The organism is Pseudomonas gingeri (assembly GCF_013385425.1).
GTDB classification, from domain to species: domain Bacteria; phylum Pseudomonadota; class Gammaproteobacteria; order Pseudomonadales; family Pseudomonadaceae; genus Aquipseudomonas; species Aquipseudomonas gingeri_D.
This window is the reverse complement of record NZ_JACAQA010000028.1, coordinates 1-56,647: the sequence shown is the minus strand read 5'-3', so window position 1 is coordinate 56,647 and position 56,647 is coordinate 1. Positions and strand designations below refer to the sequence as shown.

Here is a 56,647-nt window from a genome sequence, read left to right as displayed (position 1 = left end):
GGCGGGCTCCGGCTACGTCGGCAAGGTCGCGGCCGCCGACGAGGTCTGGGTCATGCAGGTGTACAATGCCTTGAAGCAGAACTGGCCCAACCCGCCCTTCGATTACATCGATATCTACTGAGCGGCAGCGCTCGTTCATATTCAGTCACGATTCCCCGCAGAAGTCGTCCGACAGCTCAGGCAGACTTGTCAGCGGCGGCTGTCGGAATCGGATGATCTGACACCTTGCGTGCAACCAATGGTGCAAATCGCGGTCGCACGCACTCTACTTATTTTATTTGAAGGAGGCTTCATGCCTTGGAAGCTTGCATCCCTGGGGACGCTGTTCGCCCTGTCGGTACTGGCGGGTTGCTCCACCTCCGAGTCATCCGCGGCTAAAGAGTCTGCCAAGGACTCGGGCGCCCAGATCACTTACGATCGTTGTGAAGCCAAAGGCGCCGATTTCACCATCGGCCAGACGGCCACGGCCGCGCTGCTGCAACAGGCTCGTACCCGTAGCGGCGCGCAGAGCGCACGGGTCCTCGGCCCTAACGACATGGTGACCCTGGAGTACCGTTCGGACCGTCTGAATCTCAACACCGACAGCAGCGGCAAAATCATTCGCGCCAACTGCGGTTAAGGCTGCCGGGCTTTTGTAGCGCCCATAAAAAACCCCGTCGCATGGACGGGGTTTTTTCAGTTCGCGGAAACTTACTCCGGACGAACCTGTGCAGCTTGCATACCCTTTTGGCCTTTCTCAGCCACGAAGGAAACGGTCTGGCCTTCTTTCAGGCTTTTGAAACCGTCGCTTTCGATAGCTTTGAAGTGTACGAACAGGTCGTCACCGCCACCTTGAGGAGTGATGAAGCCGAAGCCTTTTTCATCGTTGAACCATTTTACGGTGCCGGTTTGGCGATTAGACATGGTGTATCTCCAAGAAACATATATTTTCAGTAGTACTGTGCTGCTCAGGCCAACTGGGCACACTGGGCTATCATAGTCGAAATGTTCGACTTGGGAGCCCCCCCCAGCAACGGATTGCCCATCCGCTGCCCTTTGTTTAGCCGTTTTATTGGCTGGAGGCCCCGGTTTTAAAGGCTTTCACTGAAAACGACAGCCCCTAAAAAAACCCATAAAAGCTGCGTAAATATTGATAAAAATCACTTTTTCCGCTGTTTTTCACCCGGTTTGAGGCCCAAAAGCCCCGTGGCTGCGGGTTACTTCTGCACCTTGCAGACGGCGATTTCTTTCAAGGCGCGGTTGCGCAGCTCCTCCGGCGGCATGGTCTTGGCGTTCATCAACTGAGTGATTTCCTCGGAGGTGAATTTTTTCTCGATGACATCGGCGCCGCAGGTGCAGTGCTGCTTGGCCACGGTCGGGTTGACGCTCTGGCTGGCCGCGCCAACACAGTCTTTCATGTAGCTGGCTTTGGCGCCGGCCGGCCAGGCGGCCTGCGCGCTCAGTGGCAACAGCAGGGCGAGCGGGGCGGCAAAGGCGAAAAGGTGGATCAGACGCATGTTCGGGTACTCCTTGGAGACGGGTGGATACGGTGCTGCATTCTAGGTATTTGAGGGTGAGAGCGTGGAGCAAGTTCAGCCCTGACACAAAACCCCGCGACTTTAGCAGTTTGTGAACGAGGCGATGACCGTTCATCTGTGCTAGCATCCCAGACTTGGTTATTTTTGGTATTGCAGTCGTGTCTCGCGCTCGATACCGAGCCATCAACCCTTTTTTTGAACTCCAGTCACTCTGGTTCGCTTCCGGTTGGCCTTACGGCTCCTGCCACTGTGCGGCAGGCGTTTTTCATTAAACGGCTGGACGAATCGCGTACTGGCTGCTCATCCCAACCCACGTGACCTTTGGTAGGGGTCACCACTAGGAGAGGAGGCGCCATGCCCACTATTACTCTTCCCGACGGCAGTCAACGTTCGTTCGACCATCCGGTTTCCGTAGCCGAGGTCGCCGCTTCCATTGGCGCCGGCCTGGCCAAGGCCACCGTGGCCGGCAAGGTCAACGGCAAGCTGGTCGACGCCTGCGACCTGATCGACAGCGACGCGACCCTGCAAATCATCACGCCCAAGGACGAAGAGGGGCTGGAGATCATTCGCCACTCTTGCGCGCACCTGGTTGGCCACGCGGTCAAGCAGCTGTACCCGACGGCGAAAATGGTCATCGGTCCGGTCATCGATGAAGGCTTTTACTACGATATCGCCTACGAGCGTCCGTTCACCCCGGACGACCTGGCCGCGATCGAGCAGCGCATGCAGTTGCTGATCGAAAAAGACTACGACGTGATCAAGAAGGTCACGCCGCGCGCCGAAGTCATCGACGTGTTCACCCAGCGCGGCGAAGACTACAAGCTGCGCCTGGTCGAAGACATGCCGAATGAACAGGCCATGGGTCTGTACTATCACGAAGAATACGTCGACATGTGCCGTGGTCCGCACGTGCCGAACACCCGCTTCCTGAAATCCTTCAAGCTGACCAAGCTGTCCGGCGCCTACTGGCGCGGTGATGCCAAGAACGAGCAGCTGCAGCGCGTCTACGGCACGGCCTGGGCCGACAAGAAGCAACTGGCTGCTTACGTCCTGCGTATCGAGGAAGCGGAAAAACGCGACCATCGCAAGATCGGCAAGCGCCTGGGCCTGTTCCATACCCAGGAAGAAGCGCCGGGCATGGTGTTCTGGCACCCGAACGGCTGGACCCTGTACCAGGTGCTCGAGCAGTACATGCGCAAGGTGCAGCGTGACAATGGCTACCTGGAGATCAAGACCCCGCAAGTGGTCGATCGCTCCCTGTGGGAGAAATCCGGGCACTGGGCCAACTACGCCGAAAACATGTTCACCACCCAGTCGGAAAGCCGCGACTACGCCATCAAGCCGATGAACTGCCCGTGCCACGTGCAGGTGTTCAACCAGGGCCTGAAGAGCTACCGCGAGCTGCCGATGCGCCTGGCCGAGTTCGGTGCCTGCCACCGTAACGAGCCATCGGGTGCGCTGCACGGCATCATGCGCGTTCGGGCTTTCACCCAGGACGACGCCCACATCTTCTGCACCGAAGAGCAGATGCAGGCTGAATCCGCGGCGTTCATCAAGCTGACCATGGATGTCTACGCCGACTTCGGCTTTAAAGACATCGAAATGAAGCTGTCCACCCGCCCTGAAAAGCGCGTGGGTTCCGACGAATTGTGGGATCGCGCCGAAAGCGCATTGGCTGCCGCGCTCGACAGCGCCGGCCTGCCGTACGACCTGCAGCCGGGCGAAGGCGCCTTCTACGGTCCGAAAATCGAATTTTCGCTCAAGGACTGTCTCGGTCGCGTGTGGCAGTGTGGTACCCTGCAGCTCGATTTCAACCTGCCGATCCGTTTGGGCGCCGAATACGTGTCCGAAGACAACAGCCGTAAGCACCCGGTCATGCTGCACCGGGCGATCCTCGGCTCCTTCGAGCGTTTCGTCGGGATTCTGATCGAACACTACGAGGGTGCGTTCCCTGCCTGGCTGGCGCCAACCCAGGCCGTGATCATGAATATCACGGACAAGCAGGCTGATTTTGCCCTCGAAGTCGAAAAAACTCTGGCCGAAAGCGGATTTCGTGCCAAGTCCGACTTGAGAAATGAAAAGATCGGCTTTAAAATCCGCGAGCATACTTTGCTCAAGGTTCCCTATCTTTTGGTTATCGGAGATCGGGAAGTCGAGATGCAGACTGTCGCTGTGCGTACTCGTGAAGGTGCTGACCTGGGCTCGATGCCCGTCGCCCAGTTCGCCGAGTTCCTCGCGCAAGCGGTTTCCCGGCGTGGTCGCCCAGATTCGGAGTAATTACTATTAAGCGTGAAATGAGACAAGATAAACGAGCTGCACCGAAGGCCCCGATCAACGAGAATATCTCGGCACGCGAGGTTCGGTTAATTGGCGCTGATGGCGAGCAGATTGGCATCGTCTCGATTGATGAAGCGCTTCGGATTGCCGAAGAAGCCAAACTGGATCTGGTGGAGATTTCCGCCGATGCAGTGCCACCCGTCTGCCGGGTGATGGACTACGGCAAGTCGATTTTCGAAAAGAAAAAGCAAATTGCTGCTGCGAAGAAAAACCAGAAGCAAGTGCAGGTTAAAGAAATCAAGTTTCGTCCAGGGACGGAGGAAGGGGATTACCAGGTAAAACTGCGCAACCTGGTACGTTTCCTGAGTGATGGGGACAGGGCCAAGGTTTCCTTGAGATTCCGCGGTCGTGAGATGGCCCACCAGGAGCTGGGGATGGAACTCCTCAAGCGGGTTGAAGGTGACCTGCTCGAGTACGGTTCGGTCGAACAGCATCCTAAGATGGAAGGACGCCAGCTTATTATGGTCATCGCCCCGAAAAAGAAGAAGTAACCACCAGGGCACGGCAGGCCTTGCGGTTATGTTTATCAACTGAATGCGGAGTATCCGAACATGCCAAAGATGAAAACTAAAAGTGGTGCTGCCAAGCGGTTTCTGAAAACTGCTAACGGCATCAAGCACAAGCACGCTTTCAAGAGCCACATCCTGACCAAAATGTCGACCAAGCGTAAGCGTCAACTGCGCGGTAGCAGCTTGCTGCATCCGTCTGACGTGGCAAAAGTCGAGCGCATGCTGCGCCTTCGTTAATTTTTGGTTGAATAGAGGAAGTAACTCATGGCTCGTGTAAAGCGTGGCGTCATTGCCCGTAAGCGTCACAAAAAGATTCTGAAACTTGCAAAAGGCTACTACGGCGCTCGCTCGCGCGTATTCCGTGTTGCCAAGCAAGCGGTCATCAAGGCAGGCCAATACGCCTACCGCGACCGTCGTCAGAAAAAACGTCAGTTCCGCGCTCTGTGGATCGCTCGTATCAACGCTGGTGCGCGTATCAACGGTCTGTCCTACAGCCGTTTCATCGCTGGCCTGAAAAAAGCGTCGATCGAAATCGACCGTAAGGTTCTGGCTGATCTGGCTGTGAACGAAAAAGCGGTGTTTGCTGCGATTGTCGAGAAAGCTAAAGCCACCTTGGCTTAAGTACCCCCCGACAATCACCGGGTTTCGTTTTTGCGGGGCTCGGTGTCAAACGTCATAAATAGGGGAAGAGCCTTTAAGCTCTTCCCCTATTTCGTATCTGGAGTCTGTACATGGAAAACCTGGACGCGCTGGTCTCTCAAGCTCTCGAGGCTGTGCAAAGCGCTGAAGATATCAATGCCCTGGAGCAAATCCGGGTTCAGTACCTTGGCAAGAAAGGTGAATTGACTCAGGTGATGAAGACCCTGGGCAGCTTGCCAGCAGAAGAGCGTCCGCAAGTCGGTGCGCTGATCAACGTCGCCAAGGAGCGTGTCACAGAGGTTCTCAATGCGCGCAAGGCGTCGTTCGAGGAGGCCGACCTGGCCACCAAGCTCGCGGCCGAGTCCATTGACGTGACCCTGCCTGGCCGCGGCCAGACTTCCGGTGGTTTGCATCCGGTTACCCGGACTCTGGAACGTGTCGAACAATTTTTCACCCACATCGGCTACGGCATCGCCGAAGGTCCCGAGGTGGAAGACGATTACCACAACTTCGAAGCGCTCAACATCCCAGGCCATCACCCGGCTCGGTCGATGCATGACACCTTCTATTTCAATGCCAACATGTTGCTGCGCACCCATACCTCGCCGGTACAGGTCCGCACCATGGAATCGAAAAAGCCGCCGATCCGCATCGTCTGCCCAGGCCGTGTGTACCGTAGCGACTCGGATATCACCCACTCGCCGATGTTCCACCAGGTCGAAGGCCTGCTGGTGGATCGCGACATCAACTTCGCCGACCTGAAAGGCACCATCGAAGAGTTCCTGCGGGTGTTCTTCGAGAAGGAACTGGCGGTGCGTTTCCGTCCTTCCTACTTCCCGTTCACCGAGCCGTCCGCTGAAGTCGACATGGAATGCGTGATGTGCAGCGGTAAAGGCTGCCGCGTCTGCAAGCAGACCGGCTGGCTGGAAGTCATGGGCTGCGGCATGGTTCACCCGAACGTGCTGCGCATGTCCGGGATCGATCCGGAAGAGTTCCAGGGCTTTGCCTTCGGCATGGGCGTTGAACGCCTGGCCATGCTGCGTTACGGCGTGAACGACTTGCGCCTGTTCTTCGACAACGACTTGCGGTTCCTCGCGCAATTTCGCTAGGTCGCGGCCCGTAACGAATCTATTAGGAGAGCAGGATGAAATTCAGTGAACAATGGCTGCGTGGCTGGGTAAGCCCGCAAGTGAGCCGCGACGAGCTGGTCGCTCGTCTGTCCATGGCCGGTCTTGAGGTCGATAGCGTCACGCCGGCCGCCGGCGCGTTCAGTGGTGTGGTTGTCGGTGAAGTCCTCAGCACCGAACAGCACCCGGATGCCGACAAGCTGCGCGTGTGCCAGGTCAGCAATGGTTCGGAGACCTTCCAGGTGGTCTGCGGCGCGCCGAATGTGCGCCCGGGCCTGAAGATCCCGTTCGCGATGATCGGTGCCGAACTGCCGGGCGACTTCAAGATCAAGAAAGCCAAGCTGCGCGGCGTCGAGTCCAACGGCATGCTCTGCTCGCAAGCCGAGCTGCAGGTCGGTGAAGGCAATGACGGCCTGATGGAGCTGGCGGCTGATGCGCCGGTCGGCGAAGACATTCGTGTCTACCTGAGCCTGGACGACGCCAGCATCGAGGTCGACCTGACCCCGAACCGTGGCGACTGCCTGTCCCTGGCCGGTCTGGCCCGTGAAGTCGGCGCGCTGTATGCCGCTCCGGTCGTCCGTCCGGTAGTACCGGCTGTGCCTGCTGTACACGACGAAGTCCGTTCGATCGAAGTCCTGGCGCCGGCAGCCTGCCCGCGTTACCTGGGCCGTGTGATCCGTAACGTCGACCTGTCGAAGCCGACCCCGCTGTGGATGGTCGAGCGCCTGCGTCGTTCCGACGTACGCAGCATCGACGCCGCCGTCGATATCACCAACTACGTGATGATCGAGCTGGGCCAGCCGCTGCACGCTTTCGATCTTTCCGAGATCAATGGCGGCATCCGCGTGCGCATGGCTGAAGAGGGCGAGAAGCTGGTGCTGCTCGACGGTCAGGAAGTCACCCTGCGTAGCGATACCCTGGTGATTGCCGACCACACCCGCGCCCTGGCGATTGCCGGCGTGATGGGGGGCGAGCATAGCGGCGTCAACACCGCGACCACTCGTGACATCTTCCTTGAAAGCGCGTTCTTCGATCAGATCGCCGTCGCTGGCAAGGCTCGTTCCTATGGCCTGCACACCGATGCCTCGCACCGCTACGAGCGTGGTGTGGACTGGCAACTGGCCCGTGAAGCCATGGAGCGCGCCACTGGCCTGCTGCTGGAAATCACCGGTGGCGAAGCTGGCCCGATCATCGAAACCGTCAGCGAAGCGCACCTGCCTTCCATTGCTCCGGTGACCTTGCGTGCCGAGCGCATCACCCAGATGCTGGGCATGGAAATGGATGCACCGCAGGTCGAGCGCCTGTTGTCCGGCCTGGGCTTGGGCATTGTCGCCAGCGGAGCAGGGCAGTGGCAGGTAGAAGTACCAAGCCATCGCTTCGATATCAGCCTGGAAGTCGACCTGATCGAAGAACTGGCGCGCCTGTACGGCTACAACCGCCTGCCGGTTCGTTACCCGCAAGCTCGCCTGGCGCCACAAGCCAAGGCTGAAGCCCGTAGCGACCTGCCTGAGCTGCGTCGCCTGCTGGTGGCCCGTGGTTACCAGGAAGCGATCACCTACAGCTTCATCGATCCTAAGCAGTTCGAACTGTTCAACCCGGGCGTTGAGCCGTTGCTGTTGGCCAACCCGATCTCCAACGACATGGCGGCCATGCGCTCGTCCCTGTGGCCAGGTCTGGTCAAGGCGTTGCAGCACAACCTGAACCGTCAGCAGGATCGCGTGCGTCTGTTCGAAAGCGGCCTGCGTTTTGTCGGTCAGCTGGAAGGCCTGAAGCAAGAGCCGATGCTGGCTGGCGTGGTGTGCGGCAGCCGTCTGCCGGAAGGCTGGGCACAGGGTCGCGACACCGTCGACTTCTTCGACGTCAAGGCTGACGTGGAAGCGCTGCTGGGCTTTGCCGGTGCACTGGATTCGTTCACGTTCGTGCCGGGCAAACACCCAGCGTTGCACCCGGGTCAGACCGCGCGCATCGAGCGGGAAGGGCGTCTGGTCGGTTTCATCGGCGCAATCCACCCTGAATTGTCGAAAACCCTCGGTCTCGACCGTCCGGTCTTCGTTTTCGAGCTGGTATTGGCTGAAGTGGCGTTGGGAAAAATGCCTAAATTCAGCGAGCTGTCGCGCTTTCCTGAAGTGCGTCGTGACCTGGCGTTGCTGGCGGACAAAGGCGTGGCCTCCAGTGCCGTGCTGGACGTAATCCGTGAAAATGCAGGCGAATGGCTCACAGAGCTCAGGCTCTTTGACGTCTATGAGGGTAAAGGCATTGATCCGCATAGAAAAAGCCTTGCAGTTGGCTTGACCTGGCAGCATCCATCGCGCACTCTTAATGACGATGAGGTGAATTCCACGACGCAAAATATCCTCACCTCGCTCGAAACCAGGTTGAACGCCACGTTAAGGAAGTGACGTATGGGGGCTCTGACGAAAGCTGAAATGGCGGAACGTCTCTACGAGGAGCTGGGTCTGAACAAACGGGAGGCCAAGGAATTGGTCGAACTGTTTTTTGAAGAAATCAGACACGCTCTCGAAGACAACGAGCAGGTCAAACTGTCGGGTTTCGGCAATTTTGACTTGCGGGACAAACGCCAGCGGCCTGGCCGCAATCCAAAAACGGGAGAGGAAATCCCGATCACGGCTCGCCGTGTGGTCACCTTTCGTCCAGGGCAGAAGTTGAAAGCCCGAGTTGAGGCCTATGCTGGAACCAAGTCATAACGACGAGCTTCCGCCGATCCCAGGCAAACGCTACTTCACCATTGGTGAAGTCAGCGAGCTGTGTGCGGTAAAACCGCACGTGCTGCGTTACTGGGAACAGGAGTTTCCTCAACTCAACCCCGCCAAGCGTGGTGGCAATCGCCGGTATTATCAGCGCCATGACGTGCTGATGATCCGGCAGATTCGCGCATTGCTGTACGACCAGGGGTTCACCATCGGCGGGGCGCGTCTGCGTCTCTCCGGCGATGAGGCCAAGGATGACAGCACCCAGTACAAGCAACTGATCCGCCAGATGATCTCGGAGCTGGAGGATGTGCTGGTGGTGCTGAAGAAGTGATTCAAGGTTTTAAAATACTTTGACATTTCAAAAGCTTGCGGTATATTTCTCCTCGCTTCCACAAGAAGCAAAACCCAGTTTCACGCCTAGTCGGGGCGTAGCGCAGTCCGGTAGCGCACTAGCATGGGGTGCTAGGGGTCGAGTGTTCGAATCACTCCGTCCCGACCATAATTCCTGAGTAAAATCAGACACTTGAGCCGATCAGATGGATCGGCTTTTTTGTATCTGCGCAAAACCCGCGCAAAACTACCCGGTGATTTTGCTGATATTCAGGTCTGGAATTGCTTCAGACCAGACGATTTCTGCGTGGTCGCGCTGGTAGTTTATTGGTCATGCTCTCGCTCGCATGGCCGGCGATTTCTGCCCCTCCTTCCCAACCTTCTGGTACAGGTGCAGTGACAGCGCCCTGACCTCATGAAATCCAGGCATCTCTTCCTCCTTCCACCCCGCGTAGCATCCGGGCGCCTCTCTGGCCTCCTTGAATGCTCGCGTTAAATATCGTTCTTCAACCTTGGCCCAGTGATCCTTGGTCTGCTCTTGCCTCTGTTTCAGGCGGTCCCGCATCGGTGCACAAGGTAGGGCGAGGCGATGTTGTCACGTCCCATCAGTTGGCCGCCGATAGAGATATGTTCCGCGCCGATCATCCAAATAGAGATTTTGTGGCAATCTCTTATTTGACTTGTTGCGTGGCCTTGGGGCCATCACGCTGCTCCTTTCTCGGGGCAGATATTTGGCACCGCCACTACCACACCAGCTATCAATTTGTTAAGAATCGAGGAAAATCTCTCGGACGCGTGGCAGCGCCTGGCCGGAACCTACGCTGAGAACCTTCCGTGGCTGGACTGCGCCGAACGCTACGATCGCGCGCACACCTTCCACCATATGGACCCGCCTTACTGGCAGACCACGGGTATGGAGCCGATTTCCCGTTTGAAAACTACGAGCGGATGGCCGATTTCATGAGGCGTTGCAAGGGCAGGGTGATGGTCAGCATCAACGACCATCCGGATACTCGGTGTGTGTTTGGTGGGGTTCATTGTGAGCGGTTATGCGTTTGATACAGCACTGTTCGCCAGAAGCAGAGAGTTTTCGATGTCAGTTCTGAGCTGCTGATTACAAATTGGGAGCCAAGAGTTTCGGGGTGGTTTTGCTGAGCCTAGCTGCTGTCTGGAGTCGGCCCCGGCCCCCCGGGGTGAGGAATGCATCCTCATTCTTTAGGTGCATCAGGGTGCAATTTCCACCTTTTAAGCATATTAAATGCTATAGAATCCCGCAGAGTCGTGTCTATCGTGGGGCGGCGGCGGGGGGAAGAGGTAGGGGGCTGACTTGACTTCTCTCTGCCCACCAACTGTCTACCCACCATGAACACACAGGATGGGGAGCGTGAGTAGTAGCGCCGCTATGAATGCTATGGCTCTGCGAGTAGGTATAACTATATTGCTTTGTGAAGATAGCGTAATATTTGGAATTTTTGATAAATGTCGCTCCAGAATTCTATAGAAGTCTCCGTTGTTACGGAGTTAACATCGAAACTAAAAGAGGGTAGTGTCGATGGATATGGCTTGGTCGAGAATGCGGAATATTTGATTCGAGGTCAGGTAGATACGCCTATAGATGTGGTCGATATTGTATGGAAAATAGCTCATCGATATCGTGCTAGATTTGGTAAAGTTATCGATGCTGGTGCAGGTGATGGTCGGTTTTCTACAAAAGGTATGTTTGATAGTTACTGTGGTTTTGAAATTGATCAGCATCGCGTGGAGCAAAAAGGGTTGCCTAGTAACGCTTCGATAGAGCGGGCGTGCGCATTTTCTGGGGCGGTTCCAGAAAAATATGATCTTAGTATTGGAAATCCACCTTATGTCAGGCATCATGATATAAGTGATGAATGGCGCTCTAATATTGCTGATTGGATAGAGGAACAGGTAGGGGTTAAGCCCAGTGGGCTATCTAATGCTTATATATATTTTTTGTGGTTGAGTCTCATAGTTACTCGATCCGACGGAGTGGTGGTTTTGTTAATTCCATCGGAGTGGACTGCTAGGCCTGTCAATAAGCAGCTTCGTGAGTACATAAAGGAAAAAGGTTGGACTCTCGATATTTATAAATTTGAAAATGATCCATTTCCTCGTGTACTAACCACGGGGTCAGTCACTGTTATAGATAAACACGCCTCTAGCGGAGAAGTTCATCACTTTTTAATAGATGCTCAAGGGGCTATCAAGTCATTGTTTGATGAGGATTATGCTGATCAAGCTACATTGCCCTATGTGATCAGAGACTCTCAAGTGTTTGCTCAGCGGGGATTTAGCCCTGGAGGGCAGTCGGTGTTTGTATTGACTGAGTCAGAGCGAGCTTTGCATGATCTTCGAGAAGGTGAGGATGTTATACCCTGCATAACTACCTTGAGGCATATTTCAAACAATATGGAATGTTTAGATCGGGTGAGCTTCGAGTTGAATTATGTTGGCTCTGGGAAACGTTGCTGGCTTATTTCCCCTGCAGGAACAGAAAGTGAGTCTTTGCGGCGTTATCTAGATAGTGTACCTATGCAGATTAGAGATAATTATACTTGTAGAAAAAGGCCGGTTTGGTGGAAGTATTCTAGGCCGAAAATTCCAAGTTTGTTATATAGTTCTGGCTTTAGGGGGCGAACTACAAAGGTTCTTAAGAATGAACTTGGTGTGGTTAATGTTGGTGCGGTTTGTGGTATATATACAAGGAATAAGAGGGTGGCTGCAAAGCTAGCTCGAGCTATCAAGAGTGCTGATCTTGAAAAAAATATTGTTGCCGTTTCTCGTGGCTTTACAAAAATAGAAGTAAATCAGATGAATGCGTTCATACAGCAAGCCTTGGAAAATTAATTTACTCTTATCAAAGGAATGCGTCATATGGCGGAAAAGGTTCAGGGGTTGAGTCGCGGGCACTTAGCTTTTAAAGCTGAGGCTAGACTGCTACAAGAGCTGGGAGAGCGGTTAGTCGCGCAGCCAGAAGTCGCTCTTGTCGAGCTGATTAAGAACGCATATGACGCAGATGCTACTACCTGTGAGATTGGCTTTGCTCCAGGAAGGCAGATATTGAGCGTTTCTGATAATGGTCATGGAATGACTAAGGAAGAGTTCGAGAAGCGTTGGATGACAATTGCAACATCTGGTAAGTCAGAGCAGAGAGTTTCTAGGAAGTATGAGCGAGATCTAACAGGTCAAAAAGGGATCGGTAGATTCGCGGTTCGTTTTTTAGGTGCAAAGCTGAGAGTAGACACTGTCGCCTATGACCCTCTGAGGGGGTGTAAGACTCGGCTAGTTGCAGTATTTGACTGGCATGAAATAGATGAAAATTTAAGTTTGACTAATACGTCGATACCTTTCCGACTTTTCAAAGCTCCCGATGATTTGAAAAATGGTACAACTCTGTCTATTAAAGGGTTGCGGCGAGGGGGGGATTTTGCCCAAAATCCCAGATTTCGCTCGAGTGTTCTGAGTATCGTATCCCCGATGTCTGGTTTGAGTCGAGGGAGATTTACTAGTGTTAAAAGTGAGGTTAACCAAGATCCAGGCTTTAAAGTTGAATTGCCCGGGGATGACGATACCTCTGTAGTCGATGTTGCTAAATATGTTCTAGATAACGCTTGGGCTTCTTTGACGATAGATCTGACCTCTGATGACTTGAGGTACTCGGTGAGGTTTTTAGGGAGTGATAACGAGTACTCACTAATAACTAAGTATCCTAATTCGATCGAGGCAGGTATGTATGCCGATATTCGGTATTTTCCACGTCGTGCAGGTTTGTTTTCTAAAAAAGGGGTTGACGGTAGGACGGCTTATACCTGGGTGAAAAGTAATTCTGGTGTTTCAGTTGTCGATCGGGGTTTTAAGGTTAAGCCCTATGGGGATGAAGACGATGATTGGTTATCTCTAGGGCTTGATTCGTCCATAAACAGTCGGGACTGGCGTTCTTCAGTTTCAGATATTGAATTCCCGATGAGCGCTAGAGAAAAAGCAGACCCTGCACTTAGTCCTGCGCTGAACCTGCCAACTAACTATCAGTTGGTTGGAGCGGTATCCGTGCATTCAGCTACGGGGAAGGGAACTAGATTCGTTGAGGATATTATCCCCTCAACGGATCGAGAGGGGTTCCTAAAAACCGATGGTTTTGAGCAGTTGCGTGATGTGGTTCGAGGTGGTATTGAATATCTTGCGAAAATAGATAAATCAAGGCTGCTCGATGAACAGGAGCGCTTAGCCAAAGAGGTGACTCGACAGGTTAAAGCTGAGTACAAAGCCGCAATAGAATACGTTCAGAGTGTGCCAACTCTTTCAGTCGTTGAAAAAGCCAGGCTTGTTAAGGACTATAGCGCGCTTTCAAAGAAAATTGAAGAAGTTGAGGATTACGATCGGGAGGCGCGGAAGAAGCTCGAGGTCATGGGATCTCTTGGTGTCGTCGCTGGTTTTTTAACTCATGAGGCTTCGAGAATAGTTAATACTGTTCATGATGTATCTGTTGCTCTAGAGGAAATATCAAAAGAGCATCCGAGTATAGCGCCTCAGCTTGAGTTGATAAACGAAAGCTACGATGCTTTGAAGTCGCACCTCGAATATACCAAGCTTTTTGTTGACGCTACACACAGTTTTAAGGCGGTTAAATTTAAAAGTGCACCACAAATTTTAAGGGTTGTTCAGAAATTTGGTAAGTTTGCAGTCGATCACGGTGTTGAGGTGCTTGTCAATATGGGGGGGGAAGTTGATGTTCCTGCCATGCCTATAACCATATATAGTGGCATTTTGCTGAATTTGTATACAAATGCATTAAAGGCGGTTTTGGCACGAGACTCCTCTTCTATTAATATGAAAGTCGTATTTTCTGGTGGCTCAAACGAACATATGCACTTTCTAGATGTAATGGATACTGGTGTGGGTATTCCTGAACATTTAGCAGCTCGTATTTGGGATCCGTTATTCACCACTACTTCTAGGCTTAATAATCCACTAGGTTCTGGAATGGGGCTCGGTTTGTCCTTGGTGAAACAGTTGGTTGAGCAGGTCAATGGAAAAATCGCATTAGTGGGCCCTCAAGCACCCTACTCAACTTGCTTTAGGGTTTCGTTTCCGTTTAAGAGGGATAAGTAATGAAGAAGCCTGTCGTGTTGTTGTTCGAAGATACTCAATCAAATGCTGATGCTATATCTAAATATTTGCCTGAGTCGCAGGCATATAGTTTTCACTTGTTTGAGGCGGATAACGAGCCCACAGATCAACCTTTTAGTGATCGCATAGCACAAGAAATAGTCAAGTATGGTGATATTGTTCTGATTGTTTCTGATATGGATCTTTCTAAGACGTTAAAGTTCCAGGGGCTTACTGACGCAATAATATCCAGGGTTGCTCATGATAATGGTATTCCTACAGCATATTATAGCTCTGCTCTAGATGGTGCTGAGGGTGCAAGCCTTGATCAAGCGGGTGATGGGAGAATCTTGCTAGGGTCTATTAATTACGAAGCCATAGCTCACAAGATTGATATCTTGGCAACCGGTTTTCTGGGGCTTAGAGAGAGTCTTAAATCACTATCAAGTGTCCCTATTGAGGAGCGACCAACTAGTGCTGCGGAGTTGGTGGCTCACCTTATAGGGAAAAGAGAGGTCTCTGATAGGATTGGTCTGTTCTTGTCAGGTGATCAGCGGATAGGTGCCGAGGTGTTAGCTTCACCAAAAAACAATAGGCTAACTCATCAGACTGCAATATATGGCACTTGGGTGTATGATTCTTTAATGCGCTATCCTGGTGTTTTTGTTAATGCAGTCGCAGCGTCAAGCTATCTAAATATTGCTCTTGACGATTTTTTGTCCTCTGAGATTTCTTCAGTTTGGAATAGAGCAAAGTATACAGGTGTTTTTTCGGACTCTCGTGAGGTTTTATTTTGGCGTGAAGAGCTGGATGTCATGCTGGCCGAGCAAAATTGTGATGACGGTTTTGAGTTTGTTCAAAAGCAAGGTTTGAATGCAAAAACTTGCAAGTGCAGTGTGGATCAAGAGTCAGACGCCGGTTTTTATTGTATGGTTACTAAGCAGCCAGTGTGCTTTGAACACTCTGTAGGTGATATCAGTTGGTTCCCACCAGGTGCGGATTTAGCTCGAATTACACGTGCTTCGTATGAAGAGCTGGCTCCATGGCTTGGTTTATAAGGTAAGGGAAATGAATATTCATAAGCTGAGGGATCAGTATCGAATTCTTGTGCAGGAATTTGTTAATCAGGCGCGAGCTGCTGGGGCGACAGTGCATTCGTCCGAAGTTTCAGTAACGCCGATAAATGATGGAACTAGCCAAGTTTCGGTTGCTGGTACATATTATCTAAAAGAGTGGCCTTGCAATTCTGGTTCTACGAAACAGACTAAAAAGCTAGATATTTTGTTAAAATCTAAAGAAATTTATGAGGTCGACTCTCTGGTTTTGAGACAGTCGGTTGTTCAGGTTATGTATTTCAATTCTGCAGAGAAAGAGGCTAATCCAACCTTGGGTTTGCACTATGATTATGAGTATGGCGCGGGCCAAGCTCATCCTATCTTTCATGCGCAGTTCGGGTCAACTGACTTTACCTCCGCTGAATTGAAACAGGTTAAATTTAGAAAAGCACCAATTCAGCCTTGGAAGGATATGGTGAGAGTTCGGATTCCTACTGTTCATATGGGATTTCCAGCAGCCGTGTTATCATTGTTTGCGGATCACCTACCTCACTCTTCATTTCAGTGCTTTTTGAAGTGGGCGAATAAACATGTTCTGTTTAGCGATGCTAAAGCTCGAGTAGATTGCCGTTCGGCCCCATTAAGCTCAGGTGACTCCTCTATGTTTCAGGCTCATCGAATGTATGTTTAATGTTTTTTGTTTAAATGCGGCGAGGGGCAACATATCGAGGGCCTTATCCGTCGAGACTGGAGCTAGAGATATTTTAGCTTTTTTGTCACCTCTTTGAACTTGGCTAGTTTGTCAAACCGAAGGGGTGGGCGCAATCCTTAATGTTACAGTGTTGTGTGGGAAAACTCAGCATTGAAGGTGGGATCATTGTTTTGCTTACTTTATAAACGATAAAAATGTTTTTTGTGTTTTTCGAGCTTTAGGCTTGAGGCCTTCGTAACCGCTTCAGTACTGTGGCCTGGAGGGAGGCTTCTCCCCTCGGACTCGACCTGCGGTCGAACAGTATGTCGCTGACGGCATGGGGTATGAAGGCGTGCGCTTGACTTGTCTCACACCGCCCGGAGGCTTGTTTGTTTGCCTTCCGCCGGTACTGCATGATCAAGTCGCTTGGCGAACAGCACGCGACGCCTGATATCAACGACTTCAGCTTCGATGAACGCCTGAACGAAAAGGGGACGTATTTGAATGGCGCTTACTTAACGGCTAACTGGCTGATATGGTCGCAAAAAAATGAAAAAAGGCTGGCCTTGGTCTACAGCGATAGTTGCGAACACACACCGATTAAGCAAGGACACAGCCCGAGTGAATCGTAGACGCCAAATCGTCCGGCATCAACAGCAACGTATGCGCCAGCACGTCACGAACAGCAATGCTCATGCTTTCTTCAAGCTGCTCACCGATCCAGAGCTACTGCGTGGTATCGAGTCGTCGATACCTAAGCATCACCAGCGGCGATTCTCTCCGATCGAAACACTGTCCATGTTTTTGACCCAGACAATGAGCGCTGATCCCTTGAAAGAGCCTGGGTGGCGCTGCTCAGATCGATGCCTAGGACCGAAAAGGTGACCGATTTATTTTCCATTTATTTTCCCTTGTCGCTCCAGGCGTAGCTCAGCAGCGCTCAATCGGTGCGCGAAATTGCCCGCAAAAAAATCTAATATTTCCCACACCTTTCAGGCATGGGAGAATATTGCGTGCGCCTGCTGTGATGACTACTGTTCGACTGTCGCTGCAAATTCAGCGATGCGGGTTTCGCAGCCCGGTCGTAAGTAGGCGCACAGCGCCGCGTAAAGCGGCTTTTTGGTGTTCGCGTTATGGCGAGCTGTGCGCAGGAGGCTTAGCCCTGCCGGTTCCTACTTACCGGTCTGCGAACCTGCGTGCAGTTCGCCACCCTTGTGTCGCAGCAGGAGTGGATGAATCCCTTGCCTAAGTAGGAGACTCTCCATGACCAAGAAGATAACCCCCGATCCACCTCCAGTTCGCAAATCCCTCAGCACTGCCGACAGGGCCGTGTATCTGCGTAAAGTATCTGATGTCCCTTCGATTGAACCCGAACTAGCCCCGGCAGACACTCCCCGTTTGCTCGATACCCTCGCGTTTACGTGCTCCAAGCCCGTCACGCCCGAAGCCCCATACAAACCCACACTATTCGCCATCCAACCCGGGGTAAGCGCCCAGGACGCCCTGACCTACGTTTCGAATCTGCTCGAAACGGCGGAGCTCAATGGCGACGAAATCAGCCTGCATACCAACCCCGTCGAGCGGGCGTTGTTCTGGGGCATGCTGCATTCGGTGGAAGTGGCGCGGGCAGTGGTGGATGCGCTGCTTGAGGGGGCATCCCCATCCCGTCAGCTATTGTCCGCGTTGGATAACCGCCCGATTGATTGAGGTCGTTGCGCTAAAAGAGATCAAGCACTTGGCAGCTTGATCTCTTTTTCGTAAGGGCCCGGGCAGAGCCGTGTGCCAACGTCTGGCACACGGTTGGCTTGATCATCTAGTTGTCAGGTCGATCAAACCTTGCTTGCCCGAACACATCTCACTTGGGTTCTGCGCAGTATGATCGACATTTAATTGCTCGAACAACGCAATTGAGGTCCATCGTATGGGCACTATCAGTCTTGAAGCCAAGAAGGCCTATGCGGCCAAGACTCGCCAATCGAACTACGCGGCCAGTCTGCGTCTGGAAGGCTTCAAAACTACCCTCGCGGATGGTGAGAGAAGCCTACCCTCGCGTGAGGAGGTCCTGAAGGCTTTCTCCAAGAACAGAGCCTGATGCCTGGTAGGGTGGGTCAGTTTTCAATCGGTGTTGGTGAAGGCTTCGACGGGGATGGCTGTATCGCGGCTCTGACCTATCTTCTGGTGTGTAGCAGGCGCAGAAGGGATTGAACCTCCAGGTACATGCGCAGGAACGTGCAGGGACACTTGCTCCGGCGGGGAAGCCTTTCCCGCGCAGGCCTGTAAGGTGAATAGGGGGATCTGAGCTGGTATTTCATGGCTATGCGCCGCTAACTACCCTTCAATTCCAGCGTAAGGTGCTGCCTGACTTCCATTGCGTCATGCAGTATCCGAACGATCTCAATGATCTGGTCATCCGCCAATCTATAGAAAACGATATGCCGCGGCCTCTGTACGGTGCCAGTGGCCGTTGCAGCTTGGTTGCGTACATAGGTCAGATGAAAGCTTCTCAGTCCCACTGAAAGTTCATCTCTAGGGTTGCTACCCACCCTGTTTGGCGTTTCCGCAAGGTCTTCGATTGCTGCGCGTATAAGCGCTTGGTACCTGACCCTGGCAGGTGAGCCAAACTGTATGTGGGAGTACCTTAGAACATCCTCGATATCACTGAGGGCCGTATGAGAGAGACGGTACTTCCCCATGCTCAACGGTTCTTGGTAGGGGTGAGGGCAGCTCGTTCGCCGATGTCAGCCAGAAGCTCTCCCAACTGGTCACCGCCAATCTCGATGAAACGACCCCGCTCCAGGTCCATCAGTCCTGCTGAAGTGGCATGACGCAAAGCATCGAGCTTGGCCAGTTCTTCAGCTTCACGCTGCTCCAGCAGACGAAGCCCTTCGCGCATGACTTCGCTGGCGTTCTGGTATCGGCCGGAGACAACCAGGTCGTTGATGACCTGGTCCATGTGATCAGTGAGAACGACATTTCGCGTAGCCATGTTGTGCTCCAGGAACAAATAACGCTGCTGCGGATGTTGGCATATTATGCCATCGCATTGGCTCATGCCTAGTTTGAGTCTGGAATTCATGCTGGAGGGCCTCTTGCAGGATTTGTCAGGGTGATGGATGGAAAACGGAAAATGGCCCTGCCTGATCATGGATGGAGGGCAGGGAGCGGACCTCAAAGGCCACTCCTGTCGGGGGATACACCGTTTGGGTCAGGGCACGTTTGTCAGCTTCTGCGCTGGCGGAGTAAGGAAGGCGTTGTGGAAACCCGTTGCAGCAGATGTTGGGCATAGCTGCTCCCCCAGATTTAAGAAACAGAACTCGGAGAAGCGTTGCGACCTGGGGGGAGGATCAATGCGCAATGGCGCATCGTAGCTTCCCGGATCCAAGCTACATGGGCATGTTGCTGACAACGTCAGCGGTATGCCCCAACACAATGAATAAGGCCGCCGGGAGCTGTCAAAACCCCAACTGCTACAAGCTTTTTCAGGTCGTTGGTGTAGCTATAGAACGGGGAAGAGGACTACAAATCTGCTTCCACAACCAGCGTGGGAGCCTTCCTGATCATCTGTTCGGTTTTTGCCGAGGAAGGTGTGCACATTTCGCGATGCCTTGACCGGTCTGTGGGAGAATTTCGACCCCGCTGTACTGGCTACTGCTCAGGCGTTCCGCAATGACCCTCCCTTGGTGTGGGGTTGGTATTAGTGGCGACGTGCCAAGGTCCTTGCTGCACAACCTTCCTGTACGTCACCGTCGAGGTAGGGCTCGAGCCCCATCCGGTCGCCGACACTCGATGGTGAGGCAGTGCTTCGCGATGAGCGCCAGGACCTGGAGCGCAATTCGCGCCGTGATACGCCAAGCCCCTCCCTTCACACGCTGCCCTGCGAATAGCGCATACCTGCCCGCTAAAATTGTCATCAAATGAAAAGCCATTGTCGTCTGATGAGAAGCGGTGCGCATGCCGGAGTCCTACAGTCCAATCAGCGTAAATCGACGCAGCACGCCAATATTGCAGACTGGAGAATAAGAAAACATGGCCAAAGCCATACGCTTCCACGAAACCGGAGGTCCCGAAGTCCTTCGTTATGAGGACGTCGAAGTGGGCGAACCTGGTCCAGGCCAGGTTCGTCTTCGTCATGTGGCGGTCGGTCTGAACTATGCCGACACCTACTTTCGCAACGGCACCTACCCGATCCCGATGCCCAACGGTATAGGGGTTGAAGCTTCGGGTGTCGTGCAGGCCGTCGGTGAGGGTGTCACCCATGTGCAGGTGGGGGATCGCGTTACCTACACCGGTTTTCTCAACACCCTGGGGGCCTACAGCACCGAACGACTGATCTCGGCTGCGCCGCTGATCAAGCTACCGGAAACCATCAGTTTCGAGACGGCTGCGGCCATGACCATGCGCGGCCTGACGGCGTCGTACCTGATGCGTCGTATCTACGACTTCAAGGCCGGCGACAGTATTTTGCTGCATGCCGCCGCCGGTGGTGTGGGCCTGATCGTTTCACAGTGGGCCAAGCTGCTTGGCCTGACCGTGATCGGCACCGTGTCCACCGAGGCCAAGGCGGAAGTCGCCCGGGCCCATGGTTGCGATCATGTCATCAACTACAGCCATGAAGACGTCGCCCCGCGCGTTCGTGAATTGACCGGCGGCGTCGGGGTCAACGTGGTGTTCGACAGTGTCGGCAAGAACACGTTCATGGGCTCCCTGGATTCGCTCAAGCGTCGCGGCCTGATGGTTTGCGTCGGCACGGCATCCGGTCCGATCCCGGCCTTCGATCCGGTACTGCTGGCGATGAAGGGCTCGCTGTTCCTGACCCGCCCGGCGCTGGCAGACTACATCGCCGACCCGGCGGAAAAAGCCGCTCTGGCTGGCGAGCTGTTCGACCACGTTGGCAGCGGTCGAATCAAGATAGAGATCAACCAGCACTATGCTTTGCAGGATGCCGTACAGGCCCATCGTGACCTGGAGTCACGCAAGACCACTGGTTCATCGATCTTCGTCATCTAGGGGGGCCGCCTTCCATGAAAGTCGAACAATTGACCTGCAACATCGGTGCGCAGCTGATCGGTGTCAACCTCGCCGATGCTTTGCATGACGAGGGGCTGTTTGCCGAGATTCGTGCCCAGTTGCTCAAGCATCGGGTGGTGTTCCTGCGTGACCAGAACATTACGCGTGCCGAGCATGTGGCCTTCGCCCGTCGCTTCGGCGAGCTGGAGGATCATCCGGTGGCCGGCAGCGACCCGGATCATCCGGGGCTGGTACGCATCTACAAGAGCCCGGATCAGCCAAGCGACCGCTACGAGAACGCCTGGCACACCGATGCCACCTGGCGCGAGGCCCCACCAATGGGCTGTGTGCTGCGGTGTGTGGAGTGTCCGCCGGTCGGCGGTGACACCATGTGGGCCAACATGGTGGAGGCCTATGCCCGCTTGCCGGATGACGTGAAGGCGAAGATTGCCGACCTGCGTGCCCGCCACAGCATCGAAGCCAGCTTCGGCGCGGCCATGCCGATCGAAAAACGCCTGGCGCTCAAGGCGATGTACCCGGATGCCGAGCACCCGGTGGTCCGCACCCATCCGGAAACCGGCGAAAAGGTGTTGTTCGTCAACGCCTTTACCACCCACTTCAGCAACTACCACACCCCTGAGCGGGTGCGCTTCGGCCAGGACGCCAATCCAGGGGCCGGCGAGTTGCTGCGCTACCTGATCAGCCAGGCCTATATCCCCGAGTATCAGGTGCGCTGGCGCTGGACACCCAACAGCATCGCCATCTGGGACAACCGCAGTACCCAGCACTACGCCGTCATGGATTACCCGCCGTGCCATCGCAAGATGGAGCGTGCCGGGATTATCGGCGACAAGACGTTCTGATCGACCGCCGCTGCATTCGCACTCGCAGACACGCCTGCCCGGTATGACCCCGGGCAGGCGGACAATCATAATAATAGGAGTAACTCATGCAATTCTTCGACGATTCCCTGCACCCGGAAAACATGGAAAAGGTGGTCATCACCGTGGCCCCCTATGGCCCGGAGTGGATGCCGGAAGACTTTCCCGAAGACATCCCGCTGACCATGGATGAGCAAGTGCAGAAGGCGGTCGATTGTTATGAAGCTGGCGCCACGGTCTTGCACCTGCATGTGCGCGAGCTGGACGGCAAGGGTTCCAAGCGCCTGTCCAAGTTCAACGAATTGATCGCCGGCGTGCGCGAAGCCGTACCGGACATGATCATCCAGGTCGGCGGTTCGATTTCCTTCGCGCCCGAAAGCGATGGTGAAGCCGCCAAGTGGCTGTCTGATGATACCCGTCATATGCTGGCCGAGCTGACGCCGAAACCGGACCAGGTCACGGTGGCCATCAACACCACCCAGATGAACATCATGGAGCTGCTGTATCCGGAATACCTGGAAGGCACCTCCCTGGCCAACCCGGCCTATCAGGCGGCCTACAGCGAGATGACCGTGCCTGCGGGGCCGGCCTGGGTCGCGGAGCACCTGCGTCGACTGATGGCGGCGGGTGTGCAGCCGCATTTTCAACTGACCGGCATGCATGCCATGGAGACGCTTGAGCGTCTGGTGCGCAAGGGCGCCTACATGGGGCCGTTGAACCTGACCTGGATCGGCATTGGCGGTGGTTTCGACGGGCCCAATCCGTTCAACTTCTTCAACTTTGTCCACCGCGCGCCGGACGGCTGCACCTTGACCTCCGAATCGCTGCTCAAGAACGTGCTGCCGTTCAACACCATGGCAATGGCCATGGGCATGCACCCGCGAGTGGGCATTGAAGACACCATCATCGATCACCACGGCCAGCGCTTCAGCTCGGTGCAGCAGATCCAGCAGACCGTGCGCATCGCCCATGAACTGGGGCGTGACATCGCCACGGGCAAACAAGCCCGTGAGATCTACCGTATCGGTGTGCAGTACCAGAGCATCGAAGAAACCCTGTTGGCCAACGGCATGGCGCCCAACCGCAAGGCTGGACAAAAGGGTGTACCGCAACGCGGCTGACCGGCAGCCTGGACGGGAGGCCGAGGGCCTTCCGTTGAGTGCCTTGCAACACGCTCGATAACAACAAATAAAACCGAGTTTCGAGGAGGCTGCATGGCCTTTCACCCAATCGCCGCCGATGACGACTGCAGTGGCGTCGGCGTTACGCGCACCTATGCCTGGATCGTTTTTGCACTGACGTTCGGCTTGTTGATTTCCGATTACATGTCGCGCCAGGTCCTGAACGCGGTATTCCCCCTGCTCAAGGGGGAGTGGGCCCTGAGCGACGGCCAGCTCGGCCTGCTCAGTGGCGTTGTCGCCCTGATGGTCGGCCTGCTGACATTCCCTCTCTCGTTGCTGGCGGATCGCTTCGGTCGGGTCAAGAGTCTGGCGCTGATGGCCTTGCTGTGGAGCCTGGCGACCCTGGGCTGTGGCTTGGCCCAGGATTACCCGCAGATGTTTATCGCCCGCTTCATGGTGGGTGTCGGCGAGGCGGCCTACGGCAGCGTTGGCATTGCCGTGGTGATTTCGGTGTTTCCCAAGCATCTGCGGGCAACCCTGGCCAGTGCCTTCATGGCGGGTGGCATGTTCGGTTCGGTATTGGGCATGGCCCTGGGCGGGGCCATCGCCGCCAAGCTGGGCTGGCGCTGGTCGTTCGCCGGCATGGCGTTGTTCGGCCTGCTGCTGGCGGTGCTTTACCCGATCATCGTCCGCGAAGCGCGCATTGCCCCGCAACGCGCGAGCCTGGCCGTGAACAAGGCCGCGGCGGCGGTCAAGCGTCCGCTGAGCACGCTGTGTTCCAGCCGCTCGGTGATCGCGGCCTATGTCGGCAGCGGCCTGCAACTGTTCGTCGGCGGCACTGTGATTGTGTGGATGCCCAGCTACCTCAATCGGTATTACGCCATGGCCACGGACAAGGCCGGTGGCGTCGCGGCGATCATCGTGCTGTGCAGCGGCGCAGGGATGATTCTGTGCGGCATGCTCAGCGACCGCCTGTGTCGCCACTGCCCGGAGCGCAAGGTGGCCCTGGCCATCGCTTACTGCCTGGGCAGTTGCCTGCTGCTGTCAGCGGCGTTCGCCTTGTCGGCGGGGCCTGCGCAACTGCTGTTGATCTGCCTGGGCATGCTGATGGCCGCCGGTACCACGGGCCCGGCCGGGGCGATGGTCGCCAACCTGACCCACTATTCGGTCCATGGAACGGCCTTTGCCACGCTGACCTTGGCCAACAACCTGCTGGGGTTGGCGCCCGGGCCGTTCATCACCGGCAAGCTGTCTGATGTGATCGGCTTACATGCCGCGTTCCAGTGGGTGCCCCTGGTGAGCATCGCGGCGGCGGCGGTGTTTTTTTATGCCAAGTGCCATTACCACAAGGATATCGCCCGGCTGGCCGGCGAGCGTGCCGACGATTTGGAAAGTGAAGCGACATCAGGGGTGAAGGTGTGAGTAGTCATTTACGTATTGATGTGTTTTTCGATTTCATCTGCCCCTGGTGCCTGATCGGCAAACGTCAACTGGATCGTGCGCAGGACCTGTTGCGCCTCCAGCAACCGGGGGTGGAAATCACCACGCAGTGGCATGGGGTGCAGTTATTGCCACACCTGCCGGTGCAGGGCGAACCCTTCGCCGAGTTTTATCGCCAGCGCCTGGGCAGTGACGAAGCGGTGAGTCTGCGTCAGCTCCAGGTGCAACGGGCCGCGATGGCGGTGGGGGCGGCCATTGACCTGAGTCGCATCGCCATCATGCCCAATACCGCCGATGCCCATCGCTTGCTGGCGCGTGCCAGCGCGCTGGGCGATAGCGTTCGACGCGACGCGTTGCTGGAGCGTCTGTTCGCCGCCTATTTCCGGTTTGGCGAGGACCTGGGTTGCCCGCAGACCTTGCTCGCCATCGGTCAAGCGTGTGGTTACGACATGGACGAATTGGCGGACTGTCTGAAAGGGGACGCCAGTCCCTTTTCAGGCAATGACGCGGCGGCGTCCAGCGGTGTGCCCAGTTTTCAGTTCAATGGTTGCCTGACGACGGTCGGTGCCCAGCCTGCCGAGGTGCTGGTGGGTGTCATGGGCGAAGCCCTTCAGGAAAACCGGCGCGCGTGGCAAACCGTATGAGCAGGCGTGTCCCGGTGCCTGCCGGAAAACTCCCGCAGGTGGGTGGTCGTGCGCTGGTGGAATTTGAGGAGAAAAGTCTGGCGCTGTTCAACATCGACGGTGAGCTGTTCGCCATCGATGACAGTTGCCCCCATCAGGGTGCCTCGCTGTGCGGCGGACGCCTTGAGGGCCGGGTGATTCAGTGCTGCGCCCATGGACTGCGCTTCGATCTGCGTAGTGGCTACCTGCTTAATTCAACCCTGCTCAAAGTCGCCCACTACCCGGTCGAAGTCATTGAAGGCCAGGCATTTATCGTCATCGTTTCCGAGGAGACCGCGCCATGAGCGCCATCGCTTTTACCCGTATGCACAGCCGAACGCGTGAGTTGGTGCCCGGTCTTGTGATCAGCCTGATCGTTGCGGCGGCGGCGTCGTTCTTGTCCGAGCATTACGGAGCACCGGTGATGTTGTTTGCCTTGCTGCTGGGCATGGCGCTGAATTTCCTGGCCGGTGAGGGGGCCTGTAAGGCCGGTATCGAGTTCACCGCACGCACCGTGTTACGCATGGGGGTCGCGCTGCTGGGCATGCGTATCACCCTTGAACAGATTGCCGCGCTGGGCTGGAAGCCCGTGGCCCTGGTGGTGATTCTGGTGGTGGTGACGATTGGCGTCTCGGTGGTGGCGGCTAAGGCACTGGGCTTTCAGCGCTTGTTCGGCCTGCTCACGGGAGGCGCCACCGCGATCTGTGGTGCGTCGGCGGCGCTGGCCCTGGCGGCGGCGCTGCCCAATCATCCGCAGAAGGAGCGTGCCACGCTGTTCACCGTGATCGGGGTATCGGCATTGTCCACCACGGCGATGATCCTCTACCCGATGATCGCCAATTGGCTGTCGCTGTCACCGAAACTGGCCGGCGTGTTCCTTGGCGCGACCATCCACGATGTGGCTCAGGTGGTCGGTGCGGGTTACAGCATGTCGACCGAGACCGGCGATACGGCGACGGTGGTCAAGCTGATGCGGGTGGCCATGCTGGTGCCGGTGATCGTCGCTGGGGCGATGGTCACCCGCATGCAGGGCGCCGACCCGACGGGCAAGCGCCCACCGCTGCTTCCGTGGTTCGCTGTCGGTTTTGTGCTGCTGGCCTGTCTCAACAGTACTGGCTGGGTAGTTCCGGTGGTGCAGGGCGCGGTCAATGAGCTGTCGCGCTGGAGCCTGGTGGTGTCCATCAGCGCCCTGGGGATGAAAACTCAGCTCAAGGAACTGGCCGCTGTCGGCATCAAGCCCATTCTGTTGATGGTGGGAGAGACGGTATTCCTGGCTGTGCTGGTGCTGCTATTGCTGCACTGGGGCTTTTAAGCGCGGCTGTACGTGCTTGCTGGCCAGGCGGCACTGCGTTGATACCTCGTCGTCGCAGGGTGCTCGACCGGTGTCACACACACACCGGTTCTTTCGCGGCGACTGTACCAGCAGTCGCCGTTTTTTTTGCCTCGCGTTCAGGAGGATCTGGGCGGCGTGGAGTCGCTCGAGAGTTTGCCGCCAGCCTGCTTTTGCGTGCTGCGCCAGGCGGCGGGTGGCATGCCGAACTGGGTGATGAACCAGCGAGTGAAGGAGCTTGCCATGGAATAACCGAGCATGTCGGCGATCCGTCCCAGCGAGTAGTTCGGGTTATCCAGGTAGCGCAGCACCAGGTCGCGGCGTACGTCGTTGATCAGGTCGTTGAAGGCGCAGCCGTCGTCCTTCAGGCGACGTTGCAGGGTCCTTACGTTCATGCCCTGGGTCTGGGCGATCTGCTCGATGGTGGCGCGGCCCATCGGCAACAACAGGTAGATCGCCTTGCGCACTTCGAACAGCATCGACGGGCCTTCGTGGCCGAGCAGCGAGTCGAGGTAGCTTTGCGCATAACGGGCCATGGCCGGATCGGCATGGGGATTGGTCATGTCGAGGCTGGCATTGGAACAGACAATGCCATTGAACTCGCTGCCAAATTCCAGGGTGCAGCCGAACAGACGACGATGCAGGTGCAGGTCATCGGGGGGCTGGTGGGTGAAGTTGACGCTGTAGGGGCGCCAGTGGGTGCCGAGCACCGCGGCACATAGACGGAACATCACGCCGATGGCCAGCTCGATGGCTTGCCGGGAGGGCATCGGCGATTCGGTGACCACCTCCTCGCGAATGATCACCATCTTGCCGGCCTCTTCAATAAAGATGGCCAGCGAATCGTTCATCAAGTGCCGGTAATGCACCACCACCTGCAGGGCCTCACGCAGCGTGCGTTGGTGGCTGAGCAGCAGGCTGACCACACCAAAGTCCGAGAGCTGGCGCGATTCCGCCATGCTCAGGCCGAAGTTCTGGCAGCCGCTGGCGGCGGCCGAGTCTTCCAGCAGGCGCACGGCGGCATCGATGGCGATACGCTGTTCGGGCGCTTGCAGTTGGGCCTTGCTCAGGCCGACGCCGGCCAGCACATCGCGCGGGTTGAAGCCCAGGTATTGGGTGACCTCCAGGTAGTTGGTCAAGACGGCGGCGCGAACAAGCTTTGGCATGCAGAGGTCTTTCCTGGGCCGGTGGCGATGGAAACGAGCCTGTCGACTATATCCAGCGCGTCGGAACTTGAACAGTTGTAACAAAGTTGATGAAACGCACCCCCTTCAGTCCCGGATCACCGCGACTGACGGGAGCCCGAGCCCTTCACTCAATGATTACGGCAACCCGCGACCCGCTCGCCGGGTCTTGAGACCGGTGGTCGCGGCACGCCCGCGCCGGGAAATCTGTCATCAAAAGAAAAGTGCCTGACGTCCAATGAAAAGCGGCAGGGGTGGGCGCTCTTTAATGTCAGTCCTACAAAAAGCCTCTGGCGATAGAGCCAGTCGAGTCATCGAGAAAGCGAAGGTGTTGAAGTGGACAGACTGCTAACTGCCGCAACCGTTCTGATCGTACCGGGCCTGCGCGAGCACGTGGCCGAGCATTGGCAAACGCTGCTGGCCGCCAGGCTCTGCAAGGTGCGCAGTGTGCCGCCGCTGGAAACCGACAAGCTCGACTGCGCGGCGCGTGTGCGGGCGATCCAGTACGAACTGGAGCAGATCGACGGGCCGGTGATCCTGGTGGCCCACAGCGCCGGCGTGTTGATGGTTGCCCACTGGGCGGCTCAGTACACCCGCCCGATCAAGGGCGCCTTGCTGGTCGCGCCACCGGATCTCGATGCCGACTGGCCGCAAGGCTACCCTTGCTCTGAAACCCTGCGTCGCCAGGGTTGGAATCCTCTACCCCAAGGCCCGTTGCCGTTCCCGGCGATCGTCGCCGCCAGCAGCAACGATCACCTGGCCAGCCTCTCGGCCGTCACCGGCCTGGCTGCAGGCTGGGGCGCCGAACTGCGCAACTTCGGCGCGGTGGGTCATCTCAATCCAGCGGCAGGTTTTGGCCCCTGGCCGCAGGCCGAAGCCCTGGTCCTGGAGCTGGATCGCTAATTCAGGCGCCGGCTGGCCCCACGCCAACCGGCATTTGCCCTCATTCCTGAAAAACGTTGGCCTCTGGCACAAGGGGTTGCGTGAGGGCGGCTGCGCTTAAAACAACTACAAAATGGCGGAGACAACGCAATGCATAACAACAAGCGTCTCGGGTTCGCACCCTCGCGGTACACCTTGCTGGCCTCGGCCATTCTGGCCACGGCCCTGCCGACGGCCCAGGCGATGGAGCTGGACACGGGTAACCCGGACTGGAGCGCGCGTCTGGATAACACGGTCAAATACAACTACGGGGTGCGCACCGAAAACGCCGACAAGCGTATGTTGGGCACGCCGAACAACAACGATGGCGACTACAACTTCCGCAAGGCCGGGAGCACGGTCACCGATCGTGTCGACCTGTTGACCGAGATGGATGTGGTCTACAAGAACAGTATGGGCTTTCGTGTCAGTACCGCCAGTTGGTATGACCGGGCCTATGAAAATGTCGGCTCCACTGCCAATCCGTTCGTCAACGGCAATGGCTCAACGTCCGGCCTGGTGGCCAACGATCCACGGCCTACGGGGGTCAAGGGCGTCGGCAATGGCAGTTCGAACCTGAGCAACTACGCCCAGCGTTACTACACCGGTCCTTCCGGCGAAATCCTGGATGCCTTCGTGTTCTATAGCACTGACGTGGGCGAAGAGTCCCTGCTGAGTGTTAAAGCGGGTCAGCACAACGTGTTCTGGGGCGAGACGGTGCTCAACCCGGTGCATTCGATGAGCTATGGCCAGTCGGGCCTGGACCTGGCGAAGCTGGCGGCCTCGCCCGGTACCGAAGCCAAGGAGCTGTTCGTTCCGCGTAACCAGCTGTCGATGTCGTTCACCGTCAATCCCGAGTTGACGGTCGGCGCCCAGTATTTCCTCCACTGGGATGCCGCCCGCCTGCCGGAAGCCGGGACTTTCTATGGCGGTTCCGATCTGGTCGGGTCCGGTGCGCAGTCGTTCCTGCTGGGCAACACCAACGCTCCGGTGGGCACCCCGACGAACTGCGGCCTGGCGCCGTGTAACGGACTGACCAATGTGCGTCGCGGGACTGACTTGACGCCGAGCAACATGGGCGACTGGGGGGTGATGGCCAAGTGGTCGCCTAAGTGGCTGGACGGTACGCTGGGGCTCTACTATCGCAAGACCTCGGACATCCTGCCCCAGGCCTGGCTCGATGCTCGCGGCATCACCTCGAAAGGGCCGTCGCCGAGCCCGGTCGTCAACGTTCTCAACTCCTTGAGCACCAGCACCTATCAACTGGCCTATGCCGACGACATCCATATCTTCGGCCTGAGCCTGTCCAAGGAGATAGACGGTGTGAGCGTGGGTTCGGACCTGAGCATCCGTCACAACATGCCTCTGGCCAGTATCCCGGCGATTGTCAGCTCCACCAGTCCCAATGGTCTGGGGGCCGGCCTGGGCCTGCTGCCGGCGCGCACGGCCGCGACGGGGGTGATCTATGACACACCGAGCAACGGCGACAGTATGAGCGCCACCGGTGACACGTTGCACTGGACGCTCAACGGTCTGATGACCCTGCCCAAAACGTCGCTGTTCGATTCGGCGACCCTGCTCTCCGAGCTGTACTACAGCAACCTGCTCAAACTCGATAGCAAGAATGCGGCGCTCTACAAGGGCCAGGCCAGCTATCGCGGTATCGATGCGCCGACCCGGGACAACTGGGGCATCGCCGTCAACTTCACCCCGACCTGGTATCAGGTGTTACCCGGTGTCGACTTGAACATGCCGTTGTCCATCAACGCCGGCATCGCCGGTGTGTCGCCGGTGTCCGGTGGAGGAGCCAAGGACACTGGCAACTATGCCGTCGGTTTCGGTGCCGTTGTGTACAACAAATACTTTGTCGACCTCAAGTACGTGGACTCCTTTGGCAAGACCGACAAGTGCGACGTCAGTGGCGTGAGTAGCGGCGCGGCTGCTGCCGGTAGCGGTAACGGCTCGACACCGAACGCCTTCAGCGGCAACCAGAACTACGCCTGTTATGCCGGCGGTTACTCGGCCTTTTCCGGAGGCGGCGCAACCACCGCAGACCGTGGCGCCGTGTATCTGACGATGAAAACCACCTTTTGATTCACGTATGGCCCCAGTCACGCTGGCAGGAGAACAACAAGATGAAATTCGTGCGTACATTGCTGGCCGTTTCACTGGCCATGGCCGTCGCCGCTCAGGCACAGGCCGCTGTTTCGGCTCAGGAGGCCGCCAAACTGGGCAGCAGCCTGACCTTGGTCGGCGCTGAAAAAGCCGCGAATGCCGACGGCTCCATACCCGCCTATTCGGGCGGCCTGAGTACCCCGCCGGCCAGTTTCAAGACCGGTGACAGTATGCGTCCGGATCCCTTTGCCGATGAAAAGCCGCTGCTGGTGATTGATGGCAAGAATGTCGATCAGTACAAGGGTGAACTCACGGCGACCAGCGCCGAACTGGCCAAACGTTTCCCGACCTTCCATATCAATGTCTATCCGACCCACCGTACCGTCACGCTACCCAAGGCCGTGCTGGATAACGGTGTGAAAAATGCCACTGGGGCCAAGTCCCTGGAAGGCGGGTTGGCCATCGATAACGTGCTGCCCGGCGTGCCGTTTCCGATTCCACAGACGGGCAATGAGGCCATGTGGAACTTCCTGCTGCGTTATCAGGGGGTCAGCATCAGCTCCAAGTACGACTCCTGGAACGTCGATTCCGCCGGCGTTGCGAGCCTGGCCATCACCGGGCAAGCGTTCATCTCCTATCCGATCTACGAAAACCTGGAGAAGCCGATCGGCAGCACCGACGTGTATTACCAGATGAAGCTGTCTTACACCGGGCCCGCACGCCGGGCCGGCGAGGCCGTGATGCTCAAGGACGCCGCCAACCCGTTGCAACAGCCACGCCGCGGCTGGCAGTACCTGCCAGGCCAGCGCCGGGTCAAGCTGGCGCCGGATCTGGCCTACGACACGCCTAACCCTGGCACCGCTGGTGCGGGCACCTATGACGATGTCTTTGTGTTCAACGGTGCATTGGATCGTTACGACTGGAAGCTGGTGGGCAAGCAGGAAATGATCGTGCCCTACAACACCTACAAGCTGACCTACGCCCAGGACCCCAAGTCACTGACCACCGCCAATCACCTGGCCCCCGACTATGTGCGCTGGGAAAAGCACCGGGTCTGGGTGGTGGAGGGCACCCTCAAGGCCGGCGCTCGGCACATCTACCAGAAGCGTCGCTTCTACCTGGATGAAGACAGCTGGACCGCTCTGGCTTCCGACGAGTACGACGCCCGCGGCCAGTTGTACCGTGGCTCCTTTGCGTTCCTCAGCCAAAGCTATGACAAGCAGATCCCGGACTCCACGCCCTTCATGATCTATGACCTGGTCGGCGGCTCCTACAACATCAACGGTGTGGTAGGGCCCTACGGCGGTATCAAGTACATCGAGCCGCTCTCCAAGGCGCAGTGGTCGCCGGAGTCGCTGGCCGGTAGCGGCATTCGCTAAGCGCACGACGACAACACGTCCTTCCGGGCCACTGCTGACAAGGCAGTGGGCTGGTGCGTGGTTGTTCGTCTGGGCGGCGAAGTTTGAACGTCGGACTGCACGGTTGTGTGTTCCTGCGCAGCTTTTCGAAGAGGACGCGGTATGTGTTCGTGTAAAAAATACCTGCAACTGGCCCTGGGCGCGCTGTTTGTGCTGTTGCAGGGCGTGGCCCAGGCGGGCGCTTACGTCGATGTGCTGGATCTGCCGGCCCGAGCCAGCCCTCTGGCGCTCAGCAGCCCGTTGTTGGGCGTGGCGCGCGCCGGTCTGCGCTTGGTTACGGTCGGGCAGCGTGGCCACATTCTCTATTCCGACGATTCCGGCAAACACTGGCAGCAAGCCGCGGTGCCGGTGAGCGCCGATCTCAGCGCGGTGAACTTCCCGTCTGCACGGCAGGGCTGGGCGGTGGGCAACGACGGCGTGGTCTTGCACAGCAGCGACGCCGGCGCGACCTGGCACAAGCAACTGGACGGTCGCCAGATCGGCGCCTTGCTGGTCGAGCACTATGGGGCATTGGCCCGTGCCGAACCGGGTAACCCACAATGGCCGTTGCTGGCCATCGAGGGCCAGCGGCTGGTGGAGCAGGGCGCGGACAAACCCTTGCTCGACGTCTGGTTCGCCAACGACAACCTCGGCTATGTGGTCGGTGTGTTCAACCTGATCCTGCGTACCGAGGACGGTGGCCAGACCTGGACCCCGTTCCAGGATCGCACCGACAACCCCCAGGGCTTTCACCTCAACGCCATCGCGTCCACCGGCGACGGGCTGTATATCGCCGGGGAACAGGGCCTGTTGCTCAAGTGGGATGACACCCGTCAGCGCTTCGCCGCGGTGCCGACGCCCTATCAGGGCAGTTTTTTCGGTGTGCTCGGCAAACCTGGCGAAGTGCTCGCCTACGGCTTGCGCGGCAACGTGTGGCGCAGCACCGATGGCGGCCTCAGTTGGATCCCGCTGGACAGCGGCCTGCACATCAGCATCACCGCCGGCATTGTCGACGCCAGTGGTCGTTACCGCTTGTTTACCCAGGGCGGGCAGATGTTGCTCAGCCAGGGGAGCGGCGCGGACATGCGCCTGGTGCGCGAGCCCGTGCCGCTACCGGTGGCCGGCGCCGTCCAGGCGGTCAATGGTGTCCTGGTGGTGGTGGGCAACCGTGGTGTCCAGGCATTGCCCGAAGAATAAGACCTCGAACCCTTAGAGCGAGAACCCAGACATGGGCACTATCAAGCAAGACACCATGCCGGTGATCCGAGACGTGCGTGACTTCGACCGCCGTTCCGGCAATCGCCTGGAACGGCTGGTGTTCAATCATCGCCCGTTGTTCATGCTGCTGATGGCCCTGGCCACGGTGGTGCTGGGCTACATGGGCGCAACGCGCCTGGAACTGCGTCCCAGCTTCGAGAACATGATTCCTCGCAGCCAGCCGTATATCCAGAACTTCCTGGAGAACCGCCAGTCGCTGCGCGGCCTGGGCAACTCGGTGCGGGTGGTGATCGAGAACACCCGGGGTGACATTTTCGACCCCGCTTACCTGGACGTGCTCAAGCAGGTCAATGACCAACTGTTCCTCGCCGAAGGCGTCGACCGCGCCTGGATGAAATCCTTGTGGAGTCCGGCGGTGCGCTGGACCGAAGTCACCGAAGACGGTTTCCAGGGTGGGCCGGTGATGCCCGATACCTATGAGGGCAAACCCGAGCAGATCGAACAGTTGCGCCAGAATATCTCTCGCGCTGGCCTCGTCGGTAGCCTGGTGGCCAGTGACTTCAAGTCGAGCATGCTGGTGGTCCCGTTGCTGGACAAGGCGGTAGCCGGCGGCCGGCCGATCAACTACCAAGCGTTCTCGCAGATGCTCGAAGAACAGTTGCGCGACAAGATCGAATTCGCCGGCGACAGTGCCGCGCGCAAGGCCGGAGAAGAGGGCAAGGGTCCGTACAAAGTCCGGGTGATCGGTTTCGCCAAACTGATGGGTGATCTGATCGATGGTCTGATTCAGGTGATGATGTTCTTTGGCTTGGCCGTGGTCACCTCGCTGGCCATCATTTTCCTCTACACCCGTTGCGTGCGCAGCACCTTGCTGGTGGTCGGCTGCTCGTTGGTCGCGGTGATCTGGCAACTGGGCATCGTCGCCTGGCTGGGCTATGCCATTGACCCGTACTCGGTGTTGGTACCGTTTCTGATCTTCGCTATCGGGGTATCCCACGCGGCGCAGAAGATGAATGGCATCATGCAGGACATCGCCCGTGGCACCCACCGGCTGATCGCCGCACGCTACACCTTTCGCCGGCTGTTCATTGCCGGTGTCACCGCGTTGCTGGCCGACGCCGTGGGCTTCGCCGTGCTGATGGTGATCGACATACCGGTGATCAAGGACTTGGCCATCACCGCCAGTATCGGTGTGGCGGTGCTGATCTTTACTTCACTGTTACTGATGCCGGTGGCGCTGTCCTATGTCGGTGTGGGCGCCAAGGCGGCAGAGCGCGCCCTGAAGATCGACAACCGCGCGGACAGCCATCGGGGCTTTGGCAAACTGTGGGATTGGCTCGACCGTTTCACCACGGTCAAATGGGCCAGGGGCGCCGTCCTGATCGCTCTTCTGATGGGCATCAGCGGCTTCCTGATCAGCCTGCACCTGAAGGTCGGCGACCTTGAAAGTGGGGCGCCGGAGTTGCGTGTCGATTCTCGCTATAACCGTGACAACGCCTACATCACCCATCACTACGCGCTGTCCAGCGACCTGTTCGCGGTGATGATCAAGACACCCGCCGAAGGTTGCCTGAGCTACAAGACGCTGATCCTCGCCGACCGCCTGGCCTGGGAGCTGCAGCAGTATCCGGGGGTGCAGGCAACGGCTTCGCTGGTCAACGCCGTGCGCCAGATCACGGCTGGAACCTATGAGGGCAACCCCAAGCTCAACAGTATCCAGCGTAACCAGGACGTCCTGAACTACGCCGCGCAGCAAGCCTCGGTCAACTCCCCGGAACTGTTCAATACCGATTGCTCGCTGATGCCGGTGATTGCCTTTCTCAAGGATCACAAGGCCCAGACCCTGGATGCGGTGGTTGGCATCGCCGACAAATTTGCCAAGGACAACAGCAGCCCGGATCGCCAGTTCCTGCTGGCGGCCGGAACCGCCGGTATCGAAGCCGCTACCAACATCGTGGTACGCGAGGCCAATCGCACCATGTTGCTCTACGTTTACACGGCGGTGACGCTGTTCTGCCTGCTGACCTTCCGCAGTTGGCGCGCCACGTTGGTGGCGCTGTTGCCACTGGTGCTGACCTCGATCCTCTGCGAGGCGTTGATGGTGGTCATGGGCATTGGCGTGAAGGTGGCGACCCTGCCAGTGATTGCGCTGGGGGTGGGGATCGGTGTCGATTACGCGTTGTACCTGCTCAGTGTGCAGTTGCACTACCAGCGCCAGGGCCTGCCGCTGGCGCTGGCCTACCGCAACGCCGTGGCGTTTACCGGCCGAGTGGTGGGCCTGGTGGGTATTACCCTCGCGGCCGGCGTGGTGTGCTGGGCCTGGTCGCCGATCAAGTTCCAGGCGGACATGGGCATCCTGCTGACCTTCATGTTCCTGTGGAACATGCTCGGCGCCCTGATTCTGATTCCGGCCCTGTCGTATTTCCTGTTGCGGGGGGAGTCGCTTGATCGTCATCCCGTGCCGGAGGCCGCCCCTGCGGGGCACACCGGTGAAACCGCCCCAAGCCAACATCCAGGCCGGGATCACGCCCGGGCCATTGCGGAGTAAGCCTACGATGTCTGATTACAGAGCCCCTTTGCGCGATATGCGCTTTGTCCTCAACGAGGTCTTCGAGGCGCCCACGCTATGGGCCCGGCTGCCAGGCCTGGCCGAGGTGATCGATGAAGCGACGGCCGTCGCGATCCTCGAAGAGGCCGGAAAGCTCAGTGCCGAAGTGATTGCACCGCTGGACCGCAGTGGCGACGAACAAGGCTGCACATGGAGCCGCGGCAAAGTGACCGTCCCGGACGGTTTCGTCGCGGCGTACCGGGCGTTCGCCGAAGGCGGTTGGGTGGGCGTGGGCGGCGACCCGCAGTTCGGCGGCATGGGCATGCCCAAGGCCATTTCGGCCCAGGTCGAGGAGATGGTCAGTTCAGCCAGCCTGTCTTTCGGTCTATACCCGATGCTGACCGCCGGTGCCTGCCTGTCAATCAATGTTCATGCCAGCCAGGCGCTCAAGGAGCGTTACCTGCCGAACCTGTACGCCGGCGTCTGGACCGGCTCGATGTGCCTGACCGAAGCGCATGCCGGCACCGATCTGGGCCTGATTCGAACCCGGGCCGAGCCTTCGGCTGATGGGAGCTACAGGATCAGCGGCAGCAAGATCTTCATCACCGGCGGCGAGCATGATCTGGCTGAAAACATCATTCACCTGGTGCTGGCCAGGCTGCCGGATGCACCTGCTGGCCCCAAGGGCATTTCACTGTTCCTGGTGCCCAAAGTGTTAGTGAATGCCGACGGTTCGCTGGGCGAGCGCAACGCCCTGTCCTGCGGTTCCATTGAGCACAAGATGGGCATCAAGGCGTCCGCGACCTGCGTGATGAACTTTGATGGGGCCGCCGGCTGGATCGTCGATGCGCCGAACAAGGGCCTGGCGGCGATGTTCACCATGATGAACTACGAACGCCTCGGGGTGGGGATTCAGGGCCTGGCGTTGGGCGAGCGCTCGTACCAGAACGCCGTCGAATATGCCCGAGAGCGCATCCAGAGCCGCGCACCAAGTGGCCCGCAGGCCATCGACAAGGCCGCCGATCCAATCATCGTGCATCCGGATGTGCGGCGCATGCTGTTGACCATGAAGGCCTTGAATGAAGGGGGGCGGGCATTTTCCAGCTATGTGGCCCTGCAACTCGATACCGCCAAGTACAGCGAGGACCCGGCAACCCGCTCTCGCGCCCAGGAGCTGGTGTCGTTGCTGACCCCGGTGGCCAAGGCGTTTCTCACCGACATGGGGCTGGAGACCACGTTGCATGGCCAGCAGATCTTCGGCGGCCACGGTTACATCCGCGAATGGGGGCAGGAGCAATTGGTTCGCGATGTCCGCATCACGCAGATCTACGAAGGCACCAACGGTATCCAGTCACTGGACCTGGCCGGGCGCAAGATCGTCGGTAGCGGCGGGGCGCTCTACCGTTTGTTCGCCGCTGAAATCCGCCATTTCACCGCCAACGCCGGCGCTGGACTCGGCGAGTTCTGCAAGCCTTTGAACGCCGCCGTGGACACCCTCGACGAGCTGACGGAGTGGTTGCTGGATCGGGCAACGAACACGCCCAACGAAATCGGTGCCGCCTCGGTCGAGTACCTGCAGGTGTTCGGCTACACCGCTTATGCCTACATGTGGGCGCTGATGGCCCGAGCGGCCAAGGGCAAGCAGGCGGAGGAGGACTTCTACGTCAGCAAACTGGGCACCGCACGTTTCTACTTTGCCCGCCTGTTGCCACGCATCCACTCGTTGAGCGCTTCGCTCAGGGCCGGTAGCGAATGCCTGTACGAGCTGGACGCAACGCACTTCTGATCGAAAGGAAAAGGAACCTCAACCATGATGGCGACAAAAATCATTCCTCCGGCCCAAGGCGCTTATACCTATCCCTTGTTGATCAAGCGATTGCTGTTGTCAGGGGTTCGCTACGAGCCTGGGCGGGAGATCGTCTATGCCGACAAACTGCGCTATAGCTACCAGACGCTCAACCAGCGTATCCGCCGACTGGCCAATGCCTTGACGGCTGCCGGGGTCAAGGCCGGGGACACGGTGGCTCTGCTCGATTGGGACAGCCATCGCTACCTAGAGTGTTTCTTTGCCGTGCCGATGATCGGCGCGGTGCTGCATACCGTGAACATTCGTCTTTCTCCGGATCAGGTGCTCTATACCATGAACCACGCCGAGGATGACCTGGTGCTGGTGCATGATGATTTTCTGTCCTTGATCGAGCCGATCCACGGGCAACTGGGTACGGTCAAAGGTTACCTGCAGCTCACTGACGACACGGCAGCCGAGACGGCTCTGCCGGTGCTGGGTGAATATGAGCAGCTGTTGTCCCAGGCAACGGACCAGTACGACTTCCCTGACTTTGACGAAAACTCGGTGGCCACCCTGTTCTACACCACAGGCACGACCGGGCAGCCGAAGGGGGTCTATTTCACTCACCGTCAACTGGTGTTGCACACCTTGAATGCGGCGGGAACGCTGGGCGCCAGTCTACCGCTGCTACGTTGCGATGATGTGTACATGCCCATCACGCCGATGTTTCACGTGCATGCCTGGGGTGTGCCGTATGTCGCCACCCTGATGGGGCTCAAGCAGGTGTACCCCGGCCGTTACGAACCCAATAGCCTGGTCCGGCTTTATCGTGAGGAGAACGTCACCTTTTCCCATTGTGTGCCGACCATTCTGCAAATGATCCTGGGCTGCGAGGAAGCGGCCAGGACCCGCCTGGATGGCTGGAAAATGCTCCTGGGGGGCAGTGCCCTGACCCTGGGCCTTGCCAGCGAAGCAAGCGCCAGGGGGATTGAGGTGCACAGTGGTTATGGCATGTCGGAAACCTGTCCGTTGCTGTGCACGACTTACCTGCGTGAAGAGGCGCTGGCATTACCCATGCACACCCAGTTGGCCCTGCGCATCAAGACCGGGACGCCGGTGCCGATGGTCGATCTGAAAATCATCGATGCCAGTGGCAATGACGTCGCTCATGACGGTGAGTCCTTGGGTGAGATCGTGGTGCGTGCGCCCTGGTTGACCCAAGGTTACTGGAAGGAACCGGAAAAGGGCGCCGAGTTGTGGCGCAATGGCTGGATGTACACCGGTGACATGGCCTCTATCGACGCCTTGGGCGGGGTGGAAATCAAGGATCGGATCAAGGACGTCATCAAGACGGGAGGGGAGTGGATCAGTTCCCTGGAGCTGGAGAGCCTGATCAGCGAGCATGCGGCGGTCAGGTCGGTCGCGGTGGTGGGCATTGTGGATGAACAGTGGGGCGAACGGCCGATGGCGCTGGTGGTGTGCGAGCCTGGGCAGTATCTCGACCACAAGACGCTGGTGATGCACTTGCAAGCGTTTGTCCTGCAGGGGCGGATCAATAAGTGGGCGATTCCCAAGCAGTTCAAGTTTGTCACCGAGATTCCGAGGACCAGCGTCGGGAAGATCGACAAGAAGCGCATCCGGGAAAGTGAGTTGAGCTGAAGGGCGCATCGAAGGCAGAGGGGCGTCGCCCATTCGAAGTCAATGTGTTCGGCACGGTAGTGGTGACCAAGGCTTTCGTGCCTTACGCGCTACCGTAACGGCAACATGAGTCTGATTCTGATGATGCCGGCATTCTCTCGTCGATATCGGTTGATTGAGTTAAATGAACTTCCGCTCATGCCAAAGGCATTGATACGATGGATTGTTTGGAGTGCCTGTTTTTCTTGGTTTGTTATCTTCTATTTTATTTTCTGTGCGGTGTGGATGTATTTAAAGTATGAATGATCGATAGCGCCGTGTTGGGGGAGAGTTACTACTTCTTACATCGAAGGAAAGCTCTATGCGTGCGCAGGGGATGCAGCTCCGTAACGATCACATGCTCTGCCTTGCATCGGGTCAGAGAGCCCCTTCGACGAGCCTGTACCCATGCGTTACAATAGGCACATGTGCATCTACTGAGGCCTGCCATGTCCCATAAAGACAAGCTCCTATGGCTCATCGAGCAAGCTGACATTACCCAGGCCCGGGCGGCGGAGCTCATTGCTCAAGAAACCAAGCGTCCGTGCAGTGTGCGCAGCGTGCGAGCGTGGCTTGCCGACTCAGAAAAAGCCAGTGCGAGGACCTGTCCAGAATGGGCGATCAACGCACTGGAGAGTCGGTTGCGTTTCCTCAAAATGATTGCTTGAGAGTCGGCAAAAGTGCCTTGTGTGACTGCCCATCGCGATCCATTACACAGCACCCAACGGCCTTGGGGCATCACGCAGTATCTATTCGTTGGCGCCCGAATGACTGGAGACACCGCCCATGCTTAAAAACCTGACGTTCGAAGGTGTTGGCCCTGCTGAAAAGCTCGCCATTGACTTCAAGTCGCGCCTGAACTTCCTGACCGGAGACAATGGCCTGGGCAAGAGTTTCGTGCTGGATATTGCCTGGTGGTCGCTTACCCGTACCTGGCCCAGGGAGGGAATGGCCACTCCCCGCAGGGACGCCAAGCGGTCGAGCATCGCTTACTGCTACGAAGGCAGCACCGGCGATTTTGCCTACAAAAGTGACTTCGACCATGAGGCCCAGCAGTGGTCGGTCGAACAGAGCCGCCCGGCGATTCCGGGGGTGGTGATATACGCGGGAGTGGACGGCAGTTTTTCGGTTTGGGACCCGGCTCGCAACTACTGGAAGAGTGACAAGGGAGAGGCGGCGGCACCGAACCGTCCACGAAGCTTTGACTTCTCGCCTGACGCCGTCTGGAACGGATTGCTCTCCAGCGACGGCAAGACCCAGCTGTGCAATGGGCTGATCAGCGACTGGGTGCTGTGGCAGGAAAGCGGCAAGCCCGCTTTCGACGACTTGGTGAAGGTGCTGGATGCTTTGTCGCCCTCTGGCGTAGAAAAGATGAGACCCGGGGAGCCGATGCGGGTGGGCGACAGCGTCAGGGATATTCCTTCGCTGCGCATGCCCTATGGACAAGATGTACCGCTGACCCAGGCGTCGGCGGGAATGCGCCGTATTGCGGCTCTGGCCTATCTGCTGGTGTGGACATGGCGAGAGCATCAGCTTGCTTACGAACGTTATCGAGTCCCACCGGCAAGAGAGATCATCTTTCTCATCGACGAGATCGAGTGCCATTTGCACCCACAATGGCAGCGTCGAATTGTTCCGGCCTTGCTGAATGTCATGAACGCGCTGACCGGTACCCGTGAGGTGCCCGTGCAACTGTTGGCGGCGACCCATTCACCGCTGGTGCTGGCGTCGGTCGAACCGGAGTTTGACGACAATCGTGATTGCATTTGGGATTTCGACCTGGTCGGGACTGAGGTTCACGCTTCGCTCTTTCCGTACTCGCGCAAAGGGGATGTGAATGCCTGGCTATCGTCCGAGGTGTTCAACCTGAAGGAGCCCAGCTCTGTCCCCGCCGAGGAAGCGCTGGAGCGTGCCCGAGCCTTTTTGCGAGAGGTGGCCTCTCAGCCGACACCACTGACGGCCGAGCAACAGAGCACCTTGGCAGAGATTGATTCAGCGTTACGCGGAAGCCTCAGTGATGTCGATTCCTTCTGGATCCGCTGGAGCCATTTCCGCGAGCAGAAGGTGGGCGGCGCATGATTAGAGTTGAACCCGCGGATGAGCCTCAAAGCTTCAATGAACAGGTCAGGAAACCGGGGCTTCGAGCCATTGCTGAAATGGTGGGGGAGCCGGACTTGCCCAAGCGTAGGGGGCGGCCCAGGAAGAAAGTAGCCGAAACACGAGAAGATATTCCGGGTGATGAGTTTCCGCCATTCTGGACTGAAGCCTTACCGGATTTGATGGAGGCATACGGTCGACTGTGCGCGTACGTCTGCATCTACATCGAGCGTGTCACAGGAGGGGGCTCGGTGGATCACATGCTGCCCAAGTCTCGTGCATGGCAGGATGTCTATGAGTGGCAAAACTATCGACTGGCCTGCACGTTGATGAACGCCCGCAAGAACCACTATCAGGATGTCCTGGATCCGTTCGAGGTCGAAGAAGGATGGTTCCGTCTCGAATTGACCGGCTATCAGGTCATTCCCGGGATTGACCTTGATCCCGCGATCAAGGCTCGTGTGCTCGCCACCATTGAGCGGCTGAATCTGAATGACCGTGACTGCCTGAAGGTTCGTGAAGACTATGCAACCGCTTTTGCGAGTGGCGATATCTCGCTGGACTATTTGCGCCGTCGAGCACCTTTCCTTGCCAGGGAAATCGAAGTGGAGGGAGGCGGCCTGCCGATGTCTGTTCGACAGGACTAGACGCGAACCTGTCTCTTTCTGCTGTCCCCTTTCTGCTTTCTGTGCAGTCATTTCTCCGTGAATTGTTTCCGGCAACCCGTCAGACGCGCCGCGACAGGAGCACCAGGTCGGCCGCTTCCTCAGCGTCTTTGAGGAGCGTCGTGCGCGGCGTGCCCATCTGCGCACGCATGGTCAGCCCACGCGCTAGATCCGTGACTTGGATTGCGCGCGCGGTTACGGGAAAGTCAGACGGGATTTCTCCCGCGCTGATCCCGTCCCGGAAACGGCCTTCCACTAGCGTCACCGCGCCAGCTCCCGCGTTCTGCAGGAACTGCCGGACCTCGGGGTCGTTCACAAGCGGCGCGACGCACACGAGAAGACAGCCTGGGGCAGAACCTTTCTCGGTCGCACTTTCTACGGCCTGCCTCAGGAAGCTGGTGAGCGAGTCGCGAAGAGTCCCTGGCGAGAGGAGGGCTTTGGCTGCGAGAGCGCCTTTCCTCTCCGCATACGCCCTGAGGGTACGCAAGAATATCGTCCGCTTGTCCCCAAAGACGGCATACAGGCTCGGTCGTCCCACACCCATGCCGGCGACGAGATCGTCGATCGTCACTCCGTCGTAGCCCTTCGACCGAAACACCTGGGTCGCCTTTTCCAGCGCCCCCGCTTCGTCGAAGCTGCGCGGTCGGCCCCGCGGCCTAGCTGTATTTTGAATCATTTAGTTCAAAACTCGTTGACAATGGTTGTTTCGCAAATATATAACTGAATAGTTCTAAATTGGCAAGCCGGCTCCGGCTTCGCGGGGCTTCACGTTTCACCACGGAGACACCTATGGAACATTCGATCGCACTCGTCACCGGCACCACCTCCGGGCTCGGTTATGCGGCAGCCCGCACTCTTGCCGGAGAGGACTGGCGCGAGATTATCGTCACCGGGCGCAGCCTGGCCCGGACCCAGGAGACGGCCGCTCAGCTCGCGGCGCAGACCAAGGCGCAGGTCTTCACGCCGCTGGAGCTGGATCTGAACTCGCCGGCCAGCGTCGAGTCCGCCCTCGCCGAGCTGGTCAAGCGCGGTCGGCCGATCGATTTCCTGCTGCTCAATGCAGGGATGGTTCCAGGCAAGGAGCGCGTGATCACGGCCGCAGGCGTCGAGGCTTCCCAGGCCCCGCTGATCGGCCATCATCAACTGACGGTCGGCTTGCTTCACGCCAACCTGCTGAGCCCCAACGCACGGATTGTTATCGCCGGTGCGGAGCCTGCCCGAGGGGGCGTACCCATGTTTCGCTACACCGACGTGCCAGCCTTCGCGGCCAAGTACTACCGGGGTGACCAAACCGCCGCTGTGGAAGCCTTGATCCGCAACGGGCCGAACGTGAAGTACGTGCCCAACAATGCGTATGCCGACGCGAAGCTGATTGTCGCTTGGTGGGTCGCGGCGCTGGCCCGCCGGCTACCTTCCGGCATGGCCGTATACGCCGTGTCGCCCGGTGCCGCGACCGCTACCAAGGTTTCGCGACAAGCTGGCCTGGCCGTGAAGTATCTGTTTATCCCAATCGCGAACCTCATTCCCGGCATGAATCAGACGCCGGAGACCGCGGCCCGTCGGTACCTCCAGGCGTCGGAGTTCGGAACCGACGTCTCAGGGCAATTCTTCGCCTCGGCTCAAGGGAAGTTCTCAGGCCCAATTGAGGCGCAGCGCCACCCACACCTCCACGATCACGCCAGCCAGGAAGCCGCATGGCAGGCCGTCGTCAAGGTCTCCGGCGTCGACTTGTCCTAGCCTGCATCTTTGGCAATGGCGACCAAGAACTGATCGCCCCGACAGCCTGCCAAGCCTACGTCAAAGAAGTTTCAACACCAGGGTGACCGTGGGGCTGTCTGAGTGCGCGAATATCCAGTTCGGTCACCGCCCCTATAGATTTGTTCCTACGTGTTGCACCCTGACAAGCCCTGAGCTGCCCGTCCGTAGGGTTGTTGAAGGCGACGAACTGTCGGTGCACCTGGGTTCAACTCGTTACGTGGCAGCGCGATTGAGCTTTGAATTTCAATCCATTAGGCTTGCTGTCCACAAGGACTGCGGGTAACAAGGGATTGATGGATGGCGACTTTCTACGATTATTTTAAAGAAAATATGGAAGGGCTGGGCCTTCCGGCCCCCGAGTCACTCTTCGGCACACTGTCCGCCGCAGTGGCCACGGCCTCAACGCTACTTACTCAAATAGACAAGTTCGGCAAGGCGGTCACCATCGGCGAATTGATCGGTGCCGGCACTCGCCTTGAACAGCTCGCCATAATCGGCGCTTGCTCGGCAGCGTTTTATGTGGGGGCTGTGATTGGCAGTATCGCTGTCGCTACTGGTCGGAGTCTTGCCGGGGGCTTGTCCATCGCCGATGTGCTGGCCATGGCCCGTACCAACAATCTCGATCGACATTGGCTGAGTGCCTGCCTGATACAGTATCCAGGCGTGTACCAACCTCAATTGCCAGGCCGTCAGTTGTATCGCAACGCCAGGGGCGTCGTATGAAGGACTCCATCCTGTTGCTTCTCACCGCGCTGGTGGTGGCCGTCGTGTCCTGGGCGTTTTGGCATTTTGCTGGTGCTGATGGGTTTGCGGTCTTGAACCTTCTCGCCCTTGTTGCTTTGGCTGCAGATAACCTGCGACTACGTAGAAGGTTGAAGCGGCTGCTCTAAATTCTGCTGTCGTCGCCAGGCTGCGTCTGTTGTGGTTCAACTGTGCCGGGCACTGCATTGGCTTTCTGCTCAGTCCGAACAGGTATCAAGCAATGGCCTGAGGGGCTGATACGGCTGTAGAGCTGCATACTCAATGAACGGGAAGATCCGCTTCCCGTTCGTCTATCGTTTTAGAGTTGTCAGCCGTTGACGCTGACCGCCTGCCCATCCAGGACCGAGTCCATTTTGAGCTGTGCGAGTTCGATCAGATGCACCACACCCATCGCCACCTTGCGGTTCGAGCCGATCTGGTTGTCAGCGTTTTCATAGGCTGTGGCCGCCGCGGATTGCAGAATCGAATAGACGTTGACCAGGGTGTCTTCCTGAGTCTTGGGCTCATTCAAATGATCACGCAACATGGTGACGGGGGGAGGTTTCGAGCCTACGTCCGGGCCGAGGTTGTAGTAAGACAGGGCTCGGTCGGCGATACGAGGGTCGATGCTTTCAATGTTGGATATTGCAGGCGGATTGGGGGTTACTTTGAACATATTCGCACTTCCAATGTTAAGTGGAACTGCCAGTCATCGCGACTAAACGAGGGGGTGGCAGCTGTACACAGGTTAGTCGACCGGAACATTGGGAACCCGGCGCGCCCGAGGGCGCCCTGCGCACAGCCACCATAAAGCAGGGCAAGAAAAATCGTGCCCGACAGGGAGGTGACGCTTGTGCGCCCAATGTAGAACTTCCGGGCGACTAAACCCGATCACTGATGAGCAGTGACGAGTCGAAGCCTAGCGGCGGGAGCAGGCGCAAACAAGCGGTCAGGATTTTCTAGGAAATTTCAGTCAAGGGAAAGAGAGATCTCTTGCGTGCCGCTGAAATGACAGGCTTCCGTGAGGTGGGGAGAGGGCGGTTGGCCGTATAGTCCCGCCTGTAGCTCCCTTGAAAGAATCTGGGGAGCGCTGCGTCGTAGCTCCCGACCCTGGTCAATCAAGAGTGCGCCCAGCCTGGCGCTTCGCTAATCTGCGGGTACTGTGGAGTCAACCGTGCCGTACAAGGACGAAACCGATGATCAAGCGTATTGGTGAGACAGAAATCAAACCGGTTCACAACGCTTCCTGCCACTGTGGGGAGGTGGTGCTTGAGCTGGAACTACCGAACGGCGTGGTTGATCCGAAACGATGCAACTGTTCACTTTGCAAGAGGCGAGGCGCCGTTATGGGCACCGTTCCCCTGACGGGCCTGAAGATCCTGAAAGGGGCCGACGTGCTGAAGAGTTATCGCTTCAATACCCAGCAGGCCTGCCACTATTTCTGTTCCGTCTGTGGGGTGTACACCCATCACATCAGGCGAATCGATCCGTCACAGTGCGCCTACAACGTTGGCTGCTTGGACGGTGTTGACCCTGCAGACTTGGGCATGGTGACGGTGAGTAACGGACGTAACCACCCGTTAGACAAAAAGTAAGCTGACCCAAACGGATGAGAAGATCATCGTGGCGTCCTCACCCTGAATACCCATTACCCACCACGTGTGAATGTAAAAAATGCACTTAAAGCGATTTAGATGTTTCGGAACAGGCCCGAACAGTGGAAATGAAGCTTTGGTCATTTTTCAAAGGGGTTCCTCCGAGTGGTCGGTCGCTGAGCGGCAAAAATTCGCAGCCGAACAGAAGGCCAATGCCTGCGTCTTTATCAACACAATGGAAGACGGTATCGGACCGTGCGTTCTCGATTTTTATTACCCGCATGCTCGAAGTCCCCTCTGTCTGCACGCATCCCTGGCGGCTGCGTATTACATGCAGACCCATCATGTCGCTGAGTACTCAGGGTCAGCACTGACGTCCATGAGCAAACAGGTATTGACCTTTGCGCACGCAGGAAATGAACTGCATATCAGCGTCGAGCCTGATCATGTGAAAAGGCCTGCGCCCACCATCGGCGCCGTTGCAGAACTGCTTGGCTGCACGGAATCAGCGATCAAGACCCCGGCGGCCATCGCATCAATCGGCAGCCCCAAGCTATTGGTTGAAATGGTTAGTCCCGAGGCGTTGTACGCATTGCGCCCCCACCTGAATGGGATTGTCGCATGGGGGAAGGGGGCCGCCGTGAGCGGCATTTACGCCTACGCGCACCGCGAAATACATCAGTACGAGGGACGTAATTTCAATCATCTGGAGGAGAGCCTGGAGGATGCTGCAACGGGGGTGGCCGCAGGCGCGCTCAGCGTACTCCTGGCAAGAAACATCATCCTGCATCAAGGCGTCATGCTGGGAAATAGGTGTCAAATCAGCGCGTCGAATTGTGATGGGTTGATCAGCGTTGGAGGCTTGGTTTACGAAGCATGACAACAGCGTTTTCCTGCTCCGTCGGCTCCACAACCTGCGGTAAGGGGGAACCGCCTACTCACCTATCGAAGACAGTCTGGATCGCGCAATGTGGACATTCGGCATGCGATTGACTAGGCACTGTACGAAAAGAAATGTCGTAGACACCGCCGCCAGCAAGCCAGTGTGACCATCGCTGCAAAGCTTTCCGCCAGCTTGCAATAGCGTGTTCCCAGGCGGCGGTGTTCCTTAAGCCAGCCAAATAGCCGCTCTATCACATTCCGCTGCCGATATTTGGGCTTGTCGAAGAGACGCGGCAAGCCGGGCTTTGGCTTGCGCTTCATGTCCCGCAGGGGAATCACCGGCTGCATTCGATAACGATCGCAGTATCGGCGCAACGAGTCAGCGTCATACCCCTTGTCAGCCAAGAGCCAGCGGCATCGCTTGCGTGGCCTACCTCGACCAGAGGGGATGTGGACACCCTCGAGCAGCGGTTGAGCATGTGAAATGTCGCTTGCCTGCCCACCAGAGAGGGTGAAGTGGAGCGGTATGCCTCGGGCGTCGCAGACCATGTGAATTTTCGTCGTCAGCCCACCCCGACTTCGTCCAAGTGCGTGGTCCGCTGGTTCTTGCGCCCCCCTTTTTGGCCTGCGCCGGAAGAGGCTCGGGTGGCTTTCACTGCTGTTGAGTCGATGCACCAGGTATTCAGGTCGATCAGGCCTTGCGCATTAAGTTTGACGTGTAGCCGCTTGAGCATCTTGTTGAAGGTGCCCTGGTTTCGCCAGTCTCGAAATCGCTGATAGACCGTCGACCAAGGCCCAAATCGCTCAGGCATGTCCCGCCATGCTGCACCGGAGCAAAGCACCCACAGCACGCCGTTGAGCATCAAGCGGTCGTCGACTCTTGGGCGTCCGGTGCGTCGATGTTCAGCAAAAAGATCAGCGACTATTTCCCAGTCTGCGTCGGAAAGTTCGTATCGTTTGGGCATGGCAGAGTCCTTCGCCTAAATGATAAGAACTCTACGGAAACTCAGGCCGTCAGGGGCCGCGATGGGGTTTCAAAGGTTTTCATACAGAACCTAGGTTGCGACGTGGCATCGGGTTTTCGAGCTACCCATCAAGCGTTCGCCTCAGAAATGGATGTCTCTATGACCGCATTCACGCAAACAGATGCACAGCAGCGTGCAGACGATATCAGGGTATTCCAGCAAGAGCTGGAACGGCTTGAGCAGCATGGTGTACTTACGCTTTCAGAAGAGCAGCGGGACTCGGTGGCCTACCATCATCGCGACTTGCTGGACAGCTATACTCGCTCGTTCGACATCGATCGAACGACGGCATCTCGGCAACTCTCGATCGGCATGCGTGCTGCCTCGTTTCTGGGGGCGCTGGCCTTGGCGGCAAGCATTTTCTTCCTCTTCTATAAATTCTGGGGGATGCTCTCTACCCCGGCGCAGGTCACGACACTGGTATTGGCTCCGCTGGGCACTTTTCTTGGCACGATGTGGATACAAAGTAACGACGCTACCGGTTACTTCACTAAACTAGCGGCCCTGGTGGCATTTGCCTGTTTCGTTCTCGATATTACGATGCTTGGGCAAATCTTCAATATTACTTCATCTGACAACGCCTTGATTGTCTGGGCGGCATTAGCACTCCTTCTGGCATATACATGTAAGTTGCGTTTGCTGCTTGCCGCCGGAATTCTTTGCCTTGTTGGCTTCATTGCTGCTCGTGCCGGGACGTGGGGTGGCATGTATTGGCTTGACCTTGGTGATCGACCAGAGAATTTTTTTCCTGCTGCGATTTTACTCTTTCTTGTGGCGCTATTTGTGCCGCACCGGGATTTTTCCGGATTTGCTGTGATATACCGAATCTTTTCTTTTCTGACATTGTTTCTGCCCATGCTGGTATTAGCCAATTGGGGTGGTGGCAGTTATTTTGAAGCTGATCCAGTGTTTATCAAACATTGTTATCAGGTCGCAGGCTTCCTTTTTAGTAGCGGCGCAATTTGGCTCGGCATACGAAATTATTGGCCGGAAGTGGTGAACACTGGCATGACGTTTTTCGTGGTTTTCCTTTACACCAAACTTTACGATTGGTGGTGGGCGTCTATGCCGAAATATTTGTTCTTTTTCGTGCTGGCTCTGACGGCTGTGCTCATACTCGTTGTTCTCAAGCGGTTGAGGACAGCACAGTCCGGGGAGGCGAAATGATGAACTGGACGCGTCGACACTCGTTGATCGCCGGAGTAGGGTTGATTTTGATCACAAATGTGGTCGTGCTGCTGGGCGTTGCATACAACAAAAGTGGAACGCCCGAGAGCGTGCTTAAATTGTCGCAGCGTGAATTGCAAGTTCCTTATGGTGGAAGGGAAGGTGCTGACAATAGTGGGATGTCGCTAAGACTGATAGCGAGGTCTACCGGCCCTTTTAGCATGGGGGCTTCCGGCGAAGAGGACAGTGATGGATGGTTTGGCAAGGAGAAGCTTGCTGAATTGGGATTTGATGTTTCAGCACCGGCCGATACGGAACAGGGCCGCGCTTACTATCAAAAACAACATTCCAGACAGGTATTTATAGTTTTGGAATTTAATGGTCGAGCATATCAACACGCGGTTGAGGTTGCCAGGAAGATGGAAACAGCCGAATTAAATAAAAAACAGCCAACAACGCTGGCTAGAGAGCAGACTATGAGCAGTCGACTATTCATTGTTGACGCTGGCGTAAGCCGCGAAGCCCTGCGTGCGAAGTACCCGGATACGACTCAATACAGCATTGTCCGTGGACAGGTCCGAGCGATGGTTTACACTCATAATAATCAGGCAATGCTTATAGGTTATGTCAATCAGAGGGGGGCTGAAAACATCAACGTGCCGTTTACGTTCAGGTCTGTATTTGAGCCGATGCAGCGAACCGTTCAGGAAAACGGTTACTCCGCATCAAATAGCGGGTCGCCTTCATTTGAGGCAGCGATTGCTTTTGGTAAACGACTTGAACCATGGATGGTGGCGGCGACGGCAAAATAGTAATAGCTGTCATTGACCTTGCTGGGTTGCCTTGTTGCAGCCACACATATGTCTGCAGCCACATATGCACCGAACGGCTGCCCAGGGCGTCGGTGTAATCGCGAACCTCGTACCAAACTGACCACCCTGGTAATGGCAGGCAGGTCAGCAGGAGGAGTGATAGTGAGGTGATTTTTTCAGGGGGGGCATTCAGTCCGAGTGTCCATACGAGGCGCCGGTAGTTTAACCCGATCGCTGGTGGCTGTTTCGATTAGGCGCCGAGGATGCTGAAGCATGCACCACTGTCATCCTCAGTGACGGAATCGCATTCATGTTAAAGTGCCATCTTTCTGTCGATTAAGTACGCCCGCATGGATGCTTCGTTTCACCGCTTCAGCTGTTTTCCTTTGCTCACTCTCGCCCTGGCACTTTCAGGATGCCAAACGAGCGGGTTCGGATCTTATTCACCGCCTGCGGTCTCATCAGGGCCTGAGGTGTTCAACGCTGTTTTGAACGAGCCGCCAGAGCCGAACTTAATCGTGCGTAAAGGCGATCAGATCACCTATGCCGTGATCACACCGTCGGAGTTAGGGCACCGCTACATGGTGCGCTTCATCTCCGATTGCAGTCAGCCCACTGCGCGGATGCTTTTTTACACTGCCGGTGGAATGAAGCTGTTTTCTGATGGCTCACAAGCTCACCCGGAGGAAATCGGGCAGCTACCGAGTGAGCAAAAAAAGCAGTATTTTCAGGGCGCGCAGCTTAAACAGGCCTGCGCTCAAACTGCACTGACCGACTGGCGCGTCGTCGCAACACCCGACCATCAGGATTGGCAACTGATCGACCGCGCCAGCCTGAAGGTGAAGGGGGATGAGGTCATCTTCTGGAGCGCCCGAGTCCCGGCCCGCGAGATGCTGACGCCCGACAGAACGGCCGTGTATAAGCAGTCAAGGCAGTGGTGGAGGGCAAATTGTTCGCAACAACAGCTTACCCTCTTGAGTGACTTCTACTTTGGCGCGGACAGCTATGTCATCGGCTCGGCGTGGCGGGAAAAACGGGTTCCTAAAAGCAGCAGTCTTCTGCAAGCTGATGAGCGCCAATTGCTTCAGTTGGCTTGTGGCAAACCGCAGTCATTGGATCAGTACCCGCATTATGAAGGGCGTAAGCAATCAGGCTTTGAGTTGCCACCACAGGTGATCGCGGCCCCTGTCCTGAAGGCCATCGAGGCATTGAACATGCCTGCACCGCAGAAAAGTATCCAGCACCTGCGCCTGGCGTCCAACGACATGGAAGAGGCAAAGCGATCAGGGCTCTATAACTTGATGCGCTGGGGACGCGATTCATACTACGAGTCGAGCGGCGCGGGAAAATTATTGATTGAACATCGCCAAGTCTCGCCAAATCAGGAGGTCGATGTCAGTTTTCGAGGCCTGATCACCCTGAGCAAAAGTAGCTACTACACCCCTGTGAGTGGGCCGACTATCAGTGACCGCCCACCCGCCATCGATCTCAGGTTCAAGGGCGACTGGGCGAAGATGCCGGTTGGTGCGCAGTTGCGATACACCCTGCAGATATCGTTCACCTTTGGTGATGTGCCTGGGATACCGTTGGACTATAGCGTCACGTGCAACGTTGAATCGCAGCAGCCTGCCAGCGACTATTACCCGAACCTGACGGGCAACGCCAAGGTACTCAGCTGTACCGGCAAGGACTACGACTGGGGGCAAGGCGTCGCGACTTACGCCTACCTGGAGGTGTATGGATTGTTTGTACCGCTCGAGTATGTCGGTAACGGCCCGCCCAAATGGTACGGGAAGTGGACGATCAAGTCGGTAGAGTAAAACCACCTGGAACGGGAAGCTTGGCTTCCCGTTTCCGCTCTACATGGAGCGCCATCAGCGGCTCAATCTGCCTCCACGGGTTGGAAGCTCAGGTCCGAAATGGACCTTTCAATATCACGCCGAGAGCCTCTAATAGTGTCTATCCGCTGCTGGATCAACGTCTCGCTTTTTCTCCTGGTCAGTTCACTCTGATCAGGCACATCGAATAGGATTGCCGTTATGTCTGCGGTGTTTCGTTAGAGGCTTGAAAAATACGGCTGGTGACGCACCCTACGCCCCACTGATTGCAGTAAAAGCCGGCCACTTGATGCCTTCGCTGGAGGCTCGCAGCCAATGGTATTTACAAACGTCAGGTCTGGGGTGGAATAGGCGCGTTTGGCGCAAGAAAGGGCTTCAGGTCGCTCCACGGAATGATGACCTCGGTCGTCCCAAACGCGTAGGCGAGCACCGCGTATGGATCAATAGTAATGAGCAAGCCGTCTTGTGTAAGCGTCCAGCCACGGATGTTGATTGCGGCGCGCTCGACCCTATCGCGTTCTACTGACGTGCCGTCAGCTTTCTTTTTGATGGCCTCGTAGCTTCGGCTGGTCAAAAAGTCTTTCCAGGCGGTGTCTATGTTGAACAGATCCGTAGCTTCAAGAGTATGGAGGCGCGGCTCGATGATGTACGTGAGGCCGATCGTTCCGCCTTGGCCATGCGGCGTGCCATGGCAGTATTCCCAGTCTGTCGCCTTGACGCTGATTACCTTCGCGGAAGCGTAGTTCACTTCAAGGCTGGAGTATTCGTCGCCATGTCTAGAGCCGCAATCCGAGTCAACCGCGCGCATCATCCGTTTTTTTTCCATTGCGTCATTCCATGACGCAATCGCTGGTGACAACGGTGCATCGATTCGTGGTGCGCCAGCGTGAATTTCGTACGGCCGGCCAGCTTTGTCGAGAGTGGTCGCGGAAAAGTAGTCGCTACGGCTGAACAGGTAGGGCCCAATCGTAACCGCCGCGGTAGAAAGGTCTTTGAGGCGATCCGTATAGCGCTTAGTCAGGCAGAATCCGACTTCGGAGGCATCCTGAGACGTGAAACAGAGATCTCGTACGAACTGCAACCATTGTCGTTGCCCGTCTCGCAGGATGGTCTGTCCGTCCGACGACAGGCGTTGCAACGCGGCGTTATACGACGTTGCGATTGAGCTATCCAACGTTGATAGCGCCGGATCGGCGCACACGGCTTTTTCCAAAGGTGAATGGGCGTTGTCGCAATCGAAACTCGCGGCAGACGCAATCGTTGGTATCAGACACGCTATAACCAGAGCACGCTTAATCATTTCAACACTCCTTGAGCTCTGGGAAAACCGAGCGCTACGAATACAGATCAATAAACTGCTTGCTAGGTGTTCAGTCTCGGAGGGGCATGGCACATCCTTGCCAAAAAACGGAAATGGTATACGACTTACAACCGGCGAGGACTTTGTTATATATGGCTCGTCGGGGTCCGCTCCGGCGCTGACTGTGTACAGCCCGCCGGTACACTTATCGGTTTGGGAAAGTCGCCGTCGGCCTTCATTAAGTGACCGATGTCCATGTAGTTCCAGAGCCAGCCTGCGTGCAGCTTCTGGCTAAAGCAGGTAAAAAACAGCTGTTTTTCACCCCATTTCGGTTGCCATGCTGTATCCATCAAGGTTCGGGCCGACGCACTGTTGCCTGAATAGATGTACGTCAGCATGTCACGCCATAGCAGGGCGGGTGGCCACAGATCGTTGGTACCGACCTCTTCCAGCAGGAGCGCCTGCGTATCTTCTTCCAGCTCGACATCCGATGGCGCCGGTTTGCGCATGCCAGCGACGTTCAGCACATAGCGTCCTTGTATGGCATCCCAACTGAGCGAGACTGGCGGTGCAGGGCTGCCTGCGAATGAGTGGTACCAAAACGCGAAACTGAAATCGAAGAAACCCAATACCGGTCCGCCATGAGCAACCTCCTGCATATCGAACTGATCCGAGTTGTAAGCCTCGATATCTTGTTTATGCAGTGATGGAGCAAAACTGATGATGTGCAACGTATGGCAACAATTAGCGCCACCACTGCGGCCCACCACGATCATGTTCGGCGCATGGGTGGGGTCGGGGTCTGTATAGAGCACGTCGAAGTAGACATTTTTGAGCGTGATCGGCTGTGAACCTTCTCGCGTCAAGGTCACGATTTTTTTGTCGTCATCCGACTGAGACTTCGCCTTCAGCACGGACACTTGGACGCTCGTATCGCCGACAGTTGAAGTGATCAGTGTCTTGGGTTCGGCTTCCACAGCCCAAACCTGGCTCACAGCAAAATACAACAGCCACGGGGCACACCAGCGCATAAGCATCACATTTCCCTGAATGTCTAACACAGCAAGTCCATTTGAAATTGACCAAGTGGTGAAGCACGTGGCTCTGGCCGAATGGATCAAGGCACTAGGCTATTACCTTGACATCATCCTCGGTCCAAGTGAAGTTTCTCAGACCGCTTGCTTGAGCATTCAGCAATCCATTCAGCAAGTTGACGGCCGGTCAGCGAACAGGCATCACAGGTGCGCAACGGCAGCCCTTTATGCGGCGGCAGCGATCATTATCTTGATTCAGCCTGTGGTGGTTCAACTGCGTCGCACACAGCATGGGCTCGGTCCGAGCAGGGCGCAGGCAATCGACTGAGGGGGGCTGACATGCCGTTGAACTTCGGAGCCGAACGAGCGGAAAGCCAGGCTTTCCGCTCTCCGTAGAACGTGGTCAGCCGCCGGTGCTGACCGCTTGCCCATCCAGTACTGAGTCCATCTTCAGCTGTGCCAGCTCGATCAGATGCACCACACCCATCGCCACCTTGCGGTTCGAACCGGTCTGGTTGTCGGCGTGCTCATAGGCCGTGGCCGCCGCGGATTGCAGAATTGAGTAGACGTTGGCCAGGGCGTCTTCCTGGTTCCCGGGTTCATTCAGATGCTCATGCAACACGGTGACAGGCGCTGGTTTGACGCTTGCCTTCGGACCGAGGTTGTAGTGAGACAAAGCACGGTCGGCGATACGAGGGTCGATGCTTTCGATGTTTGAGGTTGCAGGCGGATTGGGGGTGGGCTTGAACATAGTACGAGGTACTCCAAGTGCATGTATTGAAGCCGTCACCATCGCTACCAAACGATTAAAGGGTGGCGGCCGTACGCAGGTTGGTAGACCGGTGCACTAGGAACCCGGCGCGTCCGCGGACGCCCTGCGCACGGCCACCATAAAAGCTGAGGCCGAAAAAAAGCGCCTTGCTCAAGGTGGCGCTTTGCGCCTAGTTACACCGAGGGCTACCAAACCCTGTCACTGATGTGCAGTGACGGCTCGAAGATAGCCACCGGCGTGGGCAGGCGCAAGCGGTCAGGATTTTCTAGGAAATTTCACTCAAGGGAAAGAGAGAACTCTTGCTGGTCGCTGAAATGGCCGACTTCTGTGAGAGGCTGTGAGCGCCATTGACCCTGTGTTCGATCCCACTGGTTGAAAGGTGTCGTTGATGGCCAGCTGCTTTCGAGCCAAGGTGGGCGTTGGCAGTCATGATGAAGATGCAGAAAACTCAAACGCAGCCGTTACAAAGGCGCGTTCCAATTGAAGCCACACACCTCCTGCCGAAACCATTGCGCTAGAACACATCATGATCGATCTATTCATTGCTCTTCTGGAGTTCCTGGGCCCTCTGGACTCTGTAGCCCAAGCAGATGGGCCGTCCACATGGGCACGACGTCATCGGAAGCTGATCAGAGTGTTGTACATCCTTTGCATGCTTCCCTTGTGCGTAGCGCTCTTGCTGCTTTTTATCGACTGGGTGGCTGGCCTCGGCATCGGAGGGAAGAGGGTGGTCATGGTCGTGGTGGGGATGCAACTGATCGGTTTGTTTGTCCTGCTGCACCGCAAGAGCAATAAATAAACGTCATCGTTTGGTTCCGCCATCTCCGTAAGCGGCGACGCGGGCCCGTTCCGAGATGTCTCTGTCTCGGGCACTCAAGGAAGGATAAAATGTGGTCGACGAATACAATCAAGCACTCGTCATAGGTGCAGCCTGCAGCGCCATGGCTGCCGCTTTACACATAGGCGTTGTCATTGCAGGTCCTGCCGGATACCAGTTTGCCGGCGCAGGAAAACGCTTTATTCGCGCAGCGGAGGCGGTAAGAGCATTTCCGGCAATCGTCACAATTGGAATCGCGCTGATCCTCATGGTCTGGGCTCTCTATGCCCTGTCCGGCGCGTCGGTGATTAGACCGTTACCACTGTTGCGACCCGTGCTAAGTGCTATAACGCTCGTTTACCTGCTTCGGGGATTCGCAGGATTTTTCATCTTGAAAAATACCGGCAGAACCACTCGATTCATTCTGATCAGCTCGGCAGTCTGCACAGGTTTTGGTATGGCCCATTTTGTCGGGCTCGTTCAAGTGTGGGGACGGCTGGTCTAGGTACAGCTATTCCCCCATCGACGTTGGTTGTGGGCACGCTAGCTCGGCTCGAATTCGCGGCGTTGTCCGGGTTGAACCATGAAGACGTCCTTCCATAATGCATCCTCTTGCTCGGTGCTTAAGGATGCACCATGACTCTCCGAGACTGAACACCTAGGGTGCGAAGAAGCGGCACGCTCAGCAGGGATTTCGCATTCTGCGACAGTCTTTTCACGAATTCCTCACATCCTGGAGCGCAGATTGACCTGACAAAAGGATTTGGCCCCATCAAACAAAAAAACCGCCATGTCAGACTGTGTGAAAACGCAG

55 protein-coding genes, 1 tRNA gene and 4 pseudogenes (1 of these 60 cut by a window edge) are annotated in these 56,647 nt (G+C 57.0%); 48 read left to right on the top strand and 12 right to left on the bottom strand.

What is annotated here, in order from left to right; genetic code table 11:
• Together HX830_RS26510 and HX830_RS26505 are read left to right on the top strand one after the other, a co-directional pair.
• Positions 1-121: the end of a hypothetical protein gene (locus HX830_RS26510; protein WP_103496462.1), read on the top strand. 185 nt of this gene lie to the left of the window's left edge; 121 of the gene's 306 nt are visible here — the last part of the coding sequence; the start codon falls outside the window, past its left edge; its stop codon occupies positions 119-121.
• Positions 122-292: 171 nt separating this feature from the next.
• Positions 293-619, top strand: a complete 327-nt coding sequence (locus tag HX830_RS26505; RefSeq protein ID WP_103496463.1) for an I78 family peptidase inhibitor — start codon at positions 293-295, stop codon at positions 617-619.
• Between the two features lie 71 nt (positions 620-690).
• On the opposite strand, the gene HX830_RS26500 is transcribed toward HX830_RS26505, so the two are convergent.
• Both HX830_RS26500 and HX830_RS26495 read right to left on the bottom strand, forming a co-directional pair.
• The gene (locus HX830_RS26500; protein WP_003179963.1) at positions 691-903 is read right to left on the bottom strand and encodes a cold-shock protein; all 213 of its coding nucleotides are present in this window, start codon (positions 901-903) and stop codon (positions 691-693) included.
• A gap of 293 nt (positions 904-1,196) precedes the next feature.
• Positions 1,197-1,496: a hypothetical protein gene (locus tag HX830_RS26495; protein WP_152739923.1), complete on the bottom strand. Its 300-nt coding sequence runs from the start codon at positions 1,494-1,496 to the stop codon at positions 1,197-1,199.
• 375 nt (positions 1,497-1,871) lie between these two features.
• Here HX830_RS26495 and thrS point away from each other — a divergent pair, with 375 nt between their 5' ends.
• The 9 genes from thrS (at position 1,872) to HX830_RS26450 (ending at position 9,339) form a co-directional block, all read left to right on the top strand.
• Positions 1,872-3,794 (top strand): threonine--tRNA ligase, encoded by a 1,923-nt coding sequence (gene thrS, locus HX830_RS26490; protein ID WP_103496465.1) that lies wholly within the window; start codon positions 1,872-1,874, stop codon positions 3,792-3,794.
• Positions 3,794-4,345 carry a translation initiation factor IF-3 gene (infC, locus tag HX830_RS26485; protein ID WP_177103717.1) on the top strand — a complete coding sequence of 184 codons (552 nt, stop codon included), beginning with the start codon at positions 3,794-3,796 and terminating at the stop codon, positions 4,343-4,345. Before thrS ends, infC begins: the two co-directional genes overlap by 1 nt.
• A 60-nt stretch (positions 4,346-4,405) precedes the next feature.
• Positions 4,406-4,600 (top strand): 50S ribosomal protein L35, encoded by a 195-nt coding sequence (gene rpmI, locus HX830_RS26480; RefSeq protein ID WP_002553160.1) that lies wholly within the window; start codon positions 4,406-4,408, stop codon positions 4,598-4,600.
• Between the two features lie 27 nt (positions 4,601-4,627).
• Complete coding sequence (gene rplT / locus HX830_RS26475) at positions 4,628-4,984, top strand: 50S ribosomal protein L20 (RefSeq protein WP_100940175.1); 357 nt, start codon at positions 4,628-4,630, stop codon at positions 4,982-4,984.
• A 110-nt stretch (positions 4,985-5,094) separates the two neighbouring features.
• Complete coding sequence (gene pheS, locus HX830_RS26470) at positions 5,095-6,111, top strand: phenylalanine--tRNA ligase subunit alpha (protein WP_103496466.1); 1,017 nt, start codon at positions 5,095-5,097, stop codon at positions 6,109-6,111.
• Positions 6,112-6,146: 35 nt separating this feature from the next.
• Positions 6,147-8,528, top strand: a complete 2,382-nt coding sequence (gene pheT, locus HX830_RS26465) for a phenylalanine--tRNA ligase subunit beta (protein ID WP_103496467.1) — start codon at positions 6,147-6,149, stop codon at positions 8,526-8,528.
• A 3-nt stretch (positions 8,529-8,531) separates the two neighbouring features.
• Positions 8,532-8,834 carry an integration host factor subunit alpha gene (ihfA, locus tag HX830_RS26460; protein WP_002553164.1) on the top strand — a complete coding sequence of 101 codons (303 nt, stop codon included), beginning with the start codon at positions 8,532-8,534 and terminating at the stop codon, positions 8,832-8,834.
• The gene (locus HX830_RS26455; protein WP_017128239.1) at positions 8,815-9,171 is read left to right on the top strand and encodes a MerR family transcriptional regulator; all 357 of its coding nucleotides are present in this window, start codon (positions 8,815-8,817) and stop codon (positions 9,169-9,171) included. Before ihfA ends, HX830_RS26455 begins: the two co-directional genes overlap by 20 nt.
• 91 nt (positions 9,172-9,262) lie before the next feature.
• Positions 9,263-9,339 (top strand) — tRNA-Pro (locus tag HX830_RS26450).
• Positions 9,340-9,417: 78 nt separating this feature from the next.
• Here the strand turns inward: HX830_RS26450 and HX830_RS32220 are convergent.
• A pseudogene (locus HX830_RS32220) lies at positions 9,418-9,770 on the bottom strand (integrase); the annotation flags it as partial.
• Positions 9,771-9,870: 100 nt separating this feature from the next.
• Here HX830_RS32220 and HX830_RS26445 point away from each other — a divergent pair.
• The 9 genes and pseudogenes from HX830_RS26445 to HX830_RS26410 all read left to right on the top strand — a co-directional run.
• A pseudogene (locus HX830_RS26445) lies at positions 9,871-10,325 on the top strand (DNA adenine methylase); the annotation flags it as partial.
• A 324-nt stretch (positions 10,326-10,649) separates the two neighbouring features.
• The gene (locus tag HX830_RS26440) at positions 10,650-12,035 is read left to right on the top strand and encodes an Eco57I restriction-modification methylase domain-containing protein (RefSeq protein WP_177103630.1); all 1,386 of its coding nucleotides are present in this window, start codon (positions 10,650-10,652) and stop codon (positions 12,033-12,035) included.
• 27 nt (positions 12,036-12,062) lie between these two features.
• Positions 12,063-14,297 (top strand): ATP-binding protein, encoded by a 2,235-nt coding sequence (locus tag HX830_RS26435; RefSeq protein ID WP_177103620.1) that lies wholly within the window; start codon positions 12,063-12,065, stop codon positions 14,295-14,297.
• Positions 14,297-15,352, top strand: a complete 1,056-nt coding sequence (locus HX830_RS26430; protein ID WP_177103610.1) for a hypothetical protein — start codon at positions 14,297-14,299, stop codon at positions 15,350-15,352. The genes HX830_RS26435 and HX830_RS26430 overlap by 1 nt, the downstream gene beginning before the upstream one ends.
• A 10-nt stretch (positions 15,353-15,362) precedes the next feature.
• A complete protein-coding gene (locus HX830_RS26425) occupies positions 15,363-16,040 on the top strand; it encodes a hypothetical protein (protein WP_177103608.1) in 678 nt (225 codons plus the stop codon).
• A 413-nt stretch (positions 16,041-16,453) separates the two neighbouring features.
• On the top strand, positions 16,454-16,672 hold the full coding sequence (locus HX830_RS26420; protein ID WP_177103559.1) for a hypothetical protein: 219 nt from the start codon (positions 16,454-16,456) through the stop codon (positions 16,670-16,672).
• A pseudogene (locus HX830_RS32750) lies at positions 16,662-16,868 on the top strand (IS4 family transposase); the annotation flags it as partial. The gene HX830_RS26420 and the pseudogene HX830_RS32750, both read left to right, overlap by 11 nt.
• 435 nt (positions 16,869-17,303) lie before the next feature.
• Positions 17,304-17,747: a hypothetical protein gene (locus tag HX830_RS26415; protein WP_177103606.1), complete on the top strand. Its 444-nt coding sequence runs from the start codon at positions 17,304-17,306 to the stop codon at positions 17,745-17,747.
• A gap of 214 nt (positions 17,748-17,961) precedes the next feature.
• Positions 17,962-18,132, top strand: a complete 171-nt coding sequence (locus tag HX830_RS26410; RefSeq protein WP_152739960.1) for a YhfG family protein — start codon at positions 17,962-17,964, stop codon at positions 18,130-18,132.
• 232 nt (positions 18,133-18,364) lie between these two features.
• Here the strand turns inward: HX830_RS26410 and HX830_RS26405 are convergent, their stop codons facing one another.
• Both HX830_RS26405 and HX830_RS26400 read right to left on the bottom strand, forming a co-directional pair.
• The gene (locus HX830_RS26405; protein ID WP_177103604.1) at positions 18,365-18,733 is read right to left on the bottom strand and encodes a type II toxin-antitoxin system RelE/ParE family toxin; all 369 of its coding nucleotides are present in this window, start codon (positions 18,731-18,733) and stop codon (positions 18,365-18,367) included.
• A 2-nt stretch (positions 18,734-18,735) separates the two neighbouring features.
• Complete coding sequence (locus tag HX830_RS26400; protein ID WP_103499258.1) at positions 18,736-19,026, bottom strand: type II toxin-antitoxin system ParD family antitoxin; 291 nt, start codon at positions 19,024-19,026, stop codon at positions 18,736-18,738.
• 604 nt (positions 19,027-19,630) lie between these two features.
• Here HX830_RS26400 and HX830_RS32215 point away from each other — a divergent pair.
• From HX830_RS32215 to HX830_RS26365, 8 genes and pseudogenes are all read left to right on the top strand, one after another.
• Positions 19,631-19,735 (top strand): annotated as a pseudogene (locus tag HX830_RS32215) (NAD-dependent deacylase); the annotation flags it as partial.
• A gap of 331 nt (positions 19,736-20,066) precedes the next feature.
• The gene (locus HX830_RS26395) at positions 20,067-21,047 is read left to right on the top strand and encodes a quinone oxidoreductase family protein (RefSeq protein WP_103499243.1); all 981 of its coding nucleotides are present in this window, start codon (positions 20,067-20,069) and stop codon (positions 21,045-21,047) included.
• Between the two features lie 14 nt (positions 21,048-21,061).
• Positions 21,062-21,910, top strand: coding sequence for a TauD/TfdA dioxygenase family protein (locus tag HX830_RS26390; protein ID WP_103499244.1), 849 nt, complete (start codon positions 21,062-21,064; stop codon positions 21,908-21,910).
• 86 nt (positions 21,911-21,996) lie between these two features.
• Complete coding sequence (locus HX830_RS26385; protein ID WP_103499245.1) at positions 21,997-23,049, top strand: 3-keto-5-aminohexanoate cleavage protein; 1,053 nt, start codon at positions 21,997-21,999, stop codon at positions 23,047-23,049.
• Between the two features lie 93 nt (positions 23,050-23,142).
• Entirely contained in the window at positions 23,143-24,471 is a 1,329-nt protein-coding gene (locus tag HX830_RS26380; RefSeq protein WP_152739963.1) for an MFS transporter, read from the top strand.
• Positions 24,468-25,133 carry a DsbA family oxidoreductase gene (locus tag HX830_RS26375; RefSeq protein ID WP_177103602.1) on the top strand — a complete coding sequence of 222 codons (666 nt, stop codon included), beginning with the start codon at positions 24,468-24,470 and terminating at the stop codon, positions 25,131-25,133. The genes HX830_RS26380 and HX830_RS26375 overlap by 4 nt, the downstream gene beginning before the upstream one ends.
• Positions 25,130-25,456 (top strand): Rieske (2Fe-2S) protein, encoded by a 327-nt coding sequence (locus HX830_RS26370; protein WP_103499248.1) that lies wholly within the window; start codon positions 25,130-25,132, stop codon positions 25,454-25,456. The genes HX830_RS26375 and HX830_RS26370 overlap by 4 nt, the downstream gene beginning before the upstream one ends.
• On the top strand, positions 25,453-26,463 hold the full coding sequence (locus HX830_RS26365; protein ID WP_103499249.1) for a YeiH family protein: 1,011 nt from the start codon (positions 25,453-25,455) through the stop codon (positions 26,461-26,463). The genes HX830_RS26370 and HX830_RS26365 overlap by 4 nt, the downstream gene beginning before the upstream one ends.
• A gap of 137 nt (positions 26,464-26,600) precedes the next feature.
• Here HX830_RS26365 and HX830_RS26360 read toward each other — a convergent pair whose 3' ends face one another.
• On the bottom strand, positions 26,601-27,647 hold the full coding sequence (locus HX830_RS26360) for an AraC family transcriptional regulator (RefSeq protein WP_152739965.1): 1,047 nt from the start codon (positions 27,645-27,647) through the stop codon (positions 26,601-26,603).
• Positions 27,648-28,001: 354 nt separating this feature from the next.
• On the opposite strand from HX830_RS26360, the gene HX830_RS26355 reads away from it, so the two are divergent.
• The 10 genes from HX830_RS26355 to HX830_RS26310 all read left to right on the top strand — a co-directional run bounded on the left by HX830_RS26355 (position 28,002) and on the right by HX830_RS26310 (position 42,074).
• Positions 28,002-28,568, top strand: coding sequence for an RBBP9/YdeN family alpha/beta hydrolase (locus tag HX830_RS26355; RefSeq protein ID WP_177103600.1), 567 nt, complete (start codon positions 28,002-28,004; stop codon positions 28,566-28,568).
• Positions 28,569-28,697: 129 nt separating this feature from the next.
• Entirely contained in the window at positions 28,698-30,680 is a 1,983-nt protein-coding gene (locus tag HX830_RS26350) for a DUF1302 domain-containing protein (RefSeq protein WP_103499252.1), read from the top strand.
• A 41-nt stretch (positions 30,681-30,721) separates the two neighbouring features.
• Positions 30,722-32,080 (top strand): DUF1329 domain-containing protein, encoded by a 1,359-nt coding sequence (locus HX830_RS26345; protein ID WP_103499253.1) that lies wholly within the window; start codon positions 30,722-30,724, stop codon positions 32,078-32,080.
• A 141-nt stretch (positions 32,081-32,221) separates the two neighbouring features.
• Positions 32,222-33,295, top strand: coding sequence for a WD40/YVTN/BNR-like repeat-containing protein (locus tag HX830_RS26340; RefSeq protein WP_177103598.1), 1,074 nt, complete (start codon positions 32,222-32,224; stop codon positions 33,293-33,295).
• 31 nt (positions 33,296-33,326) lie between these two features.
• On the top strand, positions 33,327-35,864 hold the full coding sequence (locus HX830_RS26335; RefSeq protein ID WP_103499255.1) for an efflux RND transporter permease subunit: 2,538 nt from the start codon (positions 33,327-33,329) through the stop codon (positions 35,862-35,864).
• 7 nt (positions 35,865-35,871) lie between these two features.
• Complete coding sequence (locus HX830_RS26330; RefSeq protein WP_152739968.1) at positions 35,872-37,650, top strand: acyl-CoA dehydrogenase C-terminal domain-containing protein; 1,779 nt, start codon at positions 35,872-35,874, stop codon at positions 37,648-37,650.
• A gap of 24 nt (positions 37,651-37,674) precedes the next feature.
• Positions 37,675-39,312: a fatty acid--CoA ligase gene (locus tag HX830_RS26325; protein ID WP_177103596.1), complete on the top strand. Its 1,638-nt coding sequence runs from the start codon at positions 37,675-37,677 to the stop codon at positions 39,310-39,312.
• Between the two features lie 467 nt (positions 39,313-39,779).
• On the top strand, positions 39,780-39,998 hold the full coding sequence (locus HX830_RS26320; RefSeq protein WP_152739970.1) for a hypothetical protein: 219 nt from the start codon (positions 39,780-39,782) through the stop codon (positions 39,996-39,998).
• A gap of 118 nt (positions 39,999-40,116) precedes the next feature.
• Entirely contained in the window at positions 40,117-41,409 is a 1,293-nt protein-coding gene (locus HX830_RS26315; protein ID WP_152739971.1) for an AAA family ATPase, read from the top strand.
• Positions 41,406-42,074: a hypothetical protein gene (locus HX830_RS26310; protein WP_177103594.1), complete on the top strand. Its 669-nt coding sequence runs from the start codon at positions 41,406-41,408 to the stop codon at positions 42,072-42,074. Before HX830_RS26315 ends, HX830_RS26310 begins: the two co-directional genes overlap by 4 nt.
• Positions 42,075-42,153: 79 nt before the next feature.
• Here HX830_RS26310 and HX830_RS26305 read toward each other — a convergent pair whose 3' ends face one another.
• The gene (locus HX830_RS26305; RefSeq protein WP_177103592.1) at positions 42,154-42,768 is read right to left on the bottom strand and encodes a TetR/AcrR family transcriptional regulator; all 615 of its coding nucleotides are present in this window, start codon (positions 42,766-42,768) and stop codon (positions 42,154-42,156) included.
• 113 nt (positions 42,769-42,881) lie between these two features.
• On the opposite strand from HX830_RS26305, the gene HX830_RS26300 reads away from it, so the two are divergent.
• From HX830_RS26300 to HX830_RS26290, 3 genes are all read left to right on the top strand, one after another.
• Positions 42,882-43,829: an SDR family NAD(P)-dependent oxidoreductase gene (locus tag HX830_RS26300; protein ID WP_177103590.1), complete on the top strand. Its 948-nt coding sequence runs from the start codon at positions 42,882-42,884 to the stop codon at positions 43,827-43,829.
• Between the two features lie 318 nt (positions 43,830-44,147).
• Entirely contained in the window at positions 44,148-44,573 is a 426-nt protein-coding gene (locus HX830_RS26295) for a hypothetical protein (protein WP_152742337.1), read from the top strand.
• Entirely contained in the window at positions 44,570-44,740 is a 171-nt protein-coding gene (locus tag HX830_RS26290; protein WP_177103588.1) for a hypothetical protein, read from the top strand. The genes HX830_RS26295 and HX830_RS26290 overlap by 4 nt, the downstream gene beginning before the upstream one ends.
• Before the next feature lie 179 nt (positions 44,741-44,919).
• Here HX830_RS26290 and HX830_RS26285 read toward each other — a convergent pair whose 3' ends face one another.
• Entirely contained in the window at positions 44,920-45,267 is a 348-nt protein-coding gene (locus HX830_RS26285) for a DUF6124 family protein (RefSeq protein WP_177103586.1), read from the bottom strand.
• A 520-nt stretch (positions 45,268-45,787) separates the two neighbouring features.
• Here HX830_RS26285 and HX830_RS26280 point away from each other — a divergent pair.
• Together HX830_RS26280 and HX830_RS26275 are read left to right on the top strand one after the other, a co-directional pair.
• Positions 45,788-46,186 carry a GFA family protein gene (locus tag HX830_RS26280; protein WP_177103584.1) on the top strand — a complete coding sequence of 133 codons (399 nt, stop codon included), beginning with the start codon at positions 45,788-45,790 and terminating at the stop codon, positions 46,184-46,186.
• Between the two features lie 79 nt (positions 46,187-46,265).
• On the top strand, positions 46,266-47,066 hold the full coding sequence (locus tag HX830_RS26275) for a PhzF family phenazine biosynthesis protein (protein WP_256350665.1): 801 nt from the start codon (positions 46,266-46,268) through the stop codon (positions 47,064-47,066).
• A gap of 113 nt (positions 47,067-47,179) precedes the next feature.
• Here HX830_RS26275 and HX830_RS26270 read toward each other — a convergent pair.
• Positions 47,180-48,033, bottom strand: a protein-coding gene (locus HX830_RS26270) for an IS5 family transposase (RefSeq protein ID WP_177103580.1) whose coding sequence is annotated in 2 segments (ribosomal slippage) — positions 47,180-47,689 and positions 47,692-48,033 — 852 coding nt in all. Because the reading frame shifts where the segments join, the coding sequence is not laid out codon by codon here.
• A 159-nt stretch (positions 48,034-48,192) separates the two neighbouring features.
• Here HX830_RS26270 and HX830_RS26265 point away from each other — a divergent pair.
• From HX830_RS26265 to HX830_RS26255, 3 genes are all read left to right on the top strand, one after another.
• Positions 48,193-49,260, top strand: coding sequence for a DUF2157 domain-containing protein (locus HX830_RS26265; protein WP_177103578.1), 1,068 nt, complete (start codon positions 48,193-48,195; stop codon positions 49,258-49,260).
• Entirely contained in the window at positions 49,257-50,072 is an 816-nt protein-coding gene (locus tag HX830_RS26260) for a DUF4824 family protein (protein ID WP_177103576.1), read from the top strand. Before HX830_RS26265 ends, HX830_RS26260 begins: the two co-directional genes overlap by 4 nt.
• A 350-nt stretch (positions 50,073-50,422) precedes the next feature.
• Positions 50,423-51,892, top strand: coding sequence for a hypothetical protein (locus HX830_RS26255; RefSeq protein WP_177103574.1), 1,470 nt, complete (start codon positions 50,423-50,425; stop codon positions 51,890-51,892).
• A 349-nt stretch (positions 51,893-52,241) separates the two neighbouring features.
• On the opposite strand, the gene HX830_RS26250 is transcribed toward HX830_RS26255, so the two are convergent.
• From HX830_RS26250 to HX830_RS26240, 3 genes are all read right to left on the bottom strand, one after another.
• A complete protein-coding gene (locus HX830_RS26250; RefSeq protein ID WP_177103572.1) occupies positions 52,242-53,210 on the bottom strand; it encodes a DUF3298 domain-containing protein in 969 nt (322 codons plus the stop codon).
• Positions 53,211-53,356: 146 nt separating this feature from the next.
• Complete coding sequence (locus HX830_RS26245) at positions 53,357-54,247, bottom strand: hypothetical protein (protein WP_177103570.1); 891 nt, start codon at positions 54,245-54,247, stop codon at positions 53,357-53,359.
• Between the two features lie 400 nt (positions 54,248-54,647).
• Entirely contained in the window at positions 54,648-54,995 is a 348-nt protein-coding gene (locus HX830_RS26240) for a DUF6124 family protein (protein WP_177103568.1), read from the bottom strand.
• Between the two features lie 547 nt (positions 54,996-55,542).
• On the opposite strand from HX830_RS26240, the gene HX830_RS26235 reads away from it, so the two are divergent.
• Both HX830_RS26235 and HX830_RS26230 read left to right on the top strand, forming a co-directional pair.
• The gene (locus HX830_RS26235) at positions 55,543-55,815 is read left to right on the top strand and encodes a hypothetical protein (protein ID WP_177103566.1); all 273 of its coding nucleotides are present in this window, start codon (positions 55,543-55,545) and stop codon (positions 55,813-55,815) included.
• A 91-nt stretch (positions 55,816-55,906) separates the two neighbouring features.
• Positions 55,907-56,338, top strand: a complete 432-nt coding sequence (locus tag HX830_RS26230) for a hypothetical protein (protein ID WP_177103564.1) — start codon at positions 55,907-55,909, stop codon at positions 56,336-56,338.
• Positions 56,339-56,647 lie beyond the last annotated feature (309 nt).

Coding starts and splice junctions, on each gene's coding strand:
- HX830_RS26505 (WP_103496463.1), top strand. CDS start 293: ATGCCTTGGAAGCTTGCATCCCTGGGGACGCTGTTCGCCCTGTCGGTA.
- HX830_RS26500 (WP_003179963.1), bottom strand. CDS start 903: ATGTCTAATCGCCAAACCGGCACCGTAAAATGGTTCAACGATGAAAAA.
- HX830_RS26495 (WP_152739923.1), bottom strand. CDS start 1,496: ATGCGTCTGATCCACCTTTTCGCCTTTGCCGCCCCGCTCGCCCTGCTG.
- thrS (WP_103496465.1), top strand. CDS start 1,872: ATGCCCACTATTACTCTTCCCGACGGCAGTCAACGTTCGTTCGACCAT.
- rpmI (WP_002553160.1), top strand. CDS start 4,406: ATGCCAAAGATGAAAACTAAAAGTGGTGCTGCCAAGCGGTTTCTGAAA.
- rplT (WP_100940175.1), top strand. CDS start 4,628: ATGGCTCGTGTAAAGCGTGGCGTCATTGCCCGTAAGCGTCACAAAAAG.
- pheS (WP_103496466.1), top strand. CDS start 5,095: ATGGAAAACCTGGACGCGCTGGTCTCTCAAGCTCTCGAGGCTGTGCAA.
- pheT (WP_103496467.1), top strand. CDS start 6,147: ATGAAATTCAGTGAACAATGGCTGCGTGGCTGGGTAAGCCCGCAAGTG.
- ihfA (WP_002553164.1), top strand. CDS start 8,532: ATGGGGGCTCTGACGAAAGCTGAAATGGCGGAACGTCTCTACGAGGAG.
- HX830_RS26455 (WP_017128239.1), top strand. CDS start 8,815: ATGCTGGAACCAAGTCATAACGACGAGCTTCCGCCGATCCCAGGCAAA.
- HX830_RS26440 (WP_177103630.1), top strand. CDS start 10,650: ATGTCGCTCCAGAATTCTATAGAAGTCTCCGTTGTTACGGAGTTAACA.
- HX830_RS26435 (WP_177103620.1), top strand. CDS start 12,063: ATGGCGGAAAAGGTTCAGGGGTTGAGTCGCGGGCACTTAGCTTTTAAA.
- HX830_RS26430 (WP_177103610.1), top strand. CDS start 14,297: ATGAAGAAGCCTGTCGTGTTGTTGTTCGAAGATACTCAATCAAATGCT.
- HX830_RS26425 (WP_177103608.1), top strand. CDS start 15,363: ATGAATATTCATAAGCTGAGGGATCAGTATCGAATTCTTGTGCAGGAA.
- HX830_RS26420 (WP_177103559.1), top strand. CDS start 16,454: ATGATCAAGTCGCTTGGCGAACAGCACGCGACGCCTGATATCAACGAC.
- HX830_RS26415 (WP_177103606.1), top strand. CDS start 17,304: ATGACCAAGAAGATAACCCCCGATCCACCTCCAGTTCGCAAATCCCTC.
- HX830_RS26410 (WP_152739960.1), top strand. CDS start 17,962: ATGGGCACTATCAGTCTTGAAGCCAAGAAGGCCTATGCGGCCAAGACT.
- HX830_RS26405 (WP_177103604.1), bottom strand. CDS start 18,733: ATGGGGAAGTACCGTCTCTCTCATACGGCCCTCAGTGATATCGAGGAT.
- HX830_RS26400 (WP_103499258.1), bottom strand. CDS start 19,026: ATGGCTACGCGAAATGTCGTTCTCACTGATCACATGGACCAGGTCATC.
- HX830_RS26395 (WP_103499243.1), top strand. CDS start 20,067: ATGGCCAAAGCCATACGCTTCCACGAAACCGGAGGTCCCGAAGTCCTT.
- HX830_RS26390 (WP_103499244.1), top strand. CDS start 21,062: ATGAAAGTCGAACAATTGACCTGCAACATCGGTGCGCAGCTGATCGGT.
- HX830_RS26385 (WP_103499245.1), top strand. CDS start 21,997: ATGCAATTCTTCGACGATTCCCTGCACCCGGAAAACATGGAAAAGGTG.
- HX830_RS26380 (WP_152739963.1), top strand. CDS start 23,143: ATGGCCTTTCACCCAATCGCCGCCGATGACGACTGCAGTGGCGTCGGC.
- HX830_RS26370 (WP_103499248.1), top strand. CDS start 25,130: ATGAGCAGGCGTGTCCCGGTGCCTGCCGGAAAACTCCCGCAGGTGGGT.
- HX830_RS26365 (WP_103499249.1), top strand. CDS start 25,453: ATGAGCGCCATCGCTTTTACCCGTATGCACAGCCGAACGCGTGAGTTG.
- HX830_RS26360 (WP_152739965.1), bottom strand. CDS start 27,647: ATGCCAAAGCTTGTTCGCGCCGCCGTCTTGACCAACTACCTGGAGGTC.
- HX830_RS26350 (WP_103499252.1), top strand. CDS start 28,698: ATGCATAACAACAAGCGTCTCGGGTTCGCACCCTCGCGGTACACCTTG.
- HX830_RS26345 (WP_103499253.1), top strand. CDS start 30,722: ATGAAATTCGTGCGTACATTGCTGGCCGTTTCACTGGCCATGGCCGTC.
- HX830_RS26340 (WP_177103598.1), top strand. CDS start 32,222: ATGTGTTCGTGTAAAAAATACCTGCAACTGGCCCTGGGCGCGCTGTTT.
- HX830_RS26335 (WP_103499255.1), top strand. CDS start 33,327: ATGGGCACTATCAAGCAAGACACCATGCCGGTGATCCGAGACGTGCGT.
- HX830_RS26330 (WP_152739968.1), top strand. CDS start 35,872: ATGTCTGATTACAGAGCCCCTTTGCGCGATATGCGCTTTGTCCTCAAC.
- HX830_RS26325 (WP_177103596.1), top strand. CDS start 37,675: ATGATGGCGACAAAAATCATTCCTCCGGCCCAAGGCGCTTATACCTAT.
- HX830_RS26320 (WP_152739970.1), top strand. CDS start 39,780: ATGTCCCATAAAGACAAGCTCCTATGGCTCATCGAGCAAGCTGACATT.
- HX830_RS26315 (WP_152739971.1), top strand. CDS start 40,117: ATGCTTAAAAACCTGACGTTCGAAGGTGTTGGCCCTGCTGAAAAGCTC.
- HX830_RS26310 (WP_177103594.1), top strand. CDS start 41,406: ATGATTAGAGTTGAACCCGCGGATGAGCCTCAAAGCTTCAATGAACAG.
- HX830_RS26305 (WP_177103592.1), bottom strand. CDS start 42,768: ATGATTCAAAATACAGCTAGGCCGCGGGGCCGACCGCGCAGCTTCGAC.
- HX830_RS26300 (WP_177103590.1), top strand. CDS start 42,882: ATGGAACATTCGATCGCACTCGTCACCGGCACCACCTCCGGGCTCGGT.
- HX830_RS26295 (WP_152742337.1), top strand. CDS start 44,148: ATGGCGACTTTCTACGATTATTTTAAAGAAAATATGGAAGGGCTGGGC.
- HX830_RS26290 (WP_177103588.1), top strand. CDS start 44,570: ATGAAGGACTCCATCCTGTTGCTTCTCACCGCGCTGGTGGTGGCCGTC.
- HX830_RS26285 (WP_177103586.1), bottom strand. CDS start 45,267: ATGTTCAAAGTAACCCCCAATCCGCCTGCAATATCCAACATTGAAAGC.
- HX830_RS26280 (WP_177103584.1), top strand. CDS start 45,788: ATGATCAAGCGTATTGGTGAGACAGAAATCAAACCGGTTCACAACGCT.
- HX830_RS26275 (WP_256350665.1), top strand. CDS start 46,266: ATGCACTTAAAGCGATTTAGATGTTTCGGAACAGGCCCGAACAGTGGA.
- HX830_RS26265 (WP_177103578.1), top strand. CDS start 48,193: ATGACCGCATTCACGCAAACAGATGCACAGCAGCGTGCAGACGATATC.
- HX830_RS26260 (WP_177103576.1), top strand. CDS start 49,257: ATGATGAACTGGACGCGTCGACACTCGTTGATCGCCGGAGTAGGGTTG.
- HX830_RS26255 (WP_177103574.1), top strand. CDS start 50,423: ATGGATGCTTCGTTTCACCGCTTCAGCTGTTTTCCTTTGCTCACTCTC.
- HX830_RS26250 (WP_177103572.1), bottom strand. CDS start 53,210: ATGATTAAGCGTGCTCTGGTTATAGCGTGTCTGATACCAACGATTGCG.
- HX830_RS26245 (WP_177103570.1), bottom strand. CDS start 54,247: ATGCTTATGCGCTGGTGTGCCCCGTGGCTGTTGTATTTTGCTGTGAGC.
- HX830_RS26240 (WP_177103568.1), bottom strand. CDS start 54,995: ATGTTCAAGCCCACCCCCAATCCGCCTGCAACCTCAAACATCGAAAGC.
- HX830_RS26235 (WP_177103566.1), top strand. CDS start 55,543: ATGATCGATCTATTCATTGCTCTTCTGGAGTTCCTGGGCCCTCTGGAC.